Origin of the sequence: Pseudomonas sp. YQ_6, assembly GCF_043103245.1 — a bacterium.
In the GTDB taxonomy this organism is placed as follows: Bacteria; Pseudomonadota; Gammaproteobacteria; order Pseudomonadales; family Pseudomonadaceae; genus Aquipseudomonas; species Aquipseudomonas alloputida.
Genome location: NZ_JBICJR010000065.1, coordinates 57,672 through 112,573, shown reverse-complemented (window position 1 = coordinate 112,573; position 54,902 = coordinate 57,672). Strand labels below are relative to the sequence as shown.

The following is a 54,902-nucleotide window of genomic DNA, read 5'->3' as shown; positions in this document are numbered from 1 at the left end:
GCGTACAGGGCCTGCACACCGGCCCGATCAAACTGTCCGGTGGCATCCGCGGCCGCGAACTCACCCCCAGCGTGGACGGCAACTTCGACCGCATCAGCTTCGACATCGACCCACTGTACGGCAGCGAGCAGGAACTGATCCAGATGAGCCGCATGGCCGCTGCGCACAATGCCGTGACCATCGACGACCTGATCCCCTCGCACACTGGCAAGGGCGCCGACTTCCGCCTGGCCGAGCTCGCCCATGGCCCCTACCCGGGGCTGTACCACATGGTCGAGATCCGCGAAGAAGACTGGACGCTGCTGCCCGAGGTGCCCGCCGGGCGCGATGCGGTCAATCTGCTGCCAGCGCAGTGTGACGAGCTGAAGGCGCGCCATTACATCGTTGGCCAGTTGCAACGGGTAATCTTCTTCGAGCCGGGCGTGAAGGAAACCGACTGGAGCGCTACGCCACCGATCACAGGTGTCGACGGCAAGACCCGCCGCTGGGTGTACCTGCACTACTTCAAGGAGGGTCAGCCCTCACTGAACTGGCTGGACCCTACCTTCGCCGCCCAACAGATGATCATTGGTGACGCGCTGCACGCCCTGGACTGCCTGGGTGCACGCGGCCTGCGCCTGGACGCCAACGGCTTTCTCGGCGTGGAAACCCGCGCCAGCGGCACCGCCTGGTCAGAAAGCCACCCGCTGTCGCTCGTCGGCAACCAGCTGATCGGTGGCATGATCCGCAAGGCCGGCGGTTTCAGCTTCCAGGAGCTGAACCTGACCCTCGATGACATTGCGCAGATGTCCAGGGGTGGTGCCGACCTGTCCTACGATTTCATTACCCGGCCGGCCTACCAGCATGCCCTGCTGACGGGCGACACCGAGTTCCTGCGCCTGATGCTCAAGGAGATGCACGCCTTCGGCATCGACCCGGCCTCGCTGATCCATGCCCTGCAAAACCATGACGAGCTGACCGTGGAGCTGGTGCACTTCTGGACACTGCACGCGCACGACATGTACCTGTACAAGGGCCAGACCCTGCCTGGCAGCATCCTGCGCGAACATATCCGCGAAGAGATCTACGAACGGCTGTCGGGGGAACATGCGCCGTACAACCTGCGCTTCGTGACCAACGGCATTGCCTGCACCACCGCCAGCCTGATCGCTGCTGCACTGGGTATTCGCGACCTCGAACAGATTGGCGTAGCGGATATCGAACTGATCAAGAAGGTGCACCTGCTGCTGGTCATGTACAACGCCATGCAGCCGGGGGTGGTCGCCTTGTCCGGCTGGGACCTGGTCGGTGCCCTGCCCTTGCCCGCCGAAGCGGTGGCCGAACGCATGCTCGATGGCGATACCCGCTGGATTCACCGGGGCGGCTATGACCTCGCCGGGCTTGACCCACAGGCAGAAGCTTCAGTGCGTGGCATGCCGCGTGCCCGGGCGCTGTACGGCAGCCTCGACAGGCAGTTGGACGAGGGTGATTCATTTGCCTGCAAGGTGAAGAAACTGCTGGCTGTGCGCCAGGCTTATGGCATCGCCACCAGCCGTCAGGTGCTGGTACCTGAGGTGAGCAGCCCGGGGCTGCTGGTGATGGTGCATGAGCTGCCAGCCGGCCGCGGTATCCAGATCACTGCGCTGAACTTCGGCCAGGACGCGATTGCCGAGGAACTGCTGTTGACCGGGTTCACACCTGGGCCGGTGGTCGACATGATCAACGAGACGGTCGAAGGCGATTTGACCGAGGACGGGCGCCTGATGGTGAACCTGGACCCGTACGAGGCGCTGTGCCTGCGGATCGTCAACAGCAGCGGGCATGTTTGAATCTGCAGTGGCCCTGCCGTCGGCAAACCGGTTTCGCCCACAAGCACGCCGCCTGCCCCACGCTGGCGCCAGACTCGCAAGCCGGCTTGCCAGCCAGAAGCCGGTCTTGCATTTACTGCGCTACGGGCATAGCGTTCGGAAGTTTTCTTTTCCGTGCCCAGGAGCAACTCCATGTACACCGGCATCGTCCAGGCCGTCCGCCCTCTGCTTGATGTGACCACCTACCCGGGCCACAACCAGTTCACCATCGACCTCACCCCGGAACTACTCGACGAGCTGAAAATCGGTGCCAGCGTCAGTGTCGAAGGTACCTGCCTGTCCGTGACCGAAATCGACGGCAGCCAGGTCAGGTTCGAGGCCATGACCGCTACCCTCGAACGCACCAATCTGAGCAGCTTCAAGCCTGGCCGAAGCGTGAACATCGAACGCTCAGCGAAGATGAACGCCGAAGTCGGCGGCCACCTGATGGCCGGCCACATCGCCACCACCGCCGAGATCGTCGAGCTGTCGATCAAGGAAACCGGCGCCTTCATCAAGTTCCGCATGCCGCCGCAATGGGGCAAGTACGTGTTCCCGCGTGGTTTCATCGGGGTCAATGGCTGCAGCCTGACTGTCGCTGACGTGGAGGACAACGTGATCACCATCAACCTGATCCCGGAAACCCTGCGTCAGACTACCTTCGCCAGCTACCACCCAGGTGAACTGCTCAACATCGAGGTCGACCACCAGACCATGGTGCTGGTCGATGTGGTAGAGCGCACCATCAAAGGTACTCTGGCCCGCGAAAAACTCCTGCCCTGAGGCCTGCACATGCTCCCTAACGCCCTCCCCGCGCGCTCAGCGAGGCGTTTGCGCCTGCAGGTAATGCGTGGTCGCGTCGGCCTCGGCCTGGTCGCCGCCCTCTCGGTGCTTGCCGGCATGACCGATGCCATCGGCTTGCTGGCACTGGGCGATTTCGTGTCGTTCATGAGTGGCAACACCACACGCCTGGCGGTGGCCATCAGTGAAGCTGACCTGGCCCTTGTGCTACGCCTCAGTGGCGCCGTACTGGGCTTCGTTGCGGGCAATGCACTGGGTGTGCTCCTGGCTCGCGGATTGCGCCGTCGAGCCTGGCCGGTGCTGTTGGTGGTTGCCGCACTGCTGGCTTTCGCGGCAGCGTGGCCGTTGCCGGCCACCTTCCCTGCGCTGTTGGCGGCCACGCTGGCCATGGGCATGATCAATGCGGTAGTGGAACAAGTTAATGGCCTGCCCATTGGCCTGACTTATGTTACGGGCGCCCTGTCGCGTTTCGGCCGTGGCCTGGGGCGTTGGCTGCTGGGCGAGCGGCGCAATGGCTGGCGAGTGCAGTTGGTACCTTGGGCCGGGATGTTGCTGGGCGCCGCGCTCGGCGCCTGGTTGCAACAACACCTAGGCCTGCAGGCGCTGGCCGGCAGTTGTGCGCTGGCCTGCGTGCTGGCGCTGGTATCGCGGTTCATCCCGCGGTCCTGGCAGCGTGGCTATATGCCGCGCTGATCATTCGATACGCGGGTGCTGCAATGCCAACTTCTCGCGCTTGGCTTCCAACTCGGCAATCTGCGCATCGATGTCCTCGATCTTCTGCTCGATGTTGTCGTGGTGCTCCTGCAGCAGTTCACGCGCCTCTTCGATATCCGATGCCGCGGGTGCCGCGCCGCGCAGGGGCTTGTTGGCGGTTTCCTTCATGGTCAGGCCGGTGACCAGGCCGACAGCGGCGATCACCATCAGGTAATAGGCAGGCATGTACAGGTTGTTTGTGGTCTCCACCAGCCACGCAGCGAGGGTTGGGGTAAGGCCGGCGATCAGCACCGAGATATTGAAGGCGCTGGCCAGGGCGCTGTAACGGATGTGCGTGGGGAACATGGCCGGCAGCGTCGAGGCCATCACGCCGATGAAGAAGTTCAGCAGCACGGCAATGATCAGCAGGCCGGCGAAAATAAGCCCAAGCACCCCACTGTTGATCAGCATGAATGCCGGTATGGCCAAGGCCAACAGGCCGACACTGCCGACGATGATGAACGGCCGTCGGCCAAACTTGTCGCTGAGCAGACCGATGATCGGCTGCACGAACAGCATGCCGACCATGATCGCGATGATGATCAGCACGCCATGGTCTTCGCTGTAGTGCAGGTTGTGCGACAGGTAGCTGGGCATGTAGGTGAGCAGCATGTAGTAGGTGACGTTGGTGGCAATCACCACGCCGATGCAGGTCACCAGGCTGCGCCAGTGCTGGGTGGCCACCTCCTTGAACGACACCTTGGGCCCGGAGGCCAGGCCTTCACGATCGCCCTGTTCCAGCTTGTCGACGTGCTGCTGGAACGCAGGTGTTTCTTCCAGCGCATGGCGCAGGTAAAGGCCGATGATGCCCAGCGGCAGGGCCAGGAAGAACGGCAGGCGCCAGCCCCATTCGAGGAACTTTTCCTCACCCAGCACCGTGGAAATGAGCACCACCACCCCTGCGCCCAGCACAAAGCCGGCAATCGAACCGAAATCCAGCCAGCTGCCGAGAAAGCCGCGCTTGCGGTCGGGCGCGTACTCGGCAACGAAGATCGAGGCACCGGTGTATTCGCCACCTACCGAAAAGCCCTGGGCCATCTTGGCCAGCAGCAACAGGATCGGCGCCCAGATACCAATGCTTGCATAGGACGGTATCAGGCCGATGGCGAAGGTGCTCAGGGACATGATCACGATGGTCGCGGCAAGGATTTTCTGCCGCCCGAACCTGTCGCCCAAGGCGCCGAAGAACAACCCGCCAAGAGGCCGGATCAGGAACGGCACCGAGAAGGTGGCCAAGGCTGCGATCATTTGCACGCTGGGGTCGGCGTTGGGGAAAAACACCTTGCCCAAGGCATAAGCGACGAAGCCATATACGCCAAAGTCGAACCACTCCATGGCGTTGCCCAGCGCGGCGGCCGTGATCGCCTTCTTCATCTTGGCGTCGTCGACGATGGTGATGTCCTTCAGGCCGATTGGCTGGACGCTTTTCTTGCGAGGTTTCATACCCGTATCCCTGTCGATGAATGCTCTAAGGGATCAGATACAACAGGACACTAAATAATTCAGCGCTTACTGTTTTTTTGTGCGTTTGCGGCACCACCCAACGGCGCCCAGAGAAAAGCCGCTGCAATGGCAGCGGCTTTCATGACCAAGGCCTGGCTTCAGATACCTTCGCGCGCCAGGTCCATGGCGAAGTAGGTCAGGATCAGGTCGGCACCGGCACGCTTGATTGCGCCAATGCTTTCGCGCACCACCCGGCCTTCGTCGATGGCACCGGCCAGCCCGCCGAACTTGATCATCGCATACTCGCCACTCACCTGGTACGCCGCCAGTGGCAGGCGCGACGCGGCGCGGATGTCGGCGATCACATCAAGGTAGGCACCGGCCGGCTTGACCATCAGCACGTCCGCCCCTTCCTGCTCGTCGAGCAGCGACTCGCGCACCGCTTCGCGGCGGTTCATCGGGTTCATCTGGTAGCTTTTGCGGTCACCCTTCAGTGCGGTGCCGCCGGCCTCACGGAACGGGCCATACAACGACGAGGCGAACTTGGTCGAGTAGGCCATGATCGCGGTGTCGTGGAAGCCGGCACCGTCCAGGGCACTGCGGATAGCCTGCACCTGGCCGTCCATCGCCGCCGAGGGGGCAATGAAGTCGGCACCGGCAGCAGCGGCGATGACTGCCTGCTTGCCCAGGTTGGCCAGGGTGGCATCGTTGTCCACGCCATGGTCATGCAGCACGCCGCAGTGGCCGTGGCTGGTGTATTCGCAGAAGCAGGTGTCGGACATCACCACCATTTCCGGCACGGTGTCCTTGCAGATACGCGACATGCGCGCAACCAGGCCGTTTTCGTTCCAGGTGTCGCTGCCATCGGCATCCAGGTGGTGCGATACGCCAAAGGTCATCACCGACTTGATACCGGCGCGGGCATAGCGCTCGATTTCCTGGGCCAACAGCTTCTCGGGGATACGGTTGACACCGGGCATGCTGGTGATCGGCACGAAATCATCGATGCCCTCTTCGACGAAGATCGGCAGGATCAGGTCTTCAAGGCGGAACTCGGTTTCCTGGAAGATCGTGCGCAGGGACTCGTTCTGGCGCAGGCGGCGGGGACGAACGGACGGGAATTGGTTGGACATGACAGCTCCAGGGAATTTGAACGGCGTATACCTTATGCCTGTCGCGCGCCAGTGAAAAGGCTAAATGACGAGATTGTGTCTTGCGTCAATGGCAACGGCCGGGGTTTGCCTGTGTTGGCCTCTTCGCGGGCAAAACCGCGCCCACGAATCCCGTAGCTGCGGGTTTACCCGAGAAGAGGCCGGTACAGGAATAAATTACTGCAGCCAGGGCGGCGTCACCTCCTCTGCCTTGGCCGGCCCATGCTCAGCCTCGGCGCGTGCTGCACGGCGGCGAGCGTCGTCCATCCGGGCGGCGTCGATCTCGCGCATCACCCCGGTTACGTCAGCTTCATGTTCGTCATCCTCGAATACCCCGGTCAACGGGCTGTCGGGCAGCAACTCGCCGGCCTCGTACAACGCCCACATCTCCTGCGCATAGCGGGTGCTTTTCAGCTCCGGGGCAAAGCGCCCGAAATAATGGGCCATGTTGTCCACATCGCGCTGCAGCATGCTGAAGGCATGGTTGTTGGCGGCTGCGTCCACTGCCTGCGGCAGATCGATGATCACCGGCCCGTCCGGGCCGAGCAGCACGTTGAACTCGGACAGGTCGCCATGCACCATTCCGGCGCACAGCATCAGCACGACCTGGCGAATGACGAAGGTGTGGAACGCGCGGGCATCCTCCGCTTCGAGGTGAACGTCGTTCAGCCTCGGGGCCGCATCGCCATCGGCATCGGTCACCAGCTCCATCAGGAGCACGCCGTCCTGGAAATCGTAAGGCTTGGGCACCCTCACACCTGCGGCGGCCAAACGGAACAGCGCTGCCACTTCGGCGTTCTGCCAGGCATCTTCGGCTTCTTTGCGGCCGTACTTGCTGCCCTTGGCCATGGCCCGGGCCTGACGGCTGTTGCGTACCTTGCGGCCCTCCTGGTATTCGGCGGCCTGGCGGAAACTGCGCTTGTTGGCTTCTTTATAGACCTTGGCGCAGCGTACCTCGCTGCCACAGCGCACCACGTACACAGCGGCTTCCTTGCCACTCATCAACGGCCGTAGTACTTCGTCGACAAGGCCGTCTTCGATCAACGGTTCGATTCTTTTAGGTGTCTTCATCAGGCTGCGTTCAGGGTCCTGGCTTTGTTGGCGGACATCCTCTCACAGCCTGATGCGACTTGCTCGTCTGTCTTCAGGCCGGACGAATCAGGCGCCCTGCCCTACCCCAGCAACTGCCCCGCCGCGCGCCCGGCGCCGGGTCACCAGCACCCCCGAGCACACCACCAACACCGCCAGCACCATCGTCGAGACCACTTCCAGGCGATGATCCGGGCGGAACAGCATCAATACCAGTACGCCGCTGATGAACAGGATCACGCCCCAGGTCAGCCACGGGAACAGCCACATGCGGTAACCCAGTGTCTTGCCCTGTGCCGTCAGGCGCTGGCGCAGGCGCAGCTGGGAAATGGCGATGACCAGATATACCAGCAAGGCAATGGCACCGGAGCTTGCCATGAGGAAGCCAAACACCTGAGCCGGCACCAGGTAGTTGGCGATCACCGCCAGGAAGGCAGCCCCCGTCGACAACAAGACTGCCACCACGGGTGTACCACTGCGGCTGGTTATCTGGGCACAGGCCGGGGCATCACCACGGCGGCTAAGCGAATAGACCATGCGCGAGGCGGTGTACAGCGACGAGTTGAGGCAGCTGGTCACCGACGTCAGCACCACGAAGTCGATGATGGCCTTGGCATTTGGCACGCCGAGGGTGTCCAGCACCGTGACATAAGAGCCTTCGGTCGCCAGGCGTGGGTCGGTCCATGGTACGAGTGCGATGACGATGAAGATCGACAGGATGTAGAACAGCGTTATCCGCCAGATCACCGAATTGGTGGCCTTGGAAATATGCTTGCCCGCCTCGTCGGATTCAGCCGCAGCGATGGTCACCACCTCGGCCCCGAGGAACGAGAACATGGTGATCAGCATCGCGCTCAGCACCGCACCGAAGCCGTTGGGCATGAAGCCCCCCGTATCCCACAAGCGCGAAACGCCGCTGACGCCAGACCCCGGCAACAGGCCGAAAATGGCGCAAACACCCAGGGCGATGAAGCTGACGATGGCCACCACCTTGACCAGTGCCAGCCAGAACTCGAACTCACCGTAATTCTTCACGCTGAACAGGTTGGTGGCCGTCAGCAGCAACGTGATCACCAACGACAATACCCAGATCTCCATCTGCGGGACCCAGGAGTTGATGATGGTAGCGGCGATATTGGCCTCGATCGGAATGATCAGCACCCAGAACCACCAGTACAGCCAACCGATGGTGTAACCGGCCCATTTGCCGATGGCGAGGTCAGCGTAGGTTGAAAACGAGCCGGTGTCCGGGGAGGCAACCGCCATTTCGGCCAGCATGCGCATCACCAGCACCACCAGGCCGCCCGCCAGGATATAGGCCAGGATGGTGGCCGGCCCCGCTTCGGCGATGGCGCGGCCAGAGCCGACAAACAGCCCGGCGCCGATCACGCCGGCAATGGACAGCATGGTGACATGCCGTGATTTCAATCCATGACTCAAATTGTTCTTGTGGGTTTGCATGGCGCTACCTTGTTGTTTTTGTCATGCCCACGCAGGGGCCGCCGGCTGCACGTCACCGACGCAGGCGCGAAAAAGCCCGCCCTGCCCTGAATGGTGAGCAGGGCAGTACGGGTTGAGTAAAACGAAACCGCAGGAGGTGTTACCGGGGTGTCAGCTGGCAGCCCTCTGGTTGGCCGACAGGTCGGCCTTGGGGAAGCTGCCGCCCTGCAGGCCGACCTGTTCGCACACCTTCTCGACGATGTAGGCGCCGATCGGGATGGCCGAGGTAGCGGCTGGCGACGGTGCGTTGCATACGTTGACACTGCGCGCGGTGTTGACGAACAGGAAATCGTCGATCAGCTTGCCGTCGCGCGACACCGCCTGGGCACGCACGCCGGCCGGGTAAGGCGTGAGGTCGGCTTTGGTAATGCTCGGGCAGTACTTCTGCACCTGCTTGAGGTACCCGCCCTTGAACAGCGAGTTCTTCATCTCGATCAGGCCCGGGCGGAAGTTCTTCGCCAGCACCTTGAGGATGCCGGGCGTGGTCAGGGTCTGGAACAGGTCGCTGGGGCTGACATCGGTCTTGCGGTAGCCCTCGCGCTTCATCGCCAGCACAGCGTTGGGGCCTACGGTGACGGTGCCATCGATCATGCGGGTCAGGTGCACCCCCAGGAAGGGCATCGACGGGTCGGGAATCGGGTAGATCAGGTGGTTGACGATCTGATTGTGCTGCTTGGGCAGCAGGTAGTATTCGCCACGGAACGGGCAGATCACGAATTCGGTACGCAGCCCGAGCATGCTCACCACGCGGTCGGCCATCAGCCCCGAGCAGGTCACCAGGAAACGGCTGCGCAACTCATCACGCTGAGTGCGCACGATCACTTCACTTGCCTGTTCCTGCAGGCCGACCACTTCTGCGCCATAGCGGATTTCGCCACCGGCACGCTGGAACTCTGCGGCCATCGCAGCAGTGACCTGGGCGTAATTGACGATGCCGCTGGACGGCACGAAGATGCCCCCCATACCGACGATGTTGGGCTCACGCTCGCGCAACTCGTCAGCCGACAGCCAGTAGCGTTCCAGGCCATTGGCCGCCGTACGCTCCCACAGCGCTTTCATGCGCTGCATTTCCAGATCGTTGGTGGCTACCAGCAGCTTGCCGCACTCATCGAAGCGAATGCCGTGCTGGGTGCAGAAGGCTTTGGTCGCCTTGTTGCCTTCCAGGCAGAAGCGCGCCTTGAGGCTTCCGGGGGTGTAATACACGCCGGCGTGGATCACGCCACTGTTATGGCCGGTCTGATGGCGGGCCGGGCCAGACTCTTTCTCCAGCAGGAGCATCTTCGCGTCCGGGTAGACCTTGATCAGGTGCATGGCCGTGGACATGCCCACAATCCCGCCGCCAATAATGATGAAATCGTACACAGCCTTACCTCACACGCAGGCATTGCCTGGCAGGCTCACCAAAGCCCGCACGGGGCCTGGTGGCATTGTTTTGTGCAAAAACGCGTGGGCGGGCGCCCGCCCCGCGCCCTGTCATTATTGCCCGCGCTGGTACAGCGGCTTGGGGAAGGCGACGTAACCACGCTGGCGCATCAGTTCGCGGCGCAGGCCCTCGTGCGGGGTAAAGCGATCGCGGCCATGCAGCCAGAACAGGTTGTTGATCAGCAGGAAACTGCCTACGCCAACCGGTACCGAGACCTTCTTGCCGCTGCCTTCCAGCGACTCGGACAAGGCGTTCAGCCAGATACCTTCCTCGTAGTTTTCCGGCTGCACGAACTGGTCAATGTAGCGCATGGTCGGCCGGCCTTCGGCATCGGTGTCGAATACCGAATGGAACACATCTTCGGCAACCTTTTTGCTCGGCGGTGCGGTCCAGCGCATTTCGCGACGGGCCATCGGGTGACGGAAGAACGCCTCGCACTGTTCCCAGTCGTCCAGGTGCAGCAGCAGCGAGTTGCCGCCTTCCATGTTCTTTTCGTCGATCTTCAGCATCAGCACGTAGTCGGTGATCTGGTTCACGAACGTGCCGTCGTTGTGCAGCTCCATGACCCGGTGCGGCTGGCGCAGGTAACTGTCGGAGTTGTCGCTGTTGACCACCACGAAGCGCGCATAGAACTGACCACTCATGGCGTCATAGTTGGAACGGCCGATCAGGTGAGCGCAGGCCGTGGTGAACTTGACCATGTCTTCGGCCTGGCTCACATCATCCAGGCCAATCGGGGTGATCAGCATGCCGCCTGTGGCGCGGTCGAGGATGGTGTTAAGCAGCACCGGGCGCAGCGTGCCCTGGCACAGCTCGTCAAGGATTTCGCCTACACGAAAACGCAGGAACGACTTGTACTCCAATGCCTGCACCGGCCATTGGGCAACGGCCTGCACGAACGCTTCAACGGTTTCCCGGGCAAAGGTCAGTTCAAGCAGGCGCGGCGACTGTTTCGAGGGGGCGATGGTGTAGCCCTGCGGTTCGAGCGGCAGTGGCATGACAAGTTCGTCGATCTGCGTAAAGGCGTTCATGGCAGTGTCCTGGCTAAAAAGTAGGTGGCGCCGTCCGGTCATGACCTGGATCAGTGCGGGCGAGGTAAAAATATCGCCACTAACCAAAAATGTCTACATTTTTATGTTTCAGCGACACTATTTGCGTTTGTCCATTGTTTTTCGTCTACAGAGGGTTTCGGTATGATCGGCAAAACGTTTTGAGGAACAGGATCTTGGAAGCGCTCGCCCCCCGACAAAACTCAGCATTCAGCGGGTATGAGAGGCTCAAGAAGGACATCATCCGCGGGGTGTTCAAGCCCGGTGAAAAGCTGTTGATGAGCACCCTCAAGGAACGCTACGACCTGGGTGTGGGCCCGCTGCGCGAAGCGCTGTCGCAACTGGTGGCCGAGCACCTGGTCAACGCGATCAGCCAGAAAGGCTACCGGGTAGCGCCCATGTCGCTGGATGAGATGAACGACATCTACGACGCCCGCGCCAACCTGGAAGCGATGATCATTGCCTTGGCCATCGAGCGCGGCGATGACGCCTGGGAGGCGTCGGTGCTGGCCCACTCGCATACCTTGGCCAAGGTGGTGGAAGTGAAAACCCGCGAGCAGCGGTTGGATGTGTGGGACGAGCGGCACAAGGCGTTCCATACTGCCATTGCCTCGGGCTGCGGCTCCAAGCACCTGCTGCAGGCACGCACCTACCTGTTCGACCAGGCCGAGCGCTATCGCCACCTGTGGCTGACGCAGACGGTGTTTTCCGAAGAGGCGCTGGCGCTCAAGCGCCAGGAGCATGCGGCACTGGTCGAGGTGATCCTCGCCCGGGATGCCAAAACTGCCAGCGCCATGATGCGCTCGCACCTGATGACACCGGTACCGATCATTGCGCAGATCATGCACGCCGAAGGCATCGGTGCCCGCTAGATGAATTTTTCTTAAATCGCCGGTTGTCTATTCTTTGGCACAATCAGATCTCAATTAGATGCCCAGGAACCAGCATGCCTCGCGTACTGACCATCGAAGACGACGCCGTCACCGGCCAGGAAATCGTCGCCGAACTGACCAGCCACGGTCTGGAAGTGGATTGGGCCGACAATGGCCGTGAAGGCCTGGCCAAAGCCATTGCGGGCGGCTACGACCTGATCACCCTGGACCGCATGCTGCCCGAGGTCGACGGCCTGACCATCGTCACCACCCTGCGCAACCTCAAGATCGCTACGCCGATCCTGATGATCAGCGCCCTCTCCGACGTCGATGAGCGGGTGCGCGGCCTGCGTGCAGGCGGGGACGACTACCTGACCAAGCCGTTCGCCTCCGACGAAATGGCCGCGCGAGTCGAGGTATTGCTGCGCCGTAACAGCGTACCCACGACCCAGACCCGCTTGCAGGTTGCCGATCTGCAGCTGGACCTGATCAGCCACGAGGCGCGCCGCGGTGACAACACCCTCAATCTGTTGCCCACCGAGTACAAGCTGCTGGAGTACCTGATGCGCCACAGCGGCCAAGTGATCACGCGGATGATGATTTTCGAGGAGGTCTGGGGCTATCACTTCGACCCGGGCACCAACCTGATCGACGTGCACATCGGCCGCCTGCGCAAGAAGATCGACTCACCCGGCCAGTCGCCGCTGATCCGTACGGTACGGGGCTCCGGCTATGCCATTGCTGAACCCGTCTAAAGGCTGGAGTTCTTCTACCAGCCGCCTGTTAGCGCTTTACAGCTTTCTGTTCGTGGCCTGGAGCAGCATCCTCATGGGGGTGCTGTATTTCGAGGTCTCCAGCTACCTGAACAAACTTACCCGTCACTCCATGCTGCAGCGCCAGCACCTGTTCGCCCACATGAGCGGCAAGCAACTGGACGACGCCCTGATCGCCAGCCAGGCTTTCGAGGAGCGCAGCTTTGACGCCTACGGCCTGTTCGATAGCCAGCTCAACCCGATTGGCGGTACCGTGCGAGCCCTGCCCCCAGAGCTCAAACTGGACGGCAAGATCCATGAGCTGGAACGCTGCCTGGATGCCGACGACCCACGCGTGCCCCGCGACAGCTGCGACGCGGTGGCAATCAAGGTACAGGATGGCCGGTGGCTGGTGCTGGTGCGTGACAATGGCTCGCTGTTCGTGGTTACCCGGATCATCCTGCACGCCCTGCTCTGGGGCATCTCGCTGACCCTGATCCCGGGTTTTGCCGGTTGGTACCTGCTACGGCGCAGGCCGCTCAAGCGTATACGGGCGATCCAGGCCCAGGCCGAACTGATCGTCGCCGGCGACCTGACCCACCGCCTGCCACTGTCGGCCCGCCGCGACGAGCTGGACATGCTTGCGGCGATCGTCAATGCCATGCTCGACCGTATCGAACGGCTGATGCATGAGGTCAAGGGTGTATGCGACAACATTGCCCATGACCTGCGCACACCGCTGACCCGCCTGCGCGCCCAGCTGTACCGTATTCGCCAGCAAAGCGACGTGGATTCTGCGCAAGCCGAAGCGCTGGACCAGGCCATTGGCGAAACCGACACCTTGATGGCGCGCTTTCGCGGGTTATTGCGCATCAGCGAGCTGGAAGACCGTCAGCGCCGTGCCGGCTTCGTCCAGCTTGTCCCGCATGAACTGGTGGTAGAACTGCACGATTTTTACCTGCCATTGGCCGAGGATGGCGGCATTCAACTGCAATTGCACCAACCTGCGCAGCTACCGGCGTTGCACGGCGACCGCGAACTGCTGTTCGAGGCCTTGGCGAATCTGGTGGGCAACGCGATCAAGTTCACGCCCGAGGGTGGTCGGGTGCGCATCACCGCCACGCAGGATGACAACGGCGTGCACTTGGCGATTGAGGATAGCGGGCCTGGTATTCCCGAAGAAGAGCGAACGGCCGTACTGAAACGGTTCTATCGCAGCGATGAAGGCCACCGCCATGCCGGCTTCGGGCTGGGGTTGTCGATCGTGGCGGCAATCGTCGACCTGCATGGGTTCGGGCTGGAGATTGGCGAAAGCGAATTGGGTGGGGCCAGGCTGGTATTGCACTGCCCGCTTGCGGATCTAGGCAAGTAAAAGCTGGGGCCGCTTTGCGGCCCTTCGCAGGCACGCCCGCTCCCACAAGTTGGCGCGACATTTCAAGTGTGCGCTATCCCTGTGGGAGCGGGCGTGCCCGCGAAGGGCTGCACCGCAGCCCCAGTTACTTCAGTCAGCCAGACGCCAGGTAGTCGTGCCCTTGCTGTCTTCCAGCACCACCCCCATGGCAGTCAGCTGGTCGCGAATGCGGTCGGACTCGGCCCAGTTCTTGTCCGCACGCGCCTGCAGGCGTGCCTGGATCAAGCCCTCGACTTCAGCCGCATCGACCTTGCCTTCGGCACCGGCACGCAGGAAGTCATCGGCCTCCAGTTGCAGCACTCCCAGCACATCACCCAGCTCGCGCAGTCGACCGGCCAGGCCAGCAGCAGCCTCCACGTCGCTGTCGCGCAGGCGGTTGATCTCGCGCACCAGATCGAACAGAACGGCACAGGCTTCGGGGGTGCCGAAGTCGTCGTTCATCGCCACGCTGAAGCGCTCGACAAACGCTTCGCCACCCTTGGCCGCCACCCGTGGCAGGCCGCGCAGCGCGTGGTAGAAGCGCTCCAGCGCGCCCTTGGCGTCACGCAGGCTGTCTTCCGAGTAGTTGATCGCGCTGCGGTAGTGGCTGGCCACCAGCAGGTAGCGCACCACCTCCGGGTGGTACTTCTCGAGCACGTCGCGGATGGTGAAGAAGTTGTTCAACGACTTGGACATCTTCTCGCCGTTGATACGGATCATGCCGCAATGCATCCAGGCGTTGGCGTACTGCTTGCCAGTGGCCGCCTCGCTCTGGGCAATCTCGTTCTCGTGGTGCGGGAACTCCAGGTCGCTGCCGCCACCGTGAATGTCGAAGCTCTCGCCCAGGCAGCAGGTGGACATCACCGAGCATTCGATGTGCCAGCCCGGGCGACCCGGGCCCCATGGCGATTCCCAGCTCGGCTCGCCCGGCTTGACGCCCTTCCACAGTACGAAGTCGAGCGGGTCCTGCTTGGCTTCGTCGACCTCGATGCGTGCACCGATACGCAGGTCTTCAATCTTCTTGCGCGACAGCTTGCCGTAGCCGACGAACTTGCCGACCCGGTAGTACACGTCGCCATTGCCTGGCGCGTAGGCGTACCCTTTGTCGATCAGGGTCTGGATCATCGCGTGCATGCCAGCGATATGGTCGGTGGCACGCGGCTCCTGGTCCGGCGGCAGAATGTTCAGGCGGCGCTCGTCTTCGTGCATCGCGTCGATCATGCGGGCGGTCAGGGCGTCGAAACTTTCGCCGTTCTCGTTGGCCCGGTTGATGATCTTGTCATCGATGTCGGTGATGTTGCGCACGTAGGTCAGCTCATAGCCGCTCTTGCGCAGCCAGCGGGTGACCAGGTCGAAGGCCACCATGCTGCGGCCATGGCCCAGGTGGCAGTAGTCGTACACGGTCATGCCGCACGCGTACATGCGCACCTTGTTGCCATCCAGCGGCTTGAAGACTTCCTTGGTTTTGCTCAGCGTGTTGTAGATGGTAAGCACGGCGGTTCCTCAGCTGCCCCAGGAGTCACGCAGGGTGACAGTGCGGTTGAACACCGGGCGGCCCGGCTGGCTGTCTTTCAGGTCAGCGCAGAAGTAGCCTTCGCGCTCGAACTGGAAGCGGTCCTCGGGCTGCGCCTGGGCCAGCGACGGCTCGGCACGGCAACCGCTGAGCACTTGCAGCGAAGCAGGGTTGATGTTGTCCAGGAAGCTGCCGCCCTCCTCGGTCTTTTCCGGGTTCGGCGAGCGGAACAGGCGGTCGTACAGGCGCACTTCGCACTCGACGCTGCCCTCGGCCGGCACCCAGTGGATCACGCCCTTGACCTTGCGGCCTTCAGGGTTCTTGCCCAGGGTGTCCGGGTCGTACGAGCAACGCAGTTCGACGATATTGCCATCGGCGTCCTTGATCGCTTCGTCAGCACGAATCACGTAGCTGCCGCGCAGGCGCACTTCACCGGCCGGTTCCAGGCGCTTGTAGCCCTTCGGCGGCTCTTCCATGAAGTCGTCGCGGTCGATGTACAGCTCGCGGGAGAACGGCAGCACACGCACGCCCATGTCTTCCTTCGGGTGACGTGGCAGCTCAAGCTGCTCGACCTGGCCTTCAGGGTAGTTGGTGATGACCACTTTCAGCGGGCGCAGCACGCACATCGCGCGTGGCGCGGTGCGGTCCAGGTCGTCACGGATGCTGAACTCGAGCATCGACATGTCGACCACACCGTCGGAACGGTTGGTGCCGATCATTTCGCAGAAGTTGCGGATCGAAGCCGGCGTGTAGCCACGGCGACGGAAGCCGGACAGGGTCGACATGCGTGGGTCGTCCCAGGCGTCGACGTGCTTCTCGTCCACAAGCTGCTTGAGCTTGCGCTTGGAGGTAATGGTGTAGTTCAGGTTCAGGCGGCTGAACTCGTACTGGCGCGGGTGTGCCGGCACCGGCAGGTTGTCGAGGAACCAGTCGTACAGCGGACGATGCCCTTCGAACTCCAGGGTGCAGATCGAGTGGGTAATGCCCTCGATGGCGTCCGACTGGCCGTGGGTGAAGTCGTAGTTGGGGTAGATGCACCACTTGTCGCCGGTCTGGTGGTGGTGGGCATGGCGAATGCGGTACAGGATAGGGTCGCGCAGGTTCATGTTTGGCGAGGCCATGTCGATCTTGGCCCGCAGCACACGCTCGCCGTCCTGGAATTCGCCAGCCTTCATGCGGGCGAACAGGTCGAGGTTTTCTTCCACGCTACGCTCGCGGAACGGGCTGTTCTTGCCCGGCTCCTTGAGGTTGCCGCGGTATTCCTTGGCTTGCTCAGGGGTGAGGTCGCAGACGTAGGCCTTGCCGCGCTTGATCAGCTCGACCGCCCAATCGTGCAACTGGTCGAAATAGTCGGAGGCATAGCGCACGTCGCCGGCCCAGTCGAAGCCCAGCCACTTCACATCGCTCTGGATGGCGTCGATGTACTCCTGGTCTTCCTTGGCCGGGTTGGTATCGTCGAAACGCAGGTGGCAGACGCCGCCGAATTCCTTGGCCAGGCCGAAGTTGACGCAGATCGACTTGGCGTGGCCGATGTGCAGATAACCATTGGGCTCCGGCGGGAAACGGGTGACGATGCTGCTGTGCTTGCCCGAGTCCAGGTCGGCCTGGATGATCGGCCGCAGGAAGTTCGCAGGGACAGCGGGGGCGCCTTTGGCAGCGGCGTTGGGCGCGTTGTCGGCAGTGGGCTTGCTCATAGGATCCTTGAATGCGTGTGTCCAGCCTGGGTAGGCCGATTGAATCAAAGGGCCTATCATAGCCGAAGCAGTCAAGCTGCTGACAGCCGCGCCCGGACAAACTGATGTGATTTATCACGGCTTTTTGCCGCAGCCTGGCAAAATGGCCAGTGCGCGCCATGTGTCGCGATCGCCTGATCCTGCGTCTGGTGATAACCCGCGCCCTGCGCACCCTAATTTCTGATTGCCTTGAAAGAGCGAGTTTCAGCATGTCCAAAGTCAAACTGAGCACCAACCACGGCGACATCGTCCTGCAACTGGACGCCGAGAAAGCGCCACTGACTACCGAAAACTTCGTTCAGTACGTCAAGGACGGCCACTACAATGGCACCGTGTTCCACCGTGTGATCAAAGGCTTCATGATCCAGGGCGGCGGCTTCGAGGCCGGCATGAGCCAGAAGAAAACCCGCGCAAGCATCCAGAACGAAGCCGACAACGGCCTGAAGAACAAGAAGTACAGCATTGCCATGGCCCGTACCATGGAGCCGCACTCCGCCTCGGCGCAGTTCTTCATCAACGCCTCCGACAACGACTTCCTCAACCACAGCGGCAAGAACGTGCAAGGCTGGGGTTATGCCGTATTCGGTGAAGTGATCGAAGGCCGTGAAGTGGTCGACGCCATCGAAAAAGTGGCTACCGGTTCCAAAGCTGGCCACCAGGACGTACCGAAGGACGACGTGATCATCGAGAAAGCCGAGATCATTGAGTGATTCTGCTGATCTCTGATCTGCACCTGCAAGAAGAACGCCCGGATATATCCCGGGCGTTTCTTGATCTGCTCGATGGCCGCGCCCGCCACGCCAAGGCCCTGTACATCCTTGGTGACTTCTTCGAAGCGTGGATTGGCGACGATGCCATGACGCCCTTCCAGCAGTCGATCTGCCAGGCCATGCGCCGGCTGAGCGACAGTGGCACGGCCATCTACCTGATGCATGGCAACCGTGACTTCCTGATTGGCCAGGCCTTCTGCGATGCCGCTGGCTGCACCTTGTTGAGCGACCCCAGCGTGATCGAGCTGGGCGGTGAACAGGTGCTGCTGATGCACGGCGACACCCTGTGCACCCGAGACCTGGGCTACATGAAGATGCGCCGCCTGCTGCGCAATCCGCTGAGCTTGTGGATCCTGCGCCACCTGCCGCTGTCGGCCCGCTACAAGCTGGCACGCAAGCTGCGCAGCGAAAGCCGCACGCAAGTGCGGATGAAGTCCACCGAAATCGTCGACGTCACGCCGGAAGAAGTCCCCAAGGTGATGGCGGCGCATGGCGTGCGCACCTTGGTGCATGGCCATACCCATCGGCCAGCGATTCACAAGCTGATGGTCGGTGGCCAGCCGGCACGGCGTATCGTGCTGGGCGACTGGGACCGCCGCGGTTGGGCCTTGCAGGTTGACGAACAGGGCTTTCAGTTGGCGCCGTTCGAGTTTTCCTGACATTACAGGGTCTCGCGGGCAAGCCCGCAGGCCCCTGTAGGAGCGGGTTTACCCGCGAATGGGCCGGCGCAGGCTGACGCCTCAGGGCTGGCTGACTACCGCCCCCTTGTCCCGCTCACTGATCACCACTTCCCGATACTCCGGGTCTGCCTTGATCTGGGCCTCGGTAAACGGAATCACCGCCAATTGCTTGGCCGCAAATGCCTTGGTCTGGTCACTGGCATGCGCCGAAGCCTTCTCACTCGACTGGGAAAACGCAAGCAGGCCACGGGCTTCTGGGCCCTTGTCGGTAAAGCTGACCAGTTGCAGGTAGCTGGTGCCACTCACCACCAGCCGTTTGCCCTGCCCGTGCGGCACGCTGTAGATCGCGTTGTACACCCCTAGCGCCTGCGGGCCGCCTGGTACCGGCGTACCATCAAGGGCCTGCTGCACCTGCCCCCAGCGCGCTTGCCCGGCAACGCCACTTTCACTGACCTGCTTGAGCGACGCCAGTGCTGCCTGATGTACCAGCCTGCTCACCGCCGCCTGCTCCACAGCCAGGCCGCGCGGGGTGTGCTGCGGGTCGGCCGGGTTGAATGCCACTCGCCAGCTTTCCGGGTGCTCGGCCAGCGCATTGAACAGGTTCTGGAAGTGCACCAGGCCCATACCACTGTCGAGGTCGGCCTTGCCGTTCCAGGCGGCCAAGCTGCTGCACACGGCCTGCACATCTGCGCTGGCGCCCTTGCACCATTGCAGCAGGTCTGGCAACACCAGGCTGGCCAGGTACACCTCGTCATCGGTGACCATGCGCTGCAGTTCATCTGCACCTAACCGGGCTTTGCCCTGCAGGCGTTGCAAGGCGAAGCGACCACGCATGCCCAGTGGCTGGTCATTGCGGCTGACCAGTGGAGAGTAGCCGGTCAGCGGCTGCGCCGGGTTGGCCATCCAGGCCGGGTCGTTGGAGTTCTGAACGAAGTCTTCACGCTCCAGGCTTGGCAACAGCCGCGCCGGAAAGATACCCGGTTGTGCCGCCTGCGCGTCAACCTTCCACTGGCATGCGCTACGCGAGCCATCCAGCACCACCAGGCGCCCTTGCGCCTGCGGGTTGCTGCAGGTATCCAACAGTTGCTGGTCAACATAGGGCACTACCGACTGGTTAAGGTACAAGGCCCGCCCTCCCTGATCCACGGCCAGCGTGTTGACCCAAGGGATACCTTGCAACTGCTCGACCGATCCCTTCAATGCCGCCAGGCTGTCGGCTCGGTTGATCTGGTACCACTGCTGCAAAACCCTTGAGTTCTCGAGGTTGGCGTCTCGCACGCTGTAGGCCGCCTGCGCATCCCAGTCCAGGCGGCCTGGCCATTGCACCACCGGGCCAAACTGCGAACTGTAGACCGGCCGCTCAATCTGGCTCAGGCTGCCATCCGTGCCCTTGACCGCAACACGGATGGTTTGCCGGGCCATCGGCAGCGACTTGCCATCGAGCACATAGCGGGTCGGGTCTTTGGGGTCGAGTTGCAGGCGGTAGAGCGTGAAGTGCTTGGAGGTGTCGACGGTGTGCGTCCACGCCAGGTGCTGGTTGAAACCAATGTTGACCACCGGCAGGCCTGGTAACGCCGCGCCCATCACATCGAGCTGACCGGGAATGGTCAGTTGCATCTGGTAGAAGCGCATGCCACCCATCCACGGGAAGTGCGGGTTGGCCAGCAACAGGCCGCGGCCATTGGCTGAGCGCTGCGCGCCTACTGCCACCGCATTGCTGCCGCGCTCCGCGGCGAACCGCTCCTGCCGGGCCAACGCGGTGGCAAAGCCCGCTGACGATTGCTGACGGGTCAGCGTTGGCGGTTGCGCCCCTGCCAACGCCTCGACGAACTGCCCGACACCGCCCTCGGCCAGTAAACGGCGGGTCAGTTTGACCAGATCCTGGCTGCTGATGGGCCGCACCCACTCACCATCGCCACACTCGGCGGGCAGCCCTTGACGACGGCGTTCGACCAACGCCCGGTTGTAGCCGCTGGCATAACCCGCCAGCAAAGCCTGCACCGGCGCGGGTTGCGCCTGCAGGAAGGCATCGACCGCCGCTGGGCTATTGAGCCAGGTGAAGAACAGGTCGCTGGCCAGGTTGTCACGCTGCTCCAGGGTCTTGCCCTTGGCGCCGAAATAGCGCGAGCGCTCACCGCTCACGGTCAGCACTTCATTGGCGAGCAGGCATAGGTTGTCCTGGGCGTAGGCATAGCCGACGCCATAGCCCAGGCCACGCTCATCCTTGGCCACGATATGCGGTACGCCGTAACGGGTATAGCGGATCTGGGCACTGGCGTCGGCTGGCGCGGGGTGCGCCTGCACACCGACACTGAAGGCCACCAGGGCAGCGGCCAGGCCGGCGCAGGTCATGGGGCGGCAAAATGGAAACACGGGCACTCCTCGGGTTCGGGGGTCATCCCGATCAGACGAATGGCCAGATGAATATTTTACGTATTACAAGGCGATGAAACGTCTTGATGAGAAACAGGGCTTTTTTTCACGAATGGGTTGCAGTTTTTGCGTGCTCATTCGTCCTAGTAAGTGAGCCACCCACATTTCGGGTTCGTCCACGAAAAGGAGCATTCGCATGTACAACCCGCAAACCTCGATCCAGGCAGGGCGCGTCCCAGGCAAAACGTCCAAGGAACAGGACGTGTTTGCTGAAGAACGAATCGGCAACGAACAGATCCGCGAGCTGTTGCGCACCTTCGGCCTGCGCACCAGCCTGATCCGCCTCAAGGTTATCGACGCCTTGCACGCCGCCGACCGCAATGGCCGCAGTATTGGCGTGCGCGGGGTGCACGCACAACTGGAACAACTGGATATCCCGCTGTCGTTCCTAAGTGTGCGTGAAGTGCTCAAGCGCCTGTGCACCGAAGGCGTCATACAACTGGGTAGCGACAAGTGCTACAGGCTCAACCCCCTGGCGCGCGCCGTACTGGAGCAAACACCCTCGCGTTGAGCGCATGGCCGGCCATACCTGGCCGGCCCGCGTAGATCAGGGCTTGACCTTGCGCCGCAGAATGCCGTTGATCACCACGACCACCACGGCAATGGCGATGGCCAGCATCTGGAAGGTCTGCTCACTGATCGTGCCCTGCTTCTGCAGGTGGGACAGGCCCAGCATCAGGCCCAGTACCACCAGAATGATCAGAAGTGAATATTTGAGGCGCTGCACGTGTGTCATCGAATGTTCCTTGCAACATCAGGGGCAAATGGCTCGCAACGAGCCGCGGCAATGATACAACGGTCACCGCCCCCGGCGCTGGATTTCCTGCTGGGTGGGGTGACGTCAGCCTGAAAGCATGGGGCTTCCTAGCACCCACGCCGGAGGCACCATGTACAAACCCCTGCTGTTCGCATCGCTGTTGCTGACCCCGCTCTCCCTTCATGCACTGGACACCCAGCAGACGCCGGCCGAACACCTGCTCGAACTGGGCCGCGAACTGGCCACCCATGCCGGTGCCAGCCAATGGCAACAACTGTGGCAACGCGTACGCCAGGCCGGCTACCTGCAGACCGAAACTGCACCGGTACATTTCAGCGTGCCCACAGCCCGCTTGCCCGACCTGGCCCGACAAACGCTGGCGCAGGCCGACCAGGCACAGCCAATGCGTCAGACCCAGGTACTGTACCGCCGCCACTTTGCCGACCAGGTCATCGGCCAGCGCAACGGCCGGCCGTTGCACGCGCTGTGCCTGCTGGTCGATTGGCGCACGTTGCCGCAGGGCATGCGCGCCACTCCTCAAGCCTATCTGGGTAGCGCCAGCTTGCTGAGCAGCTACCCGTGCGATTGAGGGGTGCCGCACCCGCTCCGCATCATCGCGAGCGACCCGACAGGAAACCAGGAGGCACAGCCAGATGTCGACGCCATTTCCTACAGCGCCAGATATCGCTGCCTGCAAATCCTGTTCACCGAAGCTACAACCCACAACCCATATGCCGCCTAGCGACGTGCCTCGGCTGTCGCACAGAATTTGCTCACACCTTCGACATAACGCCGCGGGTGATCGGGTCGCACATCCCATCTACCCCGAAGGAGCGCCATATGCAAATGCCAGATTTGAGCCAGATTGATATCAGCCAACTGCCCCACTCGCTGCAGGCCCTGATCGACTGTATCGGCATCGAAAACGCCTACCAACTGACCTGCGCCTACGGCGGCAGGCCCAAGTACATCCCCAAGCACCGCGAGCGCACCAAGCTCGCTGACGTGCTGCCGGCCGAAGCGCTCGACGCACTGATCAAGCGCTTTGCCGGGGTCGCCCTGGAGATCCCCAAGGCTGACCACTTTCTGCGTCAGCTGCGCAACCAGCAGATCCAGAAGGAGAGCGCCAACGGTTTGTCCCGCAGCCTGCTGGCCAACAAGTACGGCCTGAGCCTGCGGCAGATCGGCAACATCCGGCGCCAGGAGCTATGCACGCGCTGACGCCCGGACAACTTGGCTGCTATTCGCGGCGGCCTTACCCCCACTAAATAGAGCGAGCTTCCCGATATGTCGATAGATAACAGCCTTATAGGCTCCGTGATCAATGCCCTGCCGATGGACCGTATGATCGCCGGCCCCTTGCAGGCCATGGTCCAGGCGCAGGTAACCGCCAGCAAATCGTACGCCGACTTCCTGATGCAGGTATGCGTCCAGGATGGCAAGGCAGTAGCCATCCAGTTCGACTACGACGAAACCATCGTCGACGAACAGGGCGAATACAAAGGCGTAGTCAGCAAGACCATGAAAGTGCCGCTGATGGCGGCCATTACCCATCCGAACATTTCCATCGAAGAGGGCAATGTAGAGTTCGAGCTGGTTATCAACCAGATGTCGGAAGATATTTCCAACAAGGACATGAATGCAGAAGTTACCGGCTCACTGGGATGGGGGCCGTTCAGGCTGAACGTGAAAGGCAGCGTGAGCCACAAATCCACGCAAACCCGCAAATCAGATACCCGTGCCCGCTATGCCTTCAACACGACCCTGAAGCGTCAGGAACCGCCCGAAGCGATGATGAGGGTAATCGAGTTCCTCACTGACGCCGCAACCAAGCCAACCGTTGTCCGAACCGCCGCACTGGAAAGCCCGGACGAAATATCCCAGGCGGACACCTTGAAACAGCCCGAGCCTGCAAACCTGCCGACCCCGCAAAACGCTAGCGCTTGACCCATTGCCCCTCCTGCCGGTAGCGGGAGGGGCACACCCTGGCCTGAGGAGTCGAATCATTGCAAAAGCCCCCCGCCCCCATGACCTCCATTGACCTACGTGAAATTACCCGTGGCCTGCAAGAAGCCGCCAGTGCCACCAACAGCCTGATTGCCCAGCAGTACATCAACCTGTTCGACCAGTTTTTCGAGTGCGACACCGAGGCGCTAGGCGCCCCCATGAAAGCCAAGATGGTCGAGGTGGCCATGGATGGGCAACACATCATGCGCGTCCCCCTGTTTGCGCTAGTGTCACCGAAAGGCCTGGCCCTTGAGCGCATGCAGGTCGACCTGTCGGTAAGGGTCAAAGGCACCGAGGCGCAGCAGGCACTGCTGACCGCAAGCGAGAGCAAGGCCGCGAGCTTCAAGGTCACCATTGGCGGCCAAGGCCGTCAGGGCGAAAACCGAGACCCGGATGAAGTGCAGATCCGCATGCAGTTCCAGGCAAGCGAACCGCCAGAGGCCCTGAACCGGTTGATCGAGGAATACACCAACCTGATCGTCCCGGTACGCGCCACCCCCCCACCGCCCTCACCCGACACCAACGAGTTCATTGAGGCGGCCACCGTCCGTTGATGGCCGCCACGCTGTCGGGCCTAGAAGTCGCGCTTGTAGAAGATGTCCAGAGAGCTTGCCAGCCCACTGGCGGCCTCGAGGTAAACCTTCTTGCTCAGCTTGTAACGCAACGCGATCGTGTTGGCCGGTTCGAACACGCCCACCCCGTAACGAAGGCTGAGCTTCTCGGTAAGGTTACCGCTGGCGACCACGCTGGTGCTGTTGCCAGAACCTTCGGTATCCAGCTGAAAGTCGTCGATCCCCAGGCTCGACGCCAGGCTGCCGGTAATGCCGGCGCTCCCGGCAAGGCCCAGGCCCAGCGCCGCCTCGGCGAGCATGTTGTTATCTTCGCCGGTATTGCCCAATGGCCGGCCCAAGACCAGGTACGAAAGCGCCTGCTCCTGGCTCATGGCCGGCTCCGAGAACACTTTGGTCGTCGGCTGCTCGGCGCTGCCGCTCAGGCGGATGCCGGCTATTACATCGTCAACCTTGCGGATCGCCTCGATGTCCAGGTATGGCTGGTCGATCGGGCCGGCGAACAGCAGACGCGCCCGGCGTATGGTGAGGCGCTGGCCGTAGGCGCGGTAGCGGCCGTCTGCCAGGCTCAGTTCGCCACGGGTATCGAGGTTATCGCCGATGTGCACATGACCCAGCAGATTGGCAGTCAGCCCGAAGCCGCTGAACGACAGCTTGTCGCGGCCGACTTCGACATCGATGTCCATGGCCATTGCCATGGGTGGTTTGCCTTCCTCGGTCTGGTGACCGACGATTACCGTGTCATCCGACACCTTGACCGTGGACGGCGGCAGCTCACGTACAGTGATCTTGCCCTTGGGCACCTGCACCTTGCCGGTCACCGCCAGCTTGTCATCGATCAGGCGCAAGGTCAGGTCCGGGGCAACTTCCAGTGTGGCGTAGGGCTCGACCGCGACCGGCAGTTGCTGGCCTTGCAGACGCACGTCCATGCCCAGTGCCTGCCTCCAGGTGAGGCTGCCGCTCAACTGGCCACGTCCCGCCTCGCCACTGCGCCAGTTACCGTTGAGCTGCACTTGCTCGCCGGCAATCAGCGCCTGCAATGACAGGTCCTGAAGGCTGGCCGGTAGCTCGGCGCCACTGACTTCGCCACCGCTGAGCATCAGGTTGCCGTTGATTTGAGGTGCCAGCAAGGTGCCTGAAAGCCGACCACTGCCATTGAGCTGCCCGGCCAGGCGTTCGACCATGGGCACGAACGGGCGGGCCACCGACAGGTCCAGCCCGGCCAGGCGGAAATCACCCGACAACGGTTTGTTCTTGCCGAGCGGATCGAGCCGGGCGTTGACGTTCAGCTCACCCAGGCGCTCACCGCGAAACGCCAGGCGCGTATCGATGCGCCGCGGTGCCAACGTGCTGTCCAGGCGCAGGGCCTGATAAGGGAAATCGATCCAGCGGCCTTTGTCGCGCACGCGCAGGGTGCCGCCACTGGCATCGACAACGACAGTGCCCTTGGGGCCGCTGGCCGGGATGTCCAGGTTGATGTCGGCATTGAGCAGGCCTTGCCAGGCAAAGTCCTTCGGCAGCCACTGGGCCAGGCTGCCCAGCGGGAACTGCTTGAGGTGGTAGCGCAGGCGTGGTTCGGGGGCCAGCCGCTGGTCGTCGCCACACAGGCTTGCCTGGCCGGAGCGCCAGCAGTGGGCCCCGAAGTCAAGCTGGCCGCTGGCCAGCCGCTGCAGTCGTGCCGGCGCCTGCAACTGCCAGTCCTGGCCACCGGCCTGGATTCGGCCAGTGGCCAGGCGGCCGCGCCAGTCACCTTTGTTCAACTGGCCATCCAGGCCAAGGTCTAGCTTGAGCTGCGGGCCATCCAGCGCCAGGGTCAAGGCCTGTTGGCGAATGTCGCCTTTGCCGTTGACCTGCAACGTGCCCAAGGCGGTATCACCCAGGTGGATACCGGTTGCCTTGAGCCCGACTACACCGCGTTGGGCGTTGTCCAGGCGGGCATCCAGGTCCAACTGCTGCAGGCGGTTTTCGGCCTGGGCCAAGCGCTGGCCCTGCAGGGTGAGCGTACCTTGCGGGGCCTGCAAGGTACCGGCGACATCCAGCCGGCCCTTGACCCCGCCTTGCAGCCTTGGCCACAACTGGCCCAGGCGCGGCAAGTCAAGATCGATTTGCCCCGCCAGGCGCTGTTGCAAGCTGCCACTGCCGTTGATGCGGTTGTCACCCAGCTGGATGGCCAGTGTGCCCAGGGTCCAGTTTTGCCCTGCCCCCTGGGCCTCGGCCTTGAGCATGGCCGGCTGGCCACGCAGGCGGCCCTTGAGGTCAAGCTGGGCATCCAGGGTAAGCGCATCGCCTTTCAGTTCGCCTTTGCTGCGCAGTGGCCCCGCCAGGGTACCCGGCAGTTCGGCTAGCCAATAGGCCGGATCGAGCGCGGAGAGCTGCAGGTCGACATCCCAGGCCAGGGTGTCGGCAAAACGTACGGCGACACTGCCGGCTGCCTTGCCTTGGCCGGCGGTCAGCGCCAACTGCGGCAGTTTCACCTGGGTGAGGTCACCTTCGAACGGACTGGCGATGCTGAACGCTCCCGCCGGGCCATCCAGGTCCCCGGTGAAAGTACCCTGGTAATTGCCATCGCGATAATGCACCTGGGTATTGAAGCGCTTGAGGGTGACTTCGGGCGGGGTCTCGAGTGGGTACAGGCGTAACCACGGGAAGTTCTGCCAGTCCAGCTGCGCATCAGCGCTCAGGCCTTGCTGCCAGTCAGCCGTGGCTTGCAGCTTGACCCGTTGGCTTTCGCTGGCGGTCAGGTCCAGGGCATCGAGCCTGGCGCCCTTAGTGTCGACCAGACCGGACAGGAGCAAGGCGATCGGTGACTGCTCGGCCGGCAGGCTGGCCCTGCCGGACAGTTGATAGCCATTGAGCAGATCACCCTTGGCATCGAGCTCGACCGCGTTCAATTGCAAGGTGTCAGGCAACGCTCCAGCCGGCTTGAACGCCTCGGAGCGGATGTGCAAGGTCGCCGGCAGGTGCTCGGCCAGTGCCTGCAACTGCCCGCTCAATGTGGCATCGAGGTAACCACTGCTGGTGCCGGCGAGTTCCAACGTCTTCTGCAATTGGCCATTGGCCGTCAGTGCCAGTTGCCAGGGTTTTTCGTCTACCGCAGGCAACTGTAATTGCGCCTGTAGTGTTACCGGCCAGTCGCCTTCGGGTTGCAGGTCGCCCTGTAGGCTCAATTGCAGGTCGTCGCGCAGCAGCCGCAGGCTGTCGATGCGTATCCCGCTGTTGGTCCAGTGCGCAGCCAGTTGCAAATCGCCAAGCAGATCGCTGCCATCCAGGCGCAGCTGCCCGACCTTGACCTCGCCCAGTTCGATGGCCAACGGCAAACGCAGGGTCGGCAATTGCAGCGGGGCGCTCTCGGCCGGTTCGGCGCTTGGCGCAAAGGCCATGTCAATGCGGTCTGCCTGCAACCGATCAATGCACAAGGTTGCGCGCAGCAAGCAGGCAGGCGACCAGGCCAGCAACGGCGCCTGCATCTCTACCGTGCTGCCGCCGTCGGCCCAACTCAGCCGGCTGGCCTGCCAACTGCCCGCCAGGCGCCCCTGGAAGTCGGCCACTTCAAGCCCGGGCACCTGGCCCAGTACCCAGCGGCTGCCGGCCTGGGTACCCAGCAGCAAGCCGAGCACCAGGCCCACGCTCGCGACGCCCCCCAGCAGGCCCAGTGAAGTAAATTTGACTACGCGTTTCACAGCTCGGGCCCCATGGAAAAGTGCAGGCGAATGCCCCCTTCGTCATCCAGCGCCTTGGCCAGGTCCAGGCGCAGCGGCCCGACTGGCGATACCCAGCGCACACCAAAGCCGACACCGGTCTTGAGGCTGGGCAGCTCCAGGTCGTTGAACGAATTGCCTTGGTCGACGAACGTCGCGACCCGCCATTTTTCGGTCAGCGAATACTGGTACTCGACACTGCCTGCCACCAGGTAGCGCCCGCCGATACGGTCACCGTCGCTGTTCTTCGGCGACAGGGTCTGGTAGTCGTAACCGCGCACACTCTGGTCGCCACCCGCGAAGAAACGCAGCGACGGCGGAATATTGTTCTTGAAGCCATTGGTTGCACTGCCACCAAACTGCACGCGTCCGAGAAAGCGGTGGTTGTGGCCGAGTGTGGTCAGGCCTTTGAGCAATATGTTGCCGTGCAGCAGGTTGGTGTCGGAAACCAGCCCTTCCTTGGCCCCTTGAACATCGAACTGCAGGCGATAGCCGTTGTGCGGATCGATACGGTTGTCGCTGCGCAGGAAGGAATAGCTGACGCCCGGCATCAGCAGGTTGCTCAAACCGGAGTCGTCGCCCAGACGATATTCTTCGCGTTGGTACTTGAGCGAAATCACCCGCTGCCAGCCACTGGGCAGCTTGCTGTGCCACTCGGGGCCGACCGTCAACAGCTTGCTGAGCGTGTCGGTGCCGGCAAGCTCCTCGTTCTGGTAGCCACCGGCAAAGCGCAGCTTGTCGGTCAGCGGCGGGTCGAGGGGAATGTCATACCACAGGCCGACGTTCTGGCGCGGTGCCGACAGTTCGGTTTCCCAGCCATAGCTGTGGCCTTGCGGGTTGACCCAGTGGCGGGTCCAGTTGGCCTTGCCGCGCGGCCCGACGTCGGTCGAGAAGCCCAGGCCAAGGCCCATGGTGCGTGGTTTACGGGTTTCCAGGTGAACATCCACCGGGACTTCTTCGCCCACAGCAGCAGTGGGCGCCGCATCCACGCGCACGCCTTCGAAATAGCCGCTCGATTGCAGGTCATTGTTCAGCTCTGCGATCAGTTCCGAGTCGTAGGGGGTACCCGGCTTGAACGAAACCATGCGCTGCAGCAGGTCCTCGTCCAACGGCGTGTCGCCACCAAAAGTGACGGCGCCCAGGCGATAACGCGGGCCGCTCTGGTAGACCAGGTCGATATCGGCCACACCGGCTTGGGGATCGACGGCCAGGCGCTGGCTACTGAAGCGCCCACTGAAGAAGCCATAGCGCGACGCCTGGTTCTGGATCAGCCGCTTGGCATCCTCGTAATGGCCGTGATTGAGTTGTTCACCCGTCCGCAGCGCCTTGCTGTCAGGCACGCGGAAGGCCTTCATCTCGCTGGCTGGACCCTCGATGCGCACGGTCACGTTGCGCAGGCGAATCGGTTCGCCCGGGTTGATGCTGATGATCAGTTGTGGGGGATGGTCGGCGTCGCTGGCGGGCTTGACCTCGGTATCGATCTGCGCCTGATAGTAGCCGAGTGCCTGCGCCGCTTTGCGCGCCTGCTCCTCTGCCCCGCGACTGAAGCGCAAAAGTGCTTCTTCGTCGCGGTCACCCAATGTGCCTATATAGCCTTCGACATTGGCCTTGAGCGCCTTGTTGGCCGGCTTCACCTTCACCAACAACTCGCTCTGGCCCCATGCTGCGAAACTGGCGACCCAGAAAACCAGGCCCCAGGTCAATCTTCCTGAATACGTCATGCGGCGCATGCTACCAGAGCCAGGCGCTCAAGGGAGCCGCCCGGCGGCCTGTTCAGGCAAAAGCGGGTTTTGAAGAGACTGGATTAGGATGAAAGAACACCCTCTCCCGGATTGGTCCTACAGCTACTTCGCCAATTTCCTCATAACCCTGACGCTGGTAAAAAGCCAGGTAGTGCTCGTTACCGGTGTCCAGCACCACCCCTTGGGTGCCTGGGTCTTCCGCGCACCAATCGTGCACAGCTTGTAACAATTGTTCGCCGTAGTGCTTGCCCTGAAATTGCGGATGCACCCCCAGCAAAGGCAACACATGCACCTGGTCGGTGGGCAGACAGGTGGCCAACGCAGCCTGGTAGTCCATGTAGCGACGGGTACAGCGCAGGCCGGTACCCAGCATCATGCGCAGGCGCCAGGCCCAGCTGTCGGCCACGCCCAGCCTGCGCAGCGGCGGCACGATCAGGGCCAGGGCAATCAGACGGTCATCGACCAGCAGGCCGATGGCGGGCAGTTGCAGGTAGAAGTGCTGGCGCACCCATTCGCGCACCATCACCCGCAGGCGCCGCTCATATCCCGGGCGCTGGGCTTCGAAGATATAGGCGAAGGTGGGCTCGTGACGGTAGGCGTTGTACAGCAGCGAACGTGCCTCGCGGCTGTAACCATCGTCGAGCAGGCAGACACGAGCCGGGGCGGCTGTAGTTTCGGGCATTGCGGGCAGACCTCCTGGAATGGGCGTTCAGTGCCTTGGAGGTGCCCCAGCGCGCTTCGTTCACCCCCAACAGCACGTTAGCAGCAGGCTCGCCTGGCCGCCATGCTGGTGATGCAGGTCGATGTCGGCTAGCATCGCGCCTTTTACCGGGATTATCTTTCCATGAAGATCGTCTGTTTCAACATCAACGGCCTGCGGGCCCGCCCGCATCAGCTGGCGGCGCTGATCGAAAAGCACCAGCCGGACGTGATCGGCCTGCAGGAAACCAAGGTCAGCGACGATCAATTCCCGCTGGCCGACGTGCAAGCACTGGGTTACCACGTGCACTACCATGGCCAGAAAGGCCACTACGGCGTGGCCCTGCTGTCGCGCCAGGCGCCGCTGAGCCTGCACAAGGGCTTTGCCACCGACGAAGAAGATGCCCAGCGCCGCTTCATCTGGGGTACCTTCGCCGATGCCGACGGCAGCCCGATCACCATCATGAACGGCTATTTCCCCCAGGGCGAAAGCCGCGACCACCCCACCAAGTTCCCGGCCAAGCAGCGCTTCTACAGCGACCTGCAGGCACTGCTGGAAAGCCAGTTCCGCAACGACCAGCCAGTGCTGGTGATGGGCGACATGAACATCTCGCCGCAAGACTGTGATATCGGCATTGGCCCGGACAACGCCAAACGCTGGCTGAAGACCGGCAAGTGCAGCTTCCTGCCGGAGGAGCGTGAGTGGATGGAACGTTTGAAAGGCTGGGGGTTGGTAGACAGCTTCCGCCACCTGTATCCGGAGGTGACAGACCGTTTCAGCTGGTTCGACTACCGAAGCCGCGGCTTCGAGGACGAGCCCAAGCGCGGCCTGCGCATCGACCTGATCATGGCCTCGCAGCAGCTGGTGCCGCGCATCAAGGCAGCGGGCGTGGACTATGAGCTGCGCGGGATGGAAAAGCCGTCGGACCATGCGCCGATCTGGCTGGAGTTGAGCTGATTTTGGTGAGGGGCCCAAGGTGCACGCCTTGGGCCCACACTCACAACCCCAACCTCAACGCCTCCCCCACTCCCGCCCCACGCACATCGTCCGCCGCGCTGACCAAGGCAAAGTTATAAGCCCCATGCGACCAATACCGCGCCTCCAGTTGGCCATCGACCCGCTGCCCGTCCGGCATGCGCCGATAATGGTCGCCCGGAGAGCGCAGGAACAGGCTGATGCGCTGGCCCTTGCCATCTTCAAACACCAGTAATGCAGCCGGCCCCTGCTCGTTGCTGAGCAAGCGCGCGCCCACTGGTTTGAAGCCATAGCCCGCCAGGTCCGGTAACTGGCCCACCCGACTGAAATGGCGGCCCAGCCAGTCGCGCAACTGCCCAGGATCACTGGCCTGGATATCCAGTGCTTCACTGCCGGCGAACAGACGGTGCGCCTGTACAGCATCAGCCATGGGCAGGTCGACCCGCGCCAGGGTTGCATCGCGCACTTGCCAGCCGCCCAAGCCCCCCACGCCCAACGCCAGCATCACTACCGCCGCCGCAGCCCAGCGCCGCTGCCGACGCTGGCGCAATTGCCGACGCAACTGGCCAAGGTCCAGCTGCGCCGCACCGGGCAGCTCGCCCAACCCGGCCAGCGCTGTGCGCAGCCTTCGGGCATCGGCGCGCCAGCCTTCCACCCGTGCCGCAGCTTGCGGGTTGGCCGCCAGCCAGGCCTGCACTTCGGCCCGGCGCACAGGTTCCAGGCGCTCATCGACGTAAGCGTGCAATTCGTCATCGCTGGGGATCAGGCGCGTCATTTCAGTCTCCGCAAGGCCGGGGGTTGGGGGTTGCCCTCGGTCAGTTCGCGCAAGGCATTGCGCGCGCGCGACAGGCGCGACATCACAGTGCCGATGGGGATGCCCAAAGCCTGGGCGGCCTCCTTGTAACTCAAGCCTTCGATGCTGACCAGCAACAACAAGGCACGCTGCTCCGCTGTCAGCCGGGCAAACGCCTGCAGGTCAGCCTGTGCCAGGACGATGGTTTCGAGGTTGTCACCGGCCGGCTCATCGTCGTGCTCGTTACGGCCGAACCAGGACAACCAGCGCGCATGCAATCGCTCGCGGCGCTTACCGTCGAGGAACTGTCGATACAGGATGGTGAACAGCCAGGCACGCAGGGCATCAGCGTCCCGTTGCTGGTCGCGACGGCTCAGGGCCCGCTCGACCGTAGCCTGCACCAGGTCGTCGGCGCTGCCCGGCTCGCGGGTCAGCCACACGGCAAAGCGGCGCAGGCGGGCCAGCAGCTCGCGCCACTGGTGGTCGTCCAAATCATGCATGGCTAGGTCCCGGCCTCTGGGGTTGTCAGTGTAAAGGGCAGACGCCTGTGAACAAATTCTATTCCCGATGAGGGAATAACTTTTTCTCTGACACGTCGTACTGGCACCTTCACTGAACCGGACGATGACCATGAACACACCCTTGCACGGCCCGGCCAAAGCCTTGCGCCTGGCCGCCATTGGCGGCGTGCTGCTGGCCGCAGGTGCCGGCTTTGCCTATGCCGCTGGCTGGCTCGGCGCCCCACGACTGACGCCACAACGCATCATCGACACCTTCGAAGCCCAGGCCGGGCATTACCCAGGCTATCGCAAGAACCACGCCAAGGGGTTGTGCGTGAGCGGCTACTTCCAGGCCAGCGGGCAGGCCGCCAACCTGTCCACGGCGCGCGCCTTCAGCCAGCAACGGGTGCCGGTGGTTGGCCGTTTTGCCATCGGCGGTGCCAACCCGTTCGCCCCGGATACGGGTATACCCGTACGCAGCCTGGCGATTGAGCTAAGCACCGACGACGGCCAGGTCTGGCGGACGGGCATGAACAACCCGCCGGTGCTGGCAGTCAGCACGCCGCAAGCGTTCTACCAGCAAGTACTGGCGAGTGCACCAGACCCGGCGACCGGCAAACCGGACCCTGGCAAGCTGCAGGCGTTCTTCGCTGCCCACCCGGAAAGCGCGGCGTTTCGGCAATGGGCGGCGGGCTACAAACCCAGCGACAGCTTCGCCAACACGCAATACCACAGTATCAATGCCTTCCGCCTGATCGACGCAGCTGGCGCGGCCCACCCGGTGCGTTGGCAGCTCGAGCCACAAACTGCATTTGCGGCATTACCCGCGCAGGTGGATGACAAACAATTCCTGCAACACGACTTGCAGCAACGCCTCGCCCAAGGCCCGTTGCGTTGGAAGCTGCGCCTGGTACTGGCCGAACCAGGCGATGCCGTGGACGACCCTGCCCGGCCGTGGCCCGCCGAACGGCGCAGCGTGGACGCCGGCACACTGGTGCTGGAACAGGTAGACGCCCCCGAGCAAGGGGCCTGCCGCGACCTCAACTTCGACCCGCTGATCCTGCCGCGCGGTATAGAGGCGTCGGCCGACCCGATCCTCGCCGCCCGCTCGGCCGCCTATTCGGAATCGTTCAACCGCCGTAGCCGCGAATCGCTCAGCACCGGAGCCAAGCCATGAAACCTCAAGCCTTCCACCCTTTCGCCCGCTTGTTGCACTGGCTGATGGCCGTGCTGATTCTGGCCATGCTGTTCATCGGCGTGAGCATGGTCGCCGACCTGTCGCTACGCCACCCGTTGCTGATCAGCCTGCACAAGGCCACCGGGCTGGCCCTGCTGGTGCTGGTGGTACTGCGCATCGCTGTGCGCCTGACCCTACCCCATCCCCCCCTGCCAAACGACCTGCCAAAACTGCAGCGCTGGGCCGCCGGAGCCTCGCATCTGCTGCTCTATGGCCTGATGCTGGCCATGCCGCTGCTGGGCTGGGCCATGCTGTCGGCCGGCGATTACCCGCGCCCGCTCGGCTTGCCCGCCATCGCCCCCCACAACCTGCAGCTATATGCCGTGTTGCGCCAGGCCCATGGCTGGGCGGGCTACCTGCTATTCGCCACGGTGCTGGTCCATGTGGGGGCAGCCTTGATGCATGCGTGGGTGCGTCGCGACGGTGTGTTGCGTAGCATGTGGCCTGGCCCCTTGCACCGCAGCGAATGAACGGTAGCAGCACGGGGTTCGACAATCGATAATGATTCCTAATAATATCGATTTTGTTTGCCACTCTGCCCTGGACTGCCTATGAACGTCGCAAAGGATTCTGCAACCCTTCTGCCTGCCAGTACCCTGAACTTGCGCCCGCTGCTGCTGGCCAACATGGCCTGCACCATGTCGATGATGGCCTTCGTCGCCCTGATCGGCCCGATAGCCCGCCAGCTTGGTATGGCCACCTGGCAAGCCGGCGCCGCCGTGACCGTGGCGGGCGTGGTCTGGGTGCTGCTGGCCCGGCCCTGGGGTCGAGCGGCAGACCGCCTGGGCCGCCGGCGCATCCTGCTGCTGGGCAGCGCCGGCTTCACCCTGGCCTACTGGCTGCTGTGCCTGTTCGTCGAAGGCGCACTGCGCTGGCTGCCGGGGGCGACCTTGGCGTTCATCGGCCTGATGATCGCGCGTGGTTGCATCGGCGCCTTTTATGCTGCCATCCCGGTAGGCTGCAATGCGCTGATCGCCGACCATGTCGAGCCGCAACGCCGGGCGCGGGCCATGGCCTCACTGGGGGCGGCCAACGCCGTCGGTCTGGTGGTCGGGCCGGCGCTGGCCGCACTGCTGGCGCGGCACAGCCTGAGCCTGCCGTTCCATATCATGTCGCTGTTGCCGGCCACTGCCTTCCTGGTACTGTTTTTTACCCTCAAACCACAGGCGCTGCCTCACAGCCACGCCCCAAGCCCGGTGCGGCTGAACGACCCGCGCCTGCGCCGGCCGCTGCTGGTGGCATTCAGCGCCATGCTCAGCGTGACCGTGTCGCAGATCATCGTCGGTTTCTTTGCCCTTGACCGCTTGCATCTGGGCCCTGCCGAAGCCGCTCAGGCAGCTGGCATCGCCCTGACCACCGTGGGTGTGGCACTGATGCTGGCCCAGGTGATACTGCGCCAACTGGAGTGGCCACCGCTGAAGATGATCCGGGTAGGTGCCACGGTATCGGCACTGGGCTTTGCCTGTGGCTCGCTGGCCACCACGGCCCCCTGGCTGTGGGCTTGCTATTTTGTTGCGGCGGCCGGCATGGGCTTCGTGTTCCCGGCGTTTTCGGCACTGGCGGCCAATGCCATGCAGGCCTCCGAACAAGGCGCCACGGCCGGCTCCATTGGCGCCGCACAAGGCATGGGCGCGGTGATCGGGCCGCTCGCCGGTACCTTGGTGTATGCCCTTGATCCGCGCTTGCCATTCTTGGTCGTGGCCGTGCTGTTGCTGCTGGTCGGGCTGTGGCCAATGCCGCGTGAGCAGCGGGTTTGAGAAGCACAGCGCGCAAGGACGCAGAGTGTGTTTTAATGCGCATCGCTCATTATTATTGACACCTCTGATTACAAGGCGGCTATGGACACGGGGACGCGACTCAAACTGGTGCGTGAACGCAACAACCTCTCCCAACGGGAACTGGCCCGCCGCAGCGGGCTGACCAATTCGACGATCTCGCAGATCGAGCAGAATCGCGTCAGCCCTTCGGTCAGCTCCCTGAAAAAACTGCTCGAAGGCATTCCCATGAGCCTGGCGGAGTTTTTCAGCTTCGACGAGCCGGTGCGTGAGGAACGCTACGTATTCCGTGGTGGCGAACAACCCGACCTGGGCCGCAATGGCCTGCGCATGCTGCTGGTCGGCGCCAGCGTCGAAGGCCGCCAAATGCGCATGCTGCGTGAGCTGTACGCACCCGGCGCCGACTCTGGCGAGCCGATCGTGCACGCTGAAGGCGAAGAATGCGGGTTGGTCACCCGGGGTACCGTCGAACTGTGGGTCGACGGCCAGGTCAGTGTGCTCAACTCTGGCGACGGCTACTACATCCCCACTACCCTGCCGCACAGTTTCAAGAACATCGGCCCGGATGAGGCCGAGATCATCAGCGCCAACACGCCGGCGAATTTCTGATCTTGACCCACAGACGTTCACTGAGCGCCCGGGATGTCTATCAGTGCCTGCGCAATGTGGCCCTTGGCGTGCATCAACTTGAGGTGGCTGCACGCCGCGAGGGCGGCTTGGTCGATGTCGGTATCCAGGGCTGGCAACTGACGTTGGCCCTGGATACCGAAGGCCTGGCGCATTGCGTTCATTGCCAAGCCCCCGGCGGCGAACAGGCCGGGCTCGAGCACTGGCAGCGCTATGGCACCAACCCCACCGACCTGCTCAGCCTGTGGGAGCGCACTCAGCTGGAGAGGCTGCTGGCCCCCTGACGCAGCGCCTCCTCGACAAAGTCCAGGCGGTCCTGGCCGAAGAACATGCCATCACCGACAAAACAGGTGGGCGCGCCAAACACCCCGCGCGCCACAGCAGCCTCGGTGGCCTGCTTTAGCGCTGCTTTTACTTCGCTGTCAGCGGCCAGGGCATGAAAACCCTGCGGGTCGAAACCTGCCTGCACGAGTGTTTCATTCAGCACAGCGCTGTCGCTCAGGTTGCGGCGCTGTACCCACAGCCCAGTGAACAGCACCGATAGCAATGCCTCGAACCGATCCGGTGAATGCAACTGGGTACCTGTCACGCCGCGCATCAACGTCAGGGTATTGACCGGGAAACCCGGCGGCATCCCGAACGGCACACCGTAGCGTTCGGCAAAGCGGGTCAAGTCGGTGAACATATAGCGCCCTTTGGCCGGGATCATGGCCGGCGAAGCATTGCCGGTAGCCTGGAAAACCCCGCCAAGCAGCATTGGCCGGTAGCGCAGCGTAGCGCCGTGGCGGGCACACAGGTTCGGCAGTTGGGTCCAGGCCAGGTAGCTGGCCGGGCTGCCCAGGTCAAAAAAGAAATCGACAGACTTGTGCATGGTTACGGTCCTTGGGTGATGACAGAGGCTTACCAGCGCTCCATCCAGGGGCGCAGGTCAAGCTCGAAGGTCCAGGCGTCGCGGGGCTGAGCGTGCAAGAACCAGTAACTGTCGGCAATGTGCGCCGGGTCAAGGATGCCATCCTGGTCCTTGAGGGCATAGCGCTCGGGGAAGCTGTCGCGGATGAAGGCCGTGTCGATGGCACCGTCCACCACTACATGGGCGACATGGATGTTGCGTGGCCCCAACTCGCGCGCCATGCTCTGTGCCAGGGCACGCAAGCCATGCTTGGCCCCGGCGAAGGCGGCAAAACCGGCTGCGCCGCGGGTACCGGCTGTAGCGCCGGTGAACAGGAGGGTGCCGCGCTCACGCTGAACCATGCGCCGGGCCACCGCCTGCGCGGTGAGGAAACCGGCAAAGCAGGCCATTTCCCAGATCTTGAAGTACTTGCGTGGGGTTTCCTCGAGAATGCTGCATGGCACATTCGCACCGATATTGAAGACAAATGCCTCAATCGGACCTATATCACGCTCGATAGTCTCCACCAGCGCGGCGACCTCCTCTTCCTTGCGCGCATCAGAGCCAAAACCGTAGGCCTGGCCGCCAGCGGCGTGTATTTCCTCCAGCAGCGGCTGCAGTTTGTCGGCCTGGCGCCGGGTTACGCAGGCAATGTAGCCCTCACGCGCAAAGCGCTTGGCGATCTCGCCCCCAGTGGCGTCGCCCGCCCCGATCACCAGCACGACTTTCTGTTGTTCTGACATGCCCGGCTCCATTAGTGAATGATCGTTTAGTAAACGAACGCTATGTTATGATCGCGGTCACCGTCAAGCCTGTCTGCCGAGGCATGTGAATGCGATACTCCAACGAACACAAACAGCAAACCCGCGAACGGTTGCTGGCCAGCAGCGGCGCGCTGGCCAAGCGCGGGGGTTTTGCCAGTACCGGCGTGGCCGGGTTGATGAAAGCGATCGGCCTGACCGGCGGTGCCTTCTACAACCACTTCCCGTCCAAGGACGACCTGTTTACCGAGGTGGTACGCCAGGAGCTGAGCAACAGCCCCCTGGCACGCCTGGCCAGCCAGGGAGCCAACAGAGAACGCCTGGGCCGCTGCCTGCAGCAGTACCTGAGCCTGGCCCACCTGCGCAATGCCGAAGGTGGATGCCCGTTGCCGCCGCTGGGTGTGGAAATCGCCCGGGCCGACACGCCGGTGCGTGAAGTGGCTGAGCACTGGCTGGTAGAACTGCACCGGGCCTGGAGCACAACCCTGGAGGATGAGCACCTGGCCTGGGTGCTGATCAGCCAGTGCGTAGGGGCATTGCTGGTCGGGCGCATGCTGGCCAGTGAAAGCGTGCAAGCGCAGGTATTGGGCGCCAGCCGCCAGTTTGTCGAACAGGCCCTGCATGAGGCGGATTAGTGCCCTGCTGGGTTTGCTATTGGCCCTGCCAGCGCTTGCCGAACAGGCCTGCCCGCCTGGGCAGTATCAAGTGTGCCTGATGGGCTGCTTTTGCGCCCCGATCGACCCAGGCCAGGCCGGGCAGATCCTCAAGGATGTGGAGGTCATGGCCTCGTCCAGCCTGGCATACGCCTTGCGCCAGGCCCGCGACGAAGCCACGGCCAGCGGTGTGCAGCCGATTCCGTTGCATATTCGGGCGCAGCTGGAACCCTGGTATGACTTTGCCGTGCTTGACGCGGCGCGCTTCCGGGTGGGGGATGAGCAACAGATCAGCGCAGCCAATGCACTATTGCAGAACCCCGATGTGAACGCCGTTACACTGATCGACACGATCATCTTCCGCCGGCCCGCCGATGCGGAGGACAACGTAGCCTTGTGGGCGCACGAGCTCAAGCATGTGCAGCAGTATCAGGAGCTGGGCGTGGAGGAGTTTGCCCGACGCTATACGCGCAACTTCGACGACCTGGAGGGGCCGGCCTACAAAATCGAGGCCGAAGTCGACAAGGCGCTGCGCGAGCGTCGTTCAGGCCTGACCCGCTGATCGCTGCCATCGCGTTCCACATCTACAGCGCCTGTCTTGCCCAGCGCAAAATTCAGCCGTTAGCGCGAACCGTGGTAGGAGCGGGTTTACCCGCGAATACGGCGGCGGCGGCAACGGTGAACGACGGGTGGAATTGGCCAGCAGGCCCGGCCCTTTCGCGGGTAAACCCGCTCCTACGACGACCTGCGCCCAACCCCCGATGTGTGTCCACCCCCGATCTGTGTAGGAGCGGGTTTACCCGCGAATACGGCGGCGGCTGCGACGGTGAACAGCGGGTAGAAATTGGCCAGCAGGCCCGGCCTGCTTCGCGGGTATCAACCCCTTGATACGACCAAGCTTTTCAGCTCTGAGCACCGCAGAAAAGCTTGACCGCCAACACAGTATCTTCATGGGAACGCAAAGGCGCTCAAGACACCGCCGAAGCCTCCACCCCCTGCTCACGGCTGGCATAACGCTGCGCCAGCACAGCACACACCATCAGCTGTATCTGGTGAAACAGCATCAGCGGCAAGATCATCGCGCCAATGCCACTGCCCACAAACAACACCTGGGCCATGGGCACACCCGTAGCCAGGCTTTTCTTGGAGCCGGCAAACAGGATGGTGATGCGATCCTCAAGGTCAAAGCCCAGCGCCTTGCCAAGCAAGCGGGTGCCAAACAGCACCACTGCCAGCAGAATTGCGCACACCACGAACAACCCCGCCAAGTGCTGCGGCGATACGGTGTGCCACAAACCGGTAACCACGGCCTCACTGAAGGCGGTGTACACCACCAGCAGGATCGAACCCTGGTCCACCACCTTGAGCCAGCGCGCATTGCGCTTGACCCAGGCGCCGATCCAGCGCCGCGCGACCTGCCCGGCAACGAACGGCACCAGCAGCTGCAAAGTGATCTTCAACACCGCGTCCAGGCCGGAACCTGTATCACCACCGGCGCCCAGCAGCAGCATCACCAGCAACGGGGTGAGGAAGATACCCAACAGGCTGGAGGCCGCTGCGCTGCAGATGGCCGCCGGCACGTTACCGCGGGCCAGCGAGGTAAAGGCAATGGCCGACTGCACGGTTGCAGGCAAGGCACACAGGTACAGGATGCCAAGGTAAAGCTCGTTACCCACCAGCGGTACGAACAGAGGTTTGAACGCCAGGCCCAGCAGCGGGAACAATACGAAAGTACAGGAGAACACCAGTAGGTGCAGGCGCCAGTGCCCGGCACCGGCAATGATGGCTTCACGGGACAGTTTGGCGCCATGCAAGAAGAACAACAGGCCAATGGCCAGGTTGGTCAGCCAGCCGAAATACACCGCGCCATCGCCCGAGCAAGGCAGCAAGGTGGCGATGAGTACCACACCGAGCAAGGCCAGGGTGAAATTGTCAAATAACATGCGCAAATACTTCATCACTGTATCCATCTTGTCATGGTGGGTGGGCAGACGATAAGGTCTTTGGCTCCCCGCCGCTAACGCCGGAACCCCGAGCGGTATCGCTCAACGGACACGCTTCACAAAAGGACTCACCATGCTCCGCCCACGTCTGGCTGCACTTGCAGCCGCCATTACCCTTGCCTTAGGCCATTCCAGCGCCCAGGCCGACGACCAGTTACAGGCCAAGGTCGACCAGATCATCCGCCCGCTCATGCAGGAACAAGGCATCACCGGCATGGCTGTGGCCATCTATGCACGCGACCACGCGCATTACTTCAGCTACGGTGTGGCCAGCAAGGCCGACAACGTACCGGTCAGCCGCGATACGCTGTTCGAGATCGGTTCGCTGAGCAAGACCTACACGGCCACCCTGGCCGCGCTTGCCAGCGCCGAGGGCAAGCTTGACCTCGAGGCCCCGGCCAAGCGCTATCACCCGGCACTGGCCGGCGTCCCCATCGGCGACGCGACGGTGCTGGAACTGGGCGCCTACAGCGCCGACTGCCTGCCACTGCAGTTCCCCGACACCGTACAAACACCGCAACAGGTAGTCGATTTCTTCCGCCACTGGCAACCTCGTGCCAAACCTGGCACCCAGCGCTGCTACTCCAACCCCAGTCTGGGTTTGTTCGGTGACCTGGCCGCCCGTGCGCAGCACCAACCGTTTTCCACGCTGATGAGTGAGGGCCTGCTGACGAAGATGGGCCTGAAAAACACCTACCTACAGGTTCCGGCCAGCGCCCAGGGGCTTTATGCCCAAGGGTATGACGCCGACGACAAGCCGGTGCGTGTAGGGCCCGGCCCTTACGCCGATGAGGCCTACGGCATCAAAACCAGCGCCAGCGACCTGCTGCGCTATGTGCGGTTGCACATGCAGCCGCAGGGCCTGCCACCGGCCCTGGCGAAAGCCACCGCCATTACCCAGCAGGGCTACTTCCAGGTTGGCGCCATGACGCAAGGCCTGGGCTGGGAACGCTACCCCTACCCGGTCACGCTGAGCACACTGATCGATGGCAACAGCCCACAGCTGATCCGCGAACCGCAGGCCACCACTCGCTTGCAGCCGGCCCTGCCCGCGTTACCGGCAGCCTGGTACAACAAGACCGGCGCCACCAACGGCTTCGGCGCGTACGCCGCGTTCGTGCCGGCAGAACAGCTGGCAGTCGTGCTGCTGGCCAATCGGAATTACCCCAACCAAGCGCGGGTACAAGCCGCCTTCGACATCCTTTCCGGCTTATAACGCAAGCTTTGATTGTCGGACAAAACGACAGAATGTAGTGAGCAAAAAAATTCACTACAAAATGGTTGACGCCGTTCATCACGCTTGGGCATGATGAAGCCGTCTCCCCGATCGGGAGCGGTGGCAAGGGTGTTCCAGACGGCCTGCGCGGTAACGCAGGCCGTCCGTGGAGAGGGAAACTGTCCAAAAGGCAGCGTGAGAAAGCCCCTGTTGCGATGCTGCTGTAGCAGCCTTGGTAGTGCGCTACACCGTGATAGCGCCAACTGTGAAAATCACCTATGAATGGGTAATGGGGGCTTTATGATGAACTTGAACAACAATCCGACTATCGACCAATTGGCCCAGCTGTTCGCCGTGCGCAAGGACAGCCTTGACGACCATTTGCTGTGGGTTAGCCAAACCGGTGAAGTGCGCCTCGACCGCCTGCCACCGAACACCGTCGAAGATGAATTTGAAGAGCACCTGCCCAGCATGCGTGCCCGCTTCAAGGTCTACCGCCGTGGCCAAGGCTACGTCGGCAAGAAAGCCGCCGCCGACACTGAATTCGTTGGCCGCGTGCTGCAGACCCTGCAACAAGAATGGCCCGCTGCCCGTGAGCAGCAGGCAGTCAAGGTGATCGAACCGCTGAATTGAGGGTTCGCACCTTTACCAGAGCCCGGCCCGCATAGGCCGGGCTTTTTCATGCCTGGCGCCGCTGCAGACGGGTTTCCGGCAGAGGCAAGGCGCCTGTTGCCATCGCCCGGGCGCGGTCGACACCCCACACCAGCGCACGGGTCATGGTCTCGCCCGGCAGCGCGGGGTAATACTCTTCCAGCAACGCCCGCCCGTCCCCGGCGTACAGCCCCAGAAACAGCTGCGTCGCCCCCAGGCGCGACAAGCGCACCTGCACGTCCAGTGTGGTGCCGTCGCTGAGTGCTTCGTCGTGGCAGCGGCTGTGCAAATGTGCGTCGGCCCACTGCCAATAGGTTTCTTCCCTGACTCGCATGAGCATTCAATCCTCCGTTGCTGGAATGCCGCGTCAGAAAACCACAGGCCGGGCCATCCGGCGAGCGCTACCGGGCAATACCATGAGGCGGATCAACGAATGGCAATAAAAACCCCGCCGTTGGGCGGGGTGTGTGCAGACGCGGGATCACTTCTTGAGCGGTACCCGCGGCATGAAGCGGCCTTTTTTGCTGCGCTGCAAATGTGCAGGCTGGAGCTGTTCGGAATCATCCAGCGTCATGTGGGCGAAACCCAGGCGAAATGCCGTCTGGCCGCAACGCACCTGGCTGTTGATCGGGAACGCATCGTTCAGGTCTTCGAAAAAGGATTCGCTCATGCCCAGTCTCCCTCCAGTGGCGGTCGCGTCGGCAACCAGACAAGTTGCCCAGGGAACGCGGCCTGTGAAAGTGAGACTAGCTGGTCATTTGCGGACCGACCGGACAAGAACCTTGCAGCCGACCAATGGCAAAAGGCTTTACTTCAGGCGTACTGCCGTACCGGTGGCAAATACCACGACCATGCCGCCCTGTACCGACGGCATGCTGATCTCAAAATCCACCCCCACTACCGCATCGGCTTGCAACTGTCGTGCCCGGGCCTTGAGTTCTTCAGTGGCCTGCTCCCGGGCCTCGCGCAGCGCGCTTTCCAAGGTTTGCGAACGGCCACCGAAGAAGTCGCGAAACCGTGCAAAGAAATCGCGCACGAAGTTGATGCCCTGCACCGATTCGGAACTGACCACGCCCAGGTATTCGGCAATCGGGCGGCCTTCGAGCTGGCTGGTGGTGGAAATGATCATGGATGCGCTCCGTTGGCCTGGCAAAAAGAGGCCGATTCTAACAGAGCGCAGGTCGGCAGATTTAAGCGCTTTACGCGTTGGCAGCCCGCAAACGCTGACCGATGCGCGCACCGAAGACATTCACCAGCAGGCCGGCCATCACCAACAATGCGCCCCAGCCCTGCGTAGCGGTCAGGCGCTCTCCCAGCAGTAACGCCGACGAACTCAGGCCAATCACCGGTACCAGCAGCGAGAACGGCGCCACTTTGCCTGCCGGGTGACGCGACAGTAACTTGCTCCACAGGCTGTAGCCGAGCATGGTGGCGACAAAGGCCAAATACGCCAGGGCCAGCACCGAACTCCAACTGATATTGGCCAAGGCATGGCCAATGCGCTCGGGGCCTTCCAGCCACCAGGACAGTGCCAGGAATGGCAGTGGCGGGATCAGCCCACCCCAGATCACCAGTGCGACCAGGTCGACCGAGCCGAACCGCCGGGTAATGATGTTGCCCAGGCCCCACATCGCACCGCCACACAGGGTCAGCACCAACGCCAGCATGGGCACATGGCCGCCGTCTTCGCTGCCGATCAGTGCCAGGCCGCCGGCCGCTACCAGCAGCCCCAGCACGCTGGCCAGGCGCAGCCGCTCACCGAGAAACAACGCAGCAAAACCGAGGGTGAAGAAGGCTTGCGACTGCAGGATCAACGAAGCCAACCCTGGCGGCATGCCGCTGTACATGGCCTGAAACAGGAACGCGAACTGGCCCAGTGAAATGGTCGCACCGTAAGCGATCAGCCAGCGCCACGGCAGTTTGGGCCGCCTGACCAGCAAGATCGCCGGGAACGCCACCAGCAAGAAACGCAATGCCCCCAGCAACATCGGTGGCAACCCGTCGAGGCCAACCTTGATGACCACAAAGTTGACGCCCCAGGCGACAATCACCACCAGGGCGATAAGCAGGTCCTTAAGTGGCATTGCGACTTCCTTCTGCAGGCTTTTTAGACATATTTCGTTACAGCATAACGGTATTCCTTGAAAAGGGACCAGCACAGTTGAACCCAATGGTTGCACTACAGTGACTGTTCCATCCGCCCGCTGTCCGCTGGGCGTCTACGTTGCCAAATCAGCAAGCACAGGTTTAATCCTGATAACCAGGCGCCACCTTTTCCAACATTCGCAACAACGCCGCCCAAGCCAGTTGCAGCGCATCCGGGTCAGCCAGCTCCCCCTGCTTCAACCCTCTCCCCGGCGCGTTGAACTGCCGTTCGGTACGCACGCAAACTTCGGTCGACGGCAATATCAGTTGCCCAGCACTTTGCGCCGCCAACTGGATCTCGCAAGCCTTCTCCAGGTAGTACATGCGCAAGAAGGCTTCAGCCACACTGCGTCCCGTGGTCAACAGCCCATGGTTGCGCAGTATCATCACCGGCTTGTTGCCCAAGTCGGCCACCAGCCGTTGCTGTTCATCCATGTCCAGCGCGACGCCCTCGTAGGCGTGGTAAGCCACGTTGCCGTAAAACTCCATGGACATCTGGTTGACCGGCAACAGGCCACATTCCAGTGCGGCCACCGCGCAGCCTGCGCGGGTGTGGGTGTGCAGCACGCACCGGGCATCCTCGCGGGCAGCGTGAATGGCACTGTGAATGACGAACCCGGCCGGATTGACCGGGTGACGGGCAGCCCCCACCGGCCGCCCCTGCAGGTCGATCTTCACCAGGCTGGACGCTGTGATCTCCTCGAAGAGCAAGCCATACGGGTTGATCAGGAAATGGTGCTCCGGCCCAGGCAGGCGCAGGGAGATATGCGTGAAGATGAGATCGCTCATGCGAAAGTGCGCGATCAGCCGGTAGCAGGCAGCCAGCTCCCGACGCAGGCTTAGTTCCGTTGCAGTCATCTTGTTGCCCCTTTTCTGAACGCTATTTGCTGGCCCAGGCGTTGAAGCGTTGCTCCAGTTCTTCGCCATGATCGACCCAGAATTCCACGTTCATGGCCAGCGCCCCCTGCAGGTTCCGAGGTGAAGTGGGTACCCAGTCGGCCAGCGCCGGGTCAAGCCTGGCCGCGGCTTGGGTATTGGTGGGCCCATAGGGGATCTGTTGTACATACCGCACCTGGGTATCCGGCTGATTGGCATAGGCAATCAGCCGCTTGGCCTGGTCGACATGCCGCGAGCCTTTGATGATCGCCCAATAGTCCATACCGTACAGGCTGCCAGGCCATACCACGGCCAACGGGCTGCCCTGCTGCGCCGCCACCGCAATTCGTCCGCTGTAGGTGGAGGTCATCACCACGTCACCGGCTGCCAGCCATTGCGCGGGTTGAGCGCCGGCGTCCCACCACTGGATATGGGGTTTGAGTTCGCTGAGTTTGGCGAAGGCCCGCTCGACCCCTGCCGGCGTGGACAATACCCGGTATACGTCCTCGACCTTGACCCCGTCAGCCAACAGTGCGAATTCCAGGTTGTACACCGCACGCTTGCGCAGGCCGCGCTTGCCAGGGTACTTGTCGACGTCCCAGAAGTCCGCCCACGATGCCGGCGCCTGGGCCAGCTTGCTGCGGTCGTAGGCAATAGCCACGCTCCAGACCAGCGCGGCCGACCCACAATCCTGTGCGGCTGCCGGGATCAGTTCGGCTGCATGGCCCAGGCGCTGCCAGTCCAGGTGCTCGTAGATCCCCTCGTCGCAGCCGCGCATCAAGTCAGGGCCTTCGATCTGCACCACATCCCAATCGACGTTGCCGGTGTCGGCCATGACCTGGATCCGTGCCATTTCGCCGTTGTATTCACTCTGGATCAGCTGGCTGCCGTCCTGGGCAATGAAGGGCTTGAAGATCGCCTCATCCTGGGCCTTCTGGCCAGCGCCGCCATAACCGACCACAACCATCTGCTGCGCAGCTTGCGCAGTGCCCAGGCCAAGGGCCAGTAAGGCTGCACAAAGGCCGGTCACACGTGGATATAGCTGCATCGTAGTTTCCTCCTGGCGGTGCCCGACGGGCCCGTTTTCTTGTTGTTCTGAGGTCACACCCTCGCCATGCGAGTGAGGAAAACCTAGACAGACACAAGTAAAAAAACAAGTTGATTTTTTACTATTGCTACACTTTTATAAGAAAAAATAAAAACACCGCACCGGAGCCGCCTGTATGCAGACCGCCTTCCCACACCTGTTCGAGCCCTTGCAGATCCGCGGCAAACGTTTGAAAAACCGCATCATGTCCACCGGGCACGACACCTGCCTGCCCACCGACAACCTGGTCAACGACAAGCTGATCGCCTACCAGCGCGACCGCGCTGCCGGCGGCGTAGGCCTGATCGTGCTGCAGGTCGCCGGGGTGCACGACAGTGCCCGCTACACCTCGCATGTGCTAATGGCCACTGACGATGCCTGCATCGATGGCTACCGGCAGCTTGCCGAGGCCTGCCATGCGCACGGCACCGTGGTGCTGTCGCAACTCTTTCACCCCGGGCGTGAGATCATGGAGTCGGCAGACGGCCTGTTGGCGGTAGCCTACTCGGCATCTGCGGTGCCCAATGAGCGCTTCCGGGTGATGCCCCGCGCGCTGGACCAGGCAATGATCGACGAAATCGTCCAGGGCTACGCCTGCGCCGCCCGCCGCCTGCACCAGGCCGGGCTGGATGGCGTCGAGGTGGTGGCCAGCCATGGCTATCTGCCCGCGCAGTTTCTCAACCCGCGGGTGAACGTACGCAGTGATGGCTACAACGGTGACCTGGATCAGCGCCTGAGGTTCTTGCGCGAAGTGCTGGCCGCAGTGCGCGCCGCCACCGATGAGCAGTTCATCATCGGCCTGCGCATCAGCGCTGACGAGCGCGACAGCCAGGGCCTGAGTGAAGACGAGTCACTGGCTGCTGCCGTGGCCTTGCAGGGCCAGCTCGACTACCTGCATGTCGTCGCCGGTACCTCGGCCTCGCTGGGTGGCGCGGTCCATATCGTGCCACCGATGGCCATCGAACCGGCGTACCTGGCCCGCGAGGCTGGCACCTTCAAGCAACAGTTGGCTATCCCCCTGTTCGTCACCGGGCGCATCAACCAGCCCCAGGAAGCCGAGCTGATCCTGGCCCGCGGCCAGGCTGATGTGTGCGGCATGACCCGGGCGCTGATCTGCGATCCGTCGATGCCAGAAAAGACCGAACGCGGCCAGGTCGAAGACGTGCGCGCCTGCATCGCCTGCAACCAGGCATGCATCGGCCATTTCCATCGTGGCTTGCCCATTTCCTGCATCCAGCGCCCGGAAACCGGGCGTGAGTTGCAGTACGGGCACCTCACGCCCACTTCCTCGCCCAAACGCATAATGATCGCCGGCGGCGGGCCTGCCGGCATGAAGGCCGCCGCCGTGGCCGCCGCGCGCGGGCACCAGGTCACGCTGTACGAGGCGGGCCCGCAGCTCGGTGGGCAGGTGCTGCTGGCCCAGCTGCTGCCACGGCGTAGCGAGTTCGGGGGTGCCAGCACCAATCTGCAACGGGAAATGGCCCTGGCAGGTGTAGAAGTGGTGCGCAACACCCGGGTCGACCGCGCACTGGTCGAACGTGAGCGCCCTGATCTGGTCATTGCCGCTACCGGCGCCACCCCCTACTGGCCGGCGTTCGAGCGTACCGGCGAGCTTCAGGTAGTGGACGCCTGGCAAGTGCTGCGCAATGAGGTGAAACCGGGGCGTTCGGTGCTGGTGATCGACTGGCGCTGTGACTGGATCGGCCCCGGCATCGCCGAACGCCTGGTGCGCGAAGGCCATCAGGTCCAGTTGGCGGTCAACGGCACTCATTGCGGCGAGAGCCTGCCGCTTTACGTACGTGACCAACTGGCCGGCGAGCTGCATCGCCTGGGTATCCCTGTCACCCCATACGCACGCCTGTACGGCAGCGACGACAACACGGTGTACCTGCAGCACACCGCCAGCGGCGATCCGATGATCTTCGAAGGCATCGACACCTTGGTGCTGTGCATGGGGCATCAACCGCAAGACCGCCTGGCCACTGAACTGGCAGGTGTGGTGGACGTACGGCGGATTGGCGACTGCCTGGCGCCGCGCACGGCCGAAGAAGCGATTCACGATGGTCTGACGGTTGCCTGGGCGCTCTGAGGCTGTTCATACTGCGGCTTTTGCGATGGACCGACGCGCATGAGCCAACCCCCCCAGCCCCCCGCCAGCGAACCGGGGGGCGCCGCGCCGCAGTTCCTCGGCACCCGCATCCGCGGCCTGCGCAAGCGCCGCGGCATGACCCTGGCGGAGCTGGCCGCACACAGTGAACTGACTGCAGGCTACATCAGCCAGCTGGAGCGCAACCTCTCCTACCCGTCGATCCCGGCGCTGTTCAACATCGCCCGCAGCCTGGGCGTGACCATCCAGTGGTTCTTCGCCAGCGAGGCCACCACCGCGCCCGAAGACCAAGGCTATGTGGTGCGGCGCAACAGCCGCCTGAGCGTGCATTACGAAGATGGCATCGTCGATCAACTGCTCACCCCCCAGCCCAACCGTCAGCTGGAGATGCTGCACTCACGTTTCCCGCCAGGTACCTACAGCCAGCAAAGCTACAGCCACGACGGCGAAGAAGCCGGTTACCTGCTCAGCGGCACGTTTGAGCTGTGGGTAGGCGAGCGGCATTTCCAGCTGAGTGAAGGCGACAGCTTCAGCTTCTCGAGCCAGGAACCTCACCGCTACGGCAACCCCGGTGAAGTGGATGCCGTGGTGATCTGGGTGATCACGCCGCCAACATTCTGAAGCACTCCAGCAAGCACTGGTAACACCGTTGACCGGCAATACGGTCTACCTTGTCCACCGAACTTCAAAGGAGCACAACCATGAAGCAGATCCTGATCATTGGTGCGGGCTTTGCCGGCCTGTGGAGCGCACTCAGCGCCATCCGACAGCTTGACCTCAACGGCAGCAAGGGCGTCGAGGTCACCTTGCTCGCGCCCCAGGCTGAACTGCATGTGCGTCCGCGCTTCTACGAGGCAGACGTGCATACCATGGCCGCACCACTGCAGGCGCTGTTCGACGCTGCCAATGTCCGTTTCGTGCAGGGCACGGCATACGACATCGATGAAACGGCCCGCCGCGTGGGCTATCGCACTCGCAGCGGCACTCGCTGCACCCTGCCCTACGACCGACTGATCATGGCCTGCGGCAGTGAGCTCGTGCGCCCTGACATGGACGGCATCGAGCATGCCTTCGACGTCGACAAGCTCGACAGCGCCGCACGCCTGGAAACCCACCTGAAGTCACTGGCCAGCCTGCCGAACACGCCGGCACGCAATACCGTGGTGGTAGCCGGGGGCGGTTTTACCGGTATCGAGACGGCCACCGAATTGCCGGCCCGCTTGCGCGCGATACTGGGTGAAGACGCCGCGTTGCGCGTAGTGGTAATCGACCGCGGCGCCAGGATCGGCGCAGCCCTGGGTGACGGCATCCGCCCAGCCATCGAGCAGGCATGCGAGGCCCTGGGCGTGGAGTGGGTTTGCGGTGCCACTGTAGTTTCTGTAGACCCTGCCGGTGTCAAGCTGGACAACGGCCAGCGTATCGACGCCAGCACGGTGGTCTGGACGGTTGGCTTCAAGGCCAACCCGCTCACCGAACAGATCAGCGGCGAGCGCGACAACCGCGGCCGCTTGCATGTCGATGGCAACCTGAAGGTCAAGGGCAATGATGCCGTGTATGCAGCGGGAGACGTGGCTTACGCCCCCTGTGACGAGCTTGGCAATCATGCCCTGATGTCGTGCCAGCATGCGATTGCGCTGGGGCGCCATGCGGGCAACAATGCCGCTGCCGAGTTGCTTGGCGTAACACCAATGGCTTACAGCCAGCCCAAGTACGTGACGTGCCTGGACCTGGGGGCCTGGGGCGCGGTGTACACCGAAGGGTGGGCCCGTGAGGTTTCGCCACCGGAGGACAAGGCCGAAGCCAAGGCGCTGAAGCGCCAGATCAATTCAGTGTGGATTTATCCGCCAGCGGCTGACCGGGCATCGGCCCTGGCGGCAGCTGATCCGCTTATCCCGGTGGCCTGAGAGCTTCTACAGGTTGGAGTGGCCTTGTGCTTCGACAGGGCCACGCTTGCAACCAACCGCTCCTTTGATCAGGCAGCAGCAAACAGCTCGTTGGCAATCTGCGCCTGTGCAGCATCGATCGCCTGGCTGCGCTGCTCCGGGCCATAGGCCAGGCCGTGGGCCCGGACGATTTCCAGGTCGGTAATACCGATGAAGCCCAGGAACACTTTCAGGAAGTCTTCATGCCCGGCGCCACTCGGCTGGCCAGCGTGCAGGCCACCAGCGGTGGAAACCAGCACCACTTTCTTGTTGCCGCACAGGCCTTGCGGGCCGGCTTCGGTGTAGCGGAAGGTCTTGCCGGCGACGGCTACGCGGTCAATCCAGGCTTTGAGCTGAGTCGGCACGGTGAAGTTGTACATTGGCGCACCAATCACCACGGCATCGGCAGCCAGGAACTCTTCGAGCGTCTCTGCGCTCAGCTTGGCTTCGAAAGCCTGGGCCGCGTCACGTACGTCTTCAGGGGTGCCTGCAGCGACCAGGGTGGCAGCGGAGAAGTGGGCAATGGCATCGGCAGCCAGGTCGCGGTAAACCACCTCAACGCTTGGGTCTGCAGCCTTCCAGGCTTCGACCACTTCACGGCTCAACTGACGCGAGGCGGAATTGTCGCCCAGGATGCTCGAATCGATGTGCAACAGTTTCATGGGACTCTCCTGTGAGTGAAGACCGCATCTGTGGGCGATCACGATGGGGAGAATCCTACCGAGATGATCAATAGCTGATAAGTAAGCAAAAATGCGTTAGTTTGTCCCACAGATGGAACAGTGAGACATTCCCATGCAAGACCTCAACGACCTCTTCTACTTCGCGCGCGTCGTCGAAGCCGGCGGATTCGCCGCCGCCGGGCGCCAGCTGGGCATACCCAAGTCGCGCCTGTCGCGGCGTATCGCCGAGCTTGAAGAGCGCCTGGGCACACGCCTGTTGCAGCGCACCACACGGCAACTCAAGCTCACCGCAGTAGGTGAACGTTACTTGCATCATTGCCAGGCCATGTTGCTGGAGGCCGAAGCAGCCGACGAAACCGTGGCCAGCATGAGCAGTGAGCCGCGCGGGCGTTTACGGGTATCGTGCCCGGTGGCACTGGCACACGCCTTCCTGCCGGATGTGATCAGCCGCTTTCTCGAGCAGTATCCGCTGGTGCAACTGGACATGGTATTGCTCAACCGCCGGGTCGACCTGATTTCGGAAGGCATTGATGTGGCGTTGCGCGTACGCGACCTGGGCGACGAAGACCCGGCCCTGGTGACCCGCCGCCTGCGCCAGGCGCAAATGCAACTGGTGGCCGCACCCGGTTTTGCCGACCACATTCGCGAACCGGACGAGTTGGCATCATTGCCCGTGCTGGGCGCAGCCGAAGCAGACCGGCTGGTACACTTCCGCCTGCTCGGCCCCCATGGCAAGCAGCAGGAAATATCGCTGGAGCCACGCTTGGCGATCGACGATTTCGTAGTACGTAACGCTGCTGTACGTGCCGGCCTGGGGTTCACTGCGCTGCCCAGCATGTTCTGTGAAGAGGAACTGGAACGCGGCGAACTGGTGCGCCTGCTGCCAGACTGGTCGCTGCCGGGTGGCTACCTGCAGGCGGTTTACCCACACCGGCGTGGCCTGCTGCCTGCGGTCCGGGTGTGGATCGATCACTTGGCGGCGTCATTCGAGGCATGTGGAGAGCGGTATGTCTGAACGGAAGATGAGCGAAGGCCAGGTAGCGGCATTTTGCCTGAGCCTGCCGGGGGCGCGGGAAGACTATAAATGGGGCGGCATCCGAGTGTTTTCGGTGGCAGAAAACAAGATGTTCGCGGTGCTCGACCTGGCGGGTGCCGGGTTGTCGTTCAAGGTAGCCGACGAGCTGTTTCTGGGTTATTGCGATCGACCCGGGATACGGCCGGCGCCGTACCTGGCGCGGGCGCGATGGGTCAGCATGGCACCGCCCTACCCCATGGGGCGTGATGAACTGTGTGACCTGTTGCAGCGTTCGCACCAGCTGGTAGTGCGTCGGTTGCCCAAGCGGTTGCAGGTGGGGTTGGTCATGTGATCGACCTGTGCCGGCCCTTTCGCGGCATCACCCGCGAAGAGGCCGGTACAACTGCCCATCAACCAAGGGGCAGATAACGTCCGTCAAGAAATAGCCAGTCTGCCCAGAACACTTGGTGCAGCAGCACAATCCCCCAGCACACCAACTGGAACGAAACCTTGCGGGTCTTGTGCCGAAACAACTGCTGCGCCAACAGCGCCCCCGGCCAACCACCGAGCAACTCGCTGACATGCAGCACTTTCTCGGGTGTACGCCAGGCCTGGTTACGTGCCTGCTGCTTGTCCTGCCAATACAGCAACAGGGTGATAAGGCTCATGGCCGGGTACAACGCCAACGGCCACCAGGTCTGATCGTTCCAGGCCATGCGCGCCGCCCCCAGGCCGGGCAATAGGCAAAGCACGCCCAACAGCAGCAGCTTCAGGCGCACATTGCGCACGCGTTCAGCCCGTTGCCCACGCAGCGCCTCAGCCATGTGCCGTGGACCAGTCGACCCAACCGAACTGCCAGGTCGCCAGAATGAACAGGCCGAACACTATGCGATACCAGGCAAATGCCGCGTAGCTATGGTTGGCAATGAACTTGAGCAACGCCCGTACGGCAATCATGGCGAAGATGAACGAGGTCACGAAGCCTAGCGCGAACACCGGCAGATCGCCGGGCTGGAACAAGTCACGGTATTTGTAGCCCGAATACACCGCCGCACCGACCATGGTCGGCATTGCCAGGAAGAACGAGAACTCGGTCGCTGCCTTGCGCGACAAGCCGAACAGCAAGCCACCGATAATGGTCGAACCGGAGCGCGACGTGCCCGGGATCATCGCCAGACACTGGATGAAGCCGATTTTCAGCGCATGGCTCCAGCGCATGTCGTCCACATGGTCCACCTGTACGCGGTGCTCACGGCGCTCGGCCCAGAGCATGATGACGCCACCCACCACCAGTGCTGCTGCCACGGTGACGGGGTTGAACAGGTATTCGTGAATAAGGTCGGCAAACAGGACACCCAGTACCACCGCCGGCATGAACGCCAACAGCAGGTTGCCCGTGAAGCGGCGCGCCTTGGGCTGACTGGCCAGGCCGAAGACCACTTCGAAAATCTTGCTGCGAAACTCCCACACCACCGCCAGGATCGCCGCCAGCTGAATGATGATGTTGAAAGCCATGGCCCGTTCGCCGCCAAAACCGATCAGGTCGGCGACGATAATCTGGTGACCGGTACTGGAAATCGGCAGAAACTCCGTCAGCCCTTCGACCACGCCTAAGATGATTGCCTGGAAGGCAGTCCAAAAATCCATCATTCCCCCGGATGGAGCGCTGTTTGTCGCAGGCCCCTTGTTCTTGATTTGCTTGAAATTGCCTTACACGGCCCGGCTGTTTTACAGCGACTGTTGAGCGCAACGCCAGTAGAAAAGTTCACGCCTGTTAAAGGTTTCATCTTGCGCGGCCGAAATCCTGACAGAGCCCCTTGGCAATCGCTTTACACGACCTGTGCAGACTATCACCAACATAGCACTTAGCCATTAGTCGAGTGGGGGCTCACTGCAAAGCATGCTTCGATGCACATCAATAAAAAGAACAATGCGGGAGCTGATGGATGAACACTCTGAGATCGATGTCAATCAGTCGGCGCCTGTGGCTGATCCTTGTAGTGGCGGTGGCCATGCTGGTGGTACTGGGCCTGCTGATGCTGCGGCAGATCCATGGTGACCTGTACCAGGCCAAGGCGGAGAAAACCCGCCATGTGGTGCAGACCGCCGCAGGTGTGTTGGCCTATTACCAAGGCCTGGAAGCTGCCGGCACGCTCAGCCGCGAAGCCGCCCAGCAACAGGCGCTGCAGGTAGTGCGCGCGCTGCGCTACGACCATGACGACTATTTCTGGATCAACGACCTGGGGCCGAAGATGATCATGCATCCGGCCAACCCCAAGCTCGACGGCCAGGACCTTTCCGCCATCCGCGACCCCGATGGTTTCGCCGTGTTCAAC

56 protein-coding genes (2 of these 56 cut by a window edge) are annotated in these 54,902 nt (G+C 62.7%); 29 read left to right on the top strand and 27 right to left on the bottom strand.

The window, feature by feature from the left end:
- From treS to ACF8FG_RS22330, 3 genes are all read left to right on the top strand, one after another.
- Positions 1–1,808: the 3' portion of a maltose alpha-D-glucosyltransferase gene (treS, locus tag ACF8FG_RS22340; RefSeq protein ID WP_318082054.1), read on the top strand. The gene continues 259 nt to the left of window position 1, outside the view; the window shows 1,808 of its 2,067 coding nt (coding positions 260–2,067); its start codon lies beyond the left edge, outside the window; its stop codon occupies positions 1,806–1,808.
- Positions 1,809–1,979: 171 nt separating this feature from the next.
- Entirely contained in the window at positions 1,980–2,609 is a 630-nt protein-coding gene (locus tag ACF8FG_RS22335) for a riboflavin synthase (protein ID WP_014591225.1), read from the top strand.
- Positions 2,610–2,618: 9 nt separating this feature from the next.
- Positions 2,619–3,320, top strand: coding sequence for a YoaK family protein (locus tag ACF8FG_RS22330; RefSeq protein ID WP_070383871.1), 702 nt, complete (start codon positions 2,619–2,621; stop codon positions 3,318–3,320).
- Here the strand turns inward: ACF8FG_RS22330 and proP are convergent, their stop codons facing one another.
- The 6 genes from proP to glaH form a co-directional block, all read right to left on the bottom strand.
- Positions 3,321–4,823 carry a glycine betaine/L-proline transporter ProP gene (gene proP, locus ACF8FG_RS22325; RefSeq protein ID WP_014591227.1) on the bottom strand — a complete coding sequence of 501 codons (1,503 nt, stop codon included), beginning with the start codon at positions 4,821–4,823 and terminating at the stop codon, positions 3,321–3,323.
- Positions 4,824–4,981: 158 nt separating this feature from the next.
- Positions 4,982–5,956: a porphobilinogen synthase gene (gene hemB, locus ACF8FG_RS22320; protein ID WP_010953815.1), complete on the bottom strand. Its 975-nt coding sequence runs from the start codon at positions 5,954–5,956 to the stop codon at positions 4,982–4,984.
- Positions 5,957–6,151: 195 nt separating this feature from the next.
- Positions 6,152–7,045: a PA4780 family RIO1-like protein kinase gene (locus tag ACF8FG_RS22315; RefSeq protein ID WP_014591228.1), complete on the bottom strand. Its 894-nt coding sequence runs from the start codon at positions 7,043–7,045 to the stop codon at positions 6,152–6,154.
- 87 nt (positions 7,046–7,132) lie between these two features.
- On the bottom strand, positions 7,133–8,524 hold the full coding sequence (gene gabP, locus ACF8FG_RS22310; RefSeq protein ID WP_012052530.1) for a GABA permease: 1,392 nt from the start codon (positions 8,522–8,524) through the stop codon (positions 7,133–7,135).
- Between the two features lie 150 nt (positions 8,525–8,674).
- The gene (lhgO, locus tag ACF8FG_RS22305) at positions 8,675–9,925 is read right to left on the bottom strand and encodes an L-2-hydroxyglutarate oxidase (protein ID WP_014591231.1); all 1,251 of its coding nucleotides are present in this window, start codon (positions 9,923–9,925) and stop codon (positions 8,675–8,677) included.
- Between the two features lie 114 nt (positions 9,926–10,039).
- Positions 10,040–11,017 carry a glutarate dioxygenase GlaH gene (glaH, locus tag ACF8FG_RS22300; RefSeq protein ID WP_014591232.1) on the bottom strand — a complete coding sequence of 326 codons (978 nt, stop codon included), beginning with the start codon at positions 11,015–11,017 and terminating at the stop codon, positions 10,040–10,042.
- Positions 11,018–11,211: 194 nt separating this feature from the next.
- Here glaH and csiR point away from each other — a divergent pair, with 194 nt between their 5' ends.
- From csiR to ACF8FG_RS22285, 3 genes are all read left to right on the top strand, one after another.
- Positions 11,212–11,907 carry a DNA-binding transcriptional regulator CsiR gene (gene csiR, locus ACF8FG_RS22295; protein ID WP_010953810.1) on the top strand — a complete coding sequence of 232 codons (696 nt, stop codon included), beginning with the start codon at positions 11,212–11,214 and terminating at the stop codon, positions 11,905–11,907.
- A 74-nt stretch (positions 11,908–11,981) separates the two neighbouring features.
- The gene (locus ACF8FG_RS22290) at positions 11,982–12,662 is read left to right on the top strand and encodes a response regulator transcription factor (protein WP_010953809.1); all 681 of its coding nucleotides are present in this window, start codon (positions 11,982–11,984) and stop codon (positions 12,660–12,662) included.
- Complete coding sequence (locus ACF8FG_RS22285; RefSeq protein ID WP_318081669.1) at positions 12,640–14,031, top strand: HAMP domain-containing sensor histidine kinase; 1,392 nt, start codon at positions 12,640–12,642, stop codon at positions 14,029–14,031. Before ACF8FG_RS22290 ends, ACF8FG_RS22285 begins: the two co-directional genes overlap by 23 nt.
- 129 nt (positions 14,032–14,160) lie before the next feature.
- Here the strand turns inward: ACF8FG_RS22285 and cysS are convergent, their stop codons facing one another.
- Both cysS and ACF8FG_RS22275 read right to left on the bottom strand, forming a co-directional pair.
- Positions 14,161–15,543 carry a cysteine--tRNA ligase gene (gene cysS, locus ACF8FG_RS22280; RefSeq protein ID WP_318081670.1) on the bottom strand — a complete coding sequence of 461 codons (1,383 nt, stop codon included), beginning with the start codon at positions 15,541–15,543 and terminating at the stop codon, positions 14,161–14,163.
- Between the two features lie 9 nt (positions 15,544–15,552).
- Positions 15,553–17,256 carry a glutamine--tRNA ligase/YqeY domain fusion protein gene (locus tag ACF8FG_RS22275; protein ID WP_003248073.1) on the bottom strand — a complete coding sequence of 568 codons (1,704 nt, stop codon included), beginning with the start codon at positions 17,254–17,256 and terminating at the stop codon, positions 15,553–15,555.
- A gap of 248 nt (positions 17,257–17,504) precedes the next feature.
- On the opposite strand from ACF8FG_RS22275, the gene ACF8FG_RS22270 reads away from it, so the two are divergent.
- Both ACF8FG_RS22270 and ACF8FG_RS22265 read left to right on the top strand, forming a co-directional pair.
- A complete protein-coding gene (locus ACF8FG_RS22270) occupies positions 17,505–18,005 on the top strand; it encodes a peptidylprolyl isomerase (protein ID WP_010953805.1) in 501 nt (166 codons plus the stop codon).
- On the top strand, positions 18,002–18,724 hold the full coding sequence (locus ACF8FG_RS22265; RefSeq protein WP_014591237.1) for a UDP-2,3-diacylglucosamine diphosphatase: 723 nt from the start codon (positions 18,002–18,004) through the stop codon (positions 18,722–18,724). Before ACF8FG_RS22270 ends, ACF8FG_RS22265 begins: the two co-directional genes overlap by 4 nt.
- Positions 18,725–18,805: 81 nt before the next feature.
- Here the strand turns inward: ACF8FG_RS22265 and ACF8FG_RS22260 are convergent, their stop codons facing one another.
- On the bottom strand, positions 18,806–21,097 hold the full coding sequence (locus ACF8FG_RS22260) for an acylase (RefSeq protein WP_172830955.1): 2,292 nt from the start codon (positions 21,095–21,097) through the stop codon (positions 18,806–18,808).
- A gap of 217 nt (positions 21,098–21,314) precedes the next feature.
- Between ACF8FG_RS22260 and ACF8FG_RS22255 the strand changes: the two genes are divergently transcribed.
- Complete coding sequence (locus tag ACF8FG_RS22255; protein ID WP_318081671.1) at positions 21,315–21,689, top strand: fe2+ zn2+ uptake regulation protein; 375 nt, start codon at positions 21,315–21,317, stop codon at positions 21,687–21,689.
- A 36-nt stretch (positions 21,690–21,725) separates the two neighbouring features.
- Here the strand turns inward: ACF8FG_RS22255 and ACF8FG_RS22250 are convergent, their stop codons facing one another.
- A complete protein-coding gene (locus tag ACF8FG_RS22250) occupies positions 21,726–21,914 on the bottom strand; it encodes a hypothetical protein (RefSeq protein ID WP_003248064.1) in 189 nt (62 codons plus the stop codon).
- Between the two features lie 151 nt (positions 21,915–22,065).
- On the opposite strand from ACF8FG_RS22250, the gene ACF8FG_RS22245 reads away from it, so the two are divergent.
- The 4 genes from ACF8FG_RS22245 to ACF8FG_RS22230 all read left to right on the top strand — a co-directional run bounded on the left by ACF8FG_RS22245 (position 22,066) and on the right by ACF8FG_RS22230 (position 24,496).
- Positions 22,066–22,524: a hypothetical protein gene (locus ACF8FG_RS22245; RefSeq protein ID WP_014591240.1), complete on the top strand. Its 459-nt coding sequence runs from the start codon at positions 22,066–22,068 to the stop codon at positions 22,522–22,524.
- A gap of 251 nt (positions 22,525–22,775) precedes the next feature.
- Positions 22,776–23,156, top strand: a complete 381-nt coding sequence (locus ACF8FG_RS22240) for a Mor transcription activator family protein (RefSeq protein ID WP_003248057.1) — start codon at positions 22,776–22,778, stop codon at positions 23,154–23,156.
- 66 nt (positions 23,157–23,222) lie between these two features.
- The gene (locus tag ACF8FG_RS22235) at positions 23,223–23,882 is read left to right on the top strand and encodes a DUF2589 domain-containing protein (protein ID WP_019437141.1); all 660 of its coding nucleotides are present in this window, start codon (positions 23,223–23,225) and stop codon (positions 23,880–23,882) included.
- Positions 23,883–23,941: 59 nt separating this feature from the next.
- On the top strand, positions 23,942–24,496 hold the full coding sequence (locus ACF8FG_RS22230) for a DUF2589 domain-containing protein (protein ID WP_019437142.1): 555 nt from the start codon (positions 23,942–23,944) through the stop codon (positions 24,494–24,496).
- Between the two features lie 20 nt (positions 24,497–24,516).
- Here the strand turns inward: ACF8FG_RS22230 and ACF8FG_RS22225 are convergent, their stop codons facing one another.
- From ACF8FG_RS22225 to ACF8FG_RS22215, 3 genes are read right to left on the bottom strand one after another with little or no spacing between them, the layout of a single operon-like run.
- Complete coding sequence (locus ACF8FG_RS22225) at positions 24,517–28,191, bottom strand: translocation/assembly module TamB domain-containing protein (RefSeq protein WP_392519216.1); 3,675 nt, start codon at positions 28,189–28,191, stop codon at positions 24,517–24,519.
- Positions 28,188–29,930 (bottom strand): autotransporter assembly complex family protein, encoded by a 1,743-nt coding sequence (locus tag ACF8FG_RS22220; RefSeq protein ID WP_026031836.1) that lies wholly within the window; start codon positions 29,928–29,930, stop codon positions 28,188–28,190. The genes ACF8FG_RS22225 and ACF8FG_RS22220 overlap by 4 nt, the downstream gene beginning before the upstream one ends.
- Before the next feature lie 52 nt (positions 29,931–29,982).
- Positions 29,983–30,633: an N-acetyltransferase gene (locus tag ACF8FG_RS22215; RefSeq protein WP_014591245.1), complete on the bottom strand. Its 651-nt coding sequence runs from the start codon at positions 30,631–30,633 to the stop codon at positions 29,983–29,985.
- Between the two features lie 162 nt (positions 30,634–30,795).
- Between ACF8FG_RS22215 and xthA the strand changes: the two genes are divergently transcribed.
- Positions 30,796–31,608 (top strand): exodeoxyribonuclease III, encoded by an 813-nt coding sequence (gene xthA / locus ACF8FG_RS22210; protein WP_014591246.1) that lies wholly within the window; start codon positions 30,796–30,798, stop codon positions 31,606–31,608.
- A gap of 40 nt (positions 31,609–31,648) precedes the next feature.
- Here xthA and ACF8FG_RS22205 read toward each other — a convergent pair whose 3' ends face one another.
- Positions 31,649–32,401, bottom strand: coding sequence for an anti-sigma factor (locus tag ACF8FG_RS22205; protein ID WP_014591247.1), 753 nt, complete (start codon positions 32,399–32,401; stop codon positions 31,649–31,651).
- On the bottom strand, positions 32,398–32,919 hold the full coding sequence (locus ACF8FG_RS22200) for a sigma-70 family RNA polymerase sigma factor (RefSeq protein ID WP_019437145.1): 522 nt from the start codon (positions 32,917–32,919) through the stop codon (positions 32,398–32,400). The genes ACF8FG_RS22205 and ACF8FG_RS22200 overlap by 4 nt, the downstream gene beginning before the upstream one ends.
- A 124-nt stretch (positions 32,920–33,043) precedes the next feature.
- On the opposite strand from ACF8FG_RS22200, the gene ACF8FG_RS22195 reads away from it, so the two are divergent.
- The 5 genes from ACF8FG_RS22195 to ACF8FG_RS22175 all read left to right on the top strand — a co-directional run bounded on the left by ACF8FG_RS22195 (position 33,044) and on the right by ACF8FG_RS22175 (position 36,842).
- A complete protein-coding gene (locus tag ACF8FG_RS22195) occupies positions 33,044–34,096 on the top strand; it encodes a catalase family peroxidase (protein WP_019437146.1) in 1,053 nt (350 codons plus the stop codon).
- On the top strand, positions 34,093–34,626 hold the full coding sequence (locus tag ACF8FG_RS22190; protein WP_014591250.1) for a cytochrome b: 534 nt from the start codon (positions 34,093–34,095) through the stop codon (positions 34,624–34,626). The genes ACF8FG_RS22195 and ACF8FG_RS22190 overlap by 4 nt, the downstream gene beginning before the upstream one ends.
- Before the next feature lie 81 nt (positions 34,627–34,707).
- Entirely contained in the window at positions 34,708–35,913 is a 1,206-nt protein-coding gene (locus ACF8FG_RS22185) for an MFS transporter (protein ID WP_081384697.1), read from the top strand.
- Between the two features lie 81 nt (positions 35,914–35,994).
- Complete coding sequence (locus ACF8FG_RS22180) at positions 35,995–36,540, top strand: cupin domain-containing protein (protein WP_003248033.1); 546 nt, start codon at positions 35,995–35,997, stop codon at positions 36,538–36,540.
- A gap of 2 nt (positions 36,541–36,542) precedes the next feature.
- The gene (locus ACF8FG_RS22175) at positions 36,543–36,842 is read left to right on the top strand and encodes a hypothetical protein (protein ID WP_023389254.1); all 300 of its coding nucleotides are present in this window, start codon (positions 36,543–36,545) and stop codon (positions 36,840–36,842) included.
- Here ACF8FG_RS22175 and ACF8FG_RS22170 read toward each other — a convergent pair.
- Positions 36,815–37,429, bottom strand: coding sequence for a 2-hydroxychromene-2-carboxylate isomerase (locus ACF8FG_RS22170; RefSeq protein WP_014591253.1), 615 nt, complete (start codon positions 37,427–37,429; stop codon positions 36,815–36,817). The genes ACF8FG_RS22175 and ACF8FG_RS22170 overlap by 28 nt on opposite strands.
- 29 nt (positions 37,430–37,458) lie before the next feature.
- Positions 37,459–38,190: an SDR family oxidoreductase gene (locus ACF8FG_RS22165; RefSeq protein WP_014591254.1), complete on the bottom strand. Its 732-nt coding sequence runs from the start codon at positions 38,188–38,190 to the stop codon at positions 37,459–37,461.
- 89 nt (positions 38,191–38,279) lie between these two features.
- Between ACF8FG_RS22165 and ACF8FG_RS22160 the strand changes: the two genes are divergently transcribed.
- Together ACF8FG_RS22160 and ACF8FG_RS22155 are read left to right on the top strand one after the other, a co-directional pair.
- Positions 38,280–38,843, top strand: a complete 564-nt coding sequence (locus ACF8FG_RS22160) for a TetR/AcrR family transcriptional regulator (RefSeq protein ID WP_014591255.1) — start codon at positions 38,280–38,282, stop codon at positions 38,841–38,843.
- The gene (locus ACF8FG_RS22155) at positions 38,830–39,423 is read left to right on the top strand and encodes a DUF4157 domain-containing protein (protein ID WP_318079812.1); all 594 of its coding nucleotides are present in this window, start codon (positions 38,830–38,832) and stop codon (positions 39,421–39,423) included. The genes ACF8FG_RS22160 and ACF8FG_RS22155 overlap by 14 nt, the downstream gene beginning before the upstream one ends.
- A gap of 406 nt (positions 39,424–39,829) precedes the next feature.
- Here the strand turns inward: ACF8FG_RS22155 and ACF8FG_RS22150 are convergent, their stop codons facing one another.
- Entirely contained in the window at positions 39,830–40,831 is a 1,002-nt protein-coding gene (locus tag ACF8FG_RS22150; RefSeq protein WP_019437150.1) for a bile acid:sodium symporter family protein, read from the bottom strand.
- Positions 40,832–40,937: 106 nt separating this feature from the next.
- On the opposite strand from ACF8FG_RS22150, the gene ampC reads away from it, so the two are divergent.
- A complete protein-coding gene (gene ampC / locus ACF8FG_RS22145; RefSeq protein WP_076402984.1) occupies positions 40,938–42,080 on the top strand; it encodes a class C beta-lactamase in 1,143 nt (380 codons plus the stop codon).
- A 300-nt stretch (positions 42,081–42,380) separates the two neighbouring features.
- A complete protein-coding gene (locus tag ACF8FG_RS22140; RefSeq protein ID WP_003253895.1) occupies positions 42,381–42,713 on the top strand; it encodes a hypothetical protein in 333 nt (110 codons plus the stop codon).
- Positions 42,714–42,759: 46 nt separating this feature from the next.
- Here the strand turns inward: ACF8FG_RS22140 and ACF8FG_RS22135 are convergent, their stop codons facing one another.
- The 6 genes from ACF8FG_RS22135 to ACF8FG_RS22110 form a co-directional block, all read right to left on the bottom strand.
- Complete coding sequence (locus tag ACF8FG_RS22135) at positions 42,760–43,071, bottom strand: hypothetical protein (protein WP_014591259.1); 312 nt, start codon at positions 43,069–43,071, stop codon at positions 42,760–42,762.
- A 141-nt stretch (positions 43,072–43,212) separates the two neighbouring features.
- Positions 43,213–43,401 carry a hypothetical protein gene (locus tag ACF8FG_RS22130; RefSeq protein ID WP_014591260.1) on the bottom strand — a complete coding sequence of 63 codons (189 nt, stop codon included), beginning with the start codon at positions 43,399–43,401 and terminating at the stop codon, positions 43,213–43,215.
- Between the two features lie 138 nt (positions 43,402–43,539).
- Positions 43,540–43,860 (bottom strand): YbjQ family protein, encoded by a 321-nt coding sequence (locus tag ACF8FG_RS22125; RefSeq protein ID WP_003258990.1) that lies wholly within the window; start codon positions 43,858–43,860, stop codon positions 43,540–43,542.
- A 70-nt stretch (positions 43,861–43,930) separates the two neighbouring features.
- Positions 43,931–44,815: an EamA family transporter gene (locus ACF8FG_RS22120; RefSeq protein ID WP_003253899.1), complete on the bottom strand. Its 885-nt coding sequence runs from the start codon at positions 44,813–44,815 to the stop codon at positions 43,931–43,933.
- Positions 44,816–44,978: 163 nt separating this feature from the next.
- A complete protein-coding gene (locus ACF8FG_RS22115; protein ID WP_080557802.1) occupies positions 44,979–45,803 on the bottom strand; it encodes a class II aldolase/adducin family protein in 825 nt (274 codons plus the stop codon).
- Complete coding sequence (locus tag ACF8FG_RS22110) at positions 45,757–46,800, bottom strand: ABC transporter substrate-binding protein (protein WP_318082273.1); 1,044 nt, start codon at positions 46,798–46,800, stop codon at positions 45,757–45,759. The genes ACF8FG_RS22115 and ACF8FG_RS22110 overlap by 47 nt, the downstream gene beginning before the upstream one ends.
- A gap of 175 nt (positions 46,801–46,975) precedes the next feature.
- Between ACF8FG_RS22110 and ACF8FG_RS22105 the strand changes: the two genes are divergently transcribed.
- The 3 genes from ACF8FG_RS22105 (at position 46,976) to ACF8FG_RS22095 (ending at position 50,850) form a co-directional block, all read left to right on the top strand.
- Complete coding sequence (locus tag ACF8FG_RS22105; protein ID WP_014591263.1) at positions 46,976–48,928, top strand: FAD-dependent oxidoreductase; 1,953 nt, start codon at positions 46,976–46,978, stop codon at positions 48,926–48,928.
- A gap of 39 nt (positions 48,929–48,967) precedes the next feature.
- Complete coding sequence (locus tag ACF8FG_RS22100; protein WP_014591264.1) at positions 48,968–49,567, top strand: helix-turn-helix domain-containing protein; 600 nt, start codon at positions 48,968–48,970, stop codon at positions 49,565–49,567.
- Positions 49,568–49,647: 80 nt separating this feature from the next.
- A complete protein-coding gene (locus ACF8FG_RS22095) occupies positions 49,648–50,850 on the top strand; it encodes an NAD(P)/FAD-dependent oxidoreductase (RefSeq protein WP_318082031.1) in 1,203 nt (400 codons plus the stop codon).
- Between the two features lie 68 nt (positions 50,851–50,918).
- Here ACF8FG_RS22095 and ACF8FG_RS22090 read toward each other — a convergent pair whose 3' ends face one another.
- Complete coding sequence (locus ACF8FG_RS22090) at positions 50,919–51,530, bottom strand: FMN-dependent NADH-azoreductase (RefSeq protein ID WP_019437154.1); 612 nt, start codon at positions 51,528–51,530, stop codon at positions 50,919–50,921.
- Between the two features lie 133 nt (positions 51,531–51,663).
- On the opposite strand from ACF8FG_RS22090, the gene ACF8FG_RS22085 reads away from it, so the two are divergent.
- Both ACF8FG_RS22085 and ACF8FG_RS22080 read left to right on the top strand, forming a co-directional pair.
- Entirely contained in the window at positions 51,664–52,566 is a 903-nt protein-coding gene (locus ACF8FG_RS22085) for a LysR substrate-binding domain-containing protein (protein ID WP_014591267.1), read from the top strand.
- The gene (locus tag ACF8FG_RS22080) at positions 52,559–52,918 is read left to right on the top strand and encodes an MmcQ/YjbR family DNA-binding protein (protein ID WP_019437155.1); all 360 of its coding nucleotides are present in this window, start codon (positions 52,559–52,561) and stop codon (positions 52,916–52,918) included. Before ACF8FG_RS22085 ends, ACF8FG_RS22080 begins: the two co-directional genes overlap by 8 nt.
- Before the next feature lie 58 nt (positions 52,919–52,976).
- Here the strand turns inward: ACF8FG_RS22080 and ACF8FG_RS22075 are convergent, their stop codons facing one another.
- Complete coding sequence (locus ACF8FG_RS22075) at positions 52,977–53,390, bottom strand: DUF1294 domain-containing protein (protein ID WP_019437156.1); 414 nt, start codon at positions 53,388–53,390, stop codon at positions 52,977–52,979.
- Entirely contained in the window at positions 53,383–54,213 is an 831-nt protein-coding gene (locus ACF8FG_RS22070) for an undecaprenyl-diphosphate phosphatase (protein ID WP_081384760.1), read from the bottom strand. The genes ACF8FG_RS22075 and ACF8FG_RS22070 overlap by 8 nt, the downstream gene beginning before the upstream one ends.
- A 299-nt stretch (positions 54,214–54,512) precedes the next feature.
- Between ACF8FG_RS22070 and mcpP the strand changes: the two genes are divergently transcribed.
- A protein-coding gene (gene mcpP, locus ACF8FG_RS22065) for a methyl-accepting chemotaxis protein McpP (RefSeq protein WP_014591271.1) crosses the window boundary here: on the top strand, positions 54,513–54,902 show its 5' end (the start). Its footprint extends 1,245 nt past the window's final position; only the first 390 of its 1,635 coding nucleotides appear in the window; the start codon lies at positions 54,513–54,515; its stop codon lies off the right edge, out of view.

What these genes read in the sequence shown, in the direction of transcription:
- ACF8FG_RS22170 (WP_014591253.1), bottom strand. Translation starts at nt 37,429, where the DNA reads ATGCACAAGTCTGTCGATTTCTTTTTTGACCTGGGCAGCCCGGCCAGC.
- ACF8FG_RS22135 (WP_014591259.1), bottom strand. Translation starts at nt 43,071, where the DNA reads ATGCTCATGCGAGTCAGGGAAGAAACCTATTGGCAGTGGGCCGACGCA.
- ACF8FG_RS22285 (WP_318081669.1), top strand. Translation starts at nt 12,640, where the DNA reads ATGCCATTGCTGAACCCGTCTAAAGGCTGGAGTTCTTCTACCAGCCGC.
- ACF8FG_RS22070 (WP_081384760.1), bottom strand. Translation starts at nt 54,213, where the DNA reads ATGGATTTTTGGACTGCCTTCCAGGCAATCATCTTAGGCGTGGTCGAA.
- ACF8FG_RS22150 (WP_019437150.1), bottom strand. Translation starts at nt 40,831, where the DNA reads ATGGATACAGTGATGAAGTATTTGCGCATGTTATTTGACAATTTCACC.
- gabP (WP_012052530.1), bottom strand. Translation starts at nt 8,524, where the DNA reads ATGCAAACCCACAAGAACAATTTGAGTCATGGATTGAAATCACGGCAT.
- ACF8FG_RS22095 (WP_318082031.1), top strand. Translation starts at nt 49,648, where the DNA reads ATGAAGCAGATCCTGATCATTGGTGCGGGCTTTGCCGGCCTGTGGAGC.
- ACF8FG_RS22250 (WP_003248064.1), bottom strand. Translation starts at nt 21,914, where the DNA reads ATGACACACGTGCAGCGCCTCAAATATTCACTTCTGATCATTCTGGTG.
- ACF8FG_RS22220 (WP_026031836.1), bottom strand. Translation starts at nt 29,930, where the DNA reads ATGACGTATTCAGGAAGATTGACCTGGGGCCTGGTTTTCTGGGTCGCC.
- ACF8FG_RS22085 (WP_014591267.1), top strand. Translation starts at nt 51,664, where the DNA reads ATGCAAGACCTCAACGACCTCTTCTACTTCGCGCGCGTCGTCGAAGCC.
- ACF8FG_RS22255 (WP_318081671.1), top strand. Translation starts at nt 21,315, where the DNA reads ATGTACAACCCGCAAACCTCGATCCAGGCAGGGCGCGTCCCAGGCAAA.
- ACF8FG_RS22090 (WP_019437154.1), bottom strand. Translation starts at nt 51,530, where the DNA reads ATGAAACTGTTGCACATCGATTCGAGCATCCTGGGCGACAATTCCGCC.
- ACF8FG_RS22180 (WP_003248033.1), top strand. Translation starts at nt 35,995, where the DNA reads ATGGACACGGGGACGCGACTCAAACTGGTGCGTGAACGCAACAACCTC.
- ACF8FG_RS22275 (WP_003248073.1), bottom strand. Translation starts at nt 17,256, where the DNA reads ATGAGCAAGCCCACTGCCGACAACGCGCCCAACGCCGCTGCCAAAGGC.
- ACF8FG_RS22190 (WP_014591250.1), top strand. Translation starts at nt 34,093, where the DNA reads ATGAAACCTCAAGCCTTCCACCCTTTCGCCCGCTTGTTGCACTGGCTG.
- ACF8FG_RS22100 (WP_014591264.1), top strand. Translation starts at nt 48,968, where the DNA reads ATGAGCCAACCCCCCCAGCCCCCCGCCAGCGAACCGGGGGGCGCCGCG.
- ACF8FG_RS22080 (WP_019437155.1), top strand. Translation starts at nt 52,559, where the DNA reads ATGTCTGAACGGAAGATGAGCGAAGGCCAGGTAGCGGCATTTTGCCTG.
- ACF8FG_RS22130 (WP_014591260.1), bottom strand. Translation starts at nt 43,401, where the DNA reads ATGAGCGAATCCTTTTTCGAAGACCTGAACGATGCGTTCCCGATCAAC.
- ACF8FG_RS22115 (WP_080557802.1), bottom strand. Translation starts at nt 45,803, where the DNA reads ATGGCGAAGAACTGGAGCAACGCTTCAACGCCTGGGCCAGCAAATAGC.
- ACF8FG_RS22120 (WP_003253899.1), bottom strand. Translation starts at nt 44,815, where the DNA reads ATGCCACTTAAGGACCTGCTTATCGCCCTGGTGGTGATTGTCGCCTGG.
- ACF8FG_RS22140 (WP_003253895.1), top strand. Translation starts at nt 42,381, where the DNA reads ATGATGAACTTGAACAACAATCCGACTATCGACCAATTGGCCCAGCTG.
- ACF8FG_RS22155 (WP_318079812.1), top strand. Translation starts at nt 38,830, where the DNA reads ATGAGGCGGATTAGTGCCCTGCTGGGTTTGCTATTGGCCCTGCCAGCG.
- hemB (WP_010953815.1), bottom strand. Translation starts at nt 5,956, where the DNA reads ATGTCCAACCAATTCCCGTCCGTTCGTCCCCGCCGCCTGCGCCAGAAC.
- ACF8FG_RS22315 (WP_014591228.1), bottom strand. Translation starts at nt 7,045, where the DNA reads ATGAAGACACCTAAAAGAATCGAACCGTTGATCGAAGACGGCCTTGTC.
- glaH (WP_014591232.1), bottom strand. Translation starts at nt 11,017, where the DNA reads ATGAACGCCTTTACGCAGATCGACGAACTTGTCATGCCACTGCCGCTC.
- ACF8FG_RS22335 (WP_014591225.1), top strand. Translation starts at nt 1,980, where the DNA reads ATGTACACCGGCATCGTCCAGGCCGTCCGCCCTCTGCTTGATGTGACC.
- ACF8FG_RS22235 (WP_019437141.1), top strand. Translation starts at nt 23,223, where the DNA reads ATGTCGATAGATAACAGCCTTATAGGCTCCGTGATCAATGCCCTGCCG.
- ACF8FG_RS22165 (WP_014591254.1), bottom strand. Translation starts at nt 38,190, where the DNA reads ATGTCAGAACAACAGAAAGTCGTGCTGGTGATCGGGGCGGGCGACGCC.
- ACF8FG_RS22205 (WP_014591247.1), bottom strand. Translation starts at nt 32,401, where the DNA reads ATGACGCGCCTGATCCCCAGCGATGACGAATTGCACGCTTACGTCGAT.
- ACF8FG_RS22290 (WP_010953809.1), top strand. Translation starts at nt 11,982, where the DNA reads ATGCCTCGCGTACTGACCATCGAAGACGACGCCGTCACCGGCCAGGAA.
- ACF8FG_RS22105 (WP_014591263.1), top strand. Translation starts at nt 46,976, where the DNA reads ATGCAGACCGCCTTCCCACACCTGTTCGAGCCCTTGCAGATCCGCGGC.
- ACF8FG_RS22240 (WP_003248057.1), top strand. Translation starts at nt 22,776, where the DNA reads ATGCAAATGCCAGATTTGAGCCAGATTGATATCAGCCAACTGCCCCAC.
- xthA (WP_014591246.1), top strand. Translation starts at nt 30,796, where the DNA reads ATGAAGATCGTCTGTTTCAACATCAACGGCCTGCGGGCCCGCCCGCAT.
- ACF8FG_RS22270 (WP_010953805.1), top strand. Translation starts at nt 17,505, where the DNA reads ATGTCCAAAGTCAAACTGAGCACCAACCACGGCGACATCGTCCTGCAA.
- proP (WP_014591227.1), bottom strand. Translation starts at nt 4,823, where the DNA reads ATGAAACCTCGCAAGAAAAGCGTCCAGCCAATCGGCCTGAAGGACATC.
- ACF8FG_RS22125 (WP_003258990.1), bottom strand. Translation starts at nt 43,860, where the DNA reads ATGATCATTTCCACCACCAGCCAGCTCGAAGGCCGCCCGATTGCCGAA.
- ampC (WP_076402984.1), top strand. Translation starts at nt 40,938, where the DNA reads ATGCTCCGCCCACGTCTGGCTGCACTTGCAGCCGCCATTACCCTTGCC.
- ACF8FG_RS22195 (WP_019437146.1), top strand. Translation starts at nt 33,044, where the DNA reads ATGACCATGAACACACCCTTGCACGGCCCGGCCAAAGCCTTGCGCCTG.
- ACF8FG_RS22215 (WP_014591245.1), bottom strand. Translation starts at nt 30,633, where the DNA reads ATGCCCGAAACTACAGCCGCCCCGGCTCGTGTCTGCCTGCTCGACGAT.
- ACF8FG_RS22160 (WP_014591255.1), top strand. Translation starts at nt 38,280, where the DNA reads ATGCGATACTCCAACGAACACAAACAGCAAACCCGCGAACGGTTGCTG.
- ACF8FG_RS22075 (WP_019437156.1), bottom strand. Translation starts at nt 53,390, where the DNA reads ATGGCTGAGGCGCTGCGTGGGCAACGGGCTGAACGCGTGCGCAATGTG.
- ACF8FG_RS22260 (WP_172830955.1), bottom strand. Translation starts at nt 21,097, where the DNA reads ATGACCTGCGCCGGCCTGGCCGCTGCCCTGGTGGCCTTCAGTGTCGGT.
- ACF8FG_RS22245 (WP_014591240.1), top strand. Translation starts at nt 22,066, where the DNA reads ATGTACAAACCCCTGCTGTTCGCATCGCTGTTGCTGACCCCGCTCTCC.
- ACF8FG_RS22185 (WP_081384697.1), top strand. Translation starts at nt 34,708, where the DNA reads ATGAACGTCGCAAAGGATTCTGCAACCCTTCTGCCTGCCAGTACCCTG.
- ACF8FG_RS22200 (WP_019437145.1), bottom strand. Translation starts at nt 32,919, where the DNA reads ATGCATGATTTGGACGACCACCAGTGGCGCGAGCTGCTGGCCCGCCTG.
- ACF8FG_RS22330 (WP_070383871.1), top strand. Translation starts at nt 2,619, where the DNA reads ATGCTCCCTAACGCCCTCCCCGCGCGCTCAGCGAGGCGTTTGCGCCTG.
- ACF8FG_RS22110 (WP_318082273.1), bottom strand. Translation starts at nt 46,800, where the DNA reads ATGCAGCTATATCCACGTGTGACCGGCCTTTGTGCAGCCTTACTGGCC.